The organism is Catellatospora bangladeshensis, assembly GCF_016862575.1.
GTDB classification, from domain to species: domain Bacteria; phylum Actinomycetota; class Actinomycetes; order Mycobacteriales; family Micromonosporaceae; genus Catellatospora; species Catellatospora bangladeshensis.
Map to the genome: position 1 here is coordinate 1 of NZ_BONF01000010.1, position 56,064 is coordinate 56,064.

50 protein-coding genes and 1 pseudogene are annotated in these 56,064 nt (G+C 72.4%); 23 read left to right on the forward strand and 28 right to left on the reverse strand.

Annotated elements, in window-relative coordinates:
* Nucleotides 1-100: 100 nt before the first annotated feature.
* The 3 genes and pseudogenes from Cba03nite_RS09285 to Cba03nite_RS09295 form a co-directional block, all read left to right on the forward strand.
* Nucleotides 101-760 (forward strand): annotated as a pseudogene (locus Cba03nite_RS09285) (transposase family protein); the annotation flags it as partial.
* A gap of 164 nt (nucleotides 761-924) precedes the next feature.
* Nucleotides 925-1,851: a WD40 repeat domain-containing protein gene (locus tag Cba03nite_RS09290; protein WP_203744198.1), complete on the forward strand. Its 927-nt coding sequence runs from the start codon at nucleotides 925-927 to the stop codon at nucleotides 1,849-1,851.
* 362 nt (nucleotides 1,852-2,213) lie between these two features.
* A complete protein-coding gene (locus Cba03nite_RS09295; protein ID WP_203744201.1) occupies nucleotides 2,214-3,416 on the forward strand; it encodes a HEAT repeat domain-containing protein in 1,203 nt (400 codons plus the stop codon).
* 85 nt (nucleotides 3,417-3,501) lie between these two features.
* On the opposite strand, the gene Cba03nite_RS09300 is transcribed toward Cba03nite_RS09295, so the two are convergent.
* Nucleotides 3,502-4,257: an ABC transporter permease gene (locus Cba03nite_RS09300; protein ID WP_203744203.1), complete on the reverse strand. Its 756-nt coding sequence runs from the start codon at nucleotides 4,255-4,257 to the stop codon at nucleotides 3,502-3,504.
* Nucleotides 4,254-5,216, reverse strand: a complete 963-nt coding sequence (locus Cba03nite_RS09305; protein WP_346110560.1) for an ATP-binding cassette domain-containing protein — start codon at nucleotides 5,214-5,216, stop codon at nucleotides 4,254-4,256. Before Cba03nite_RS09305 ends, Cba03nite_RS09300 begins: the two co-directional genes overlap by 4 nt.
* Before the next feature lie 120 nt (nucleotides 5,217-5,336).
* Between Cba03nite_RS09305 and Cba03nite_RS09310 the strand changes: the two genes are divergently transcribed.
* A complete protein-coding gene (locus Cba03nite_RS09310; protein WP_203744206.1) occupies nucleotides 5,337-5,882 on the forward strand; it encodes an SPFH domain-containing protein in 546 nt (181 codons plus the stop codon).
* On the opposite strand, the gene Cba03nite_RS09315 is transcribed toward Cba03nite_RS09310, so the two are convergent.
* Nucleotides 5,842-6,726 carry a hypothetical protein gene (locus Cba03nite_RS09315; RefSeq protein WP_203744208.1) on the reverse strand — a complete coding sequence of 295 codons (885 nt, stop codon included), beginning with the start codon at nucleotides 6,724-6,726 and terminating at the stop codon, nucleotides 5,842-5,844. The genes Cba03nite_RS09310 and Cba03nite_RS09315 overlap by 41 nt on opposite strands.
* Nucleotides 6,727-6,955: 229 nt before the next feature.
* Here Cba03nite_RS09315 and Cba03nite_RS09320 point away from each other — a divergent pair, with 229 nt between their 5' ends.
* From Cba03nite_RS09320 to Cba03nite_RS09335, 4 genes are read left to right on the forward strand one after another with little or no spacing between them, the layout of a single operon-like run.
* On the forward strand, nucleotides 6,956-7,885 hold the full coding sequence (locus Cba03nite_RS09320) for an ABC transporter ATP-binding protein (RefSeq protein WP_203744211.1): 930 nt from the start codon (nucleotides 6,956-6,958) through the stop codon (nucleotides 7,883-7,885).
* Entirely contained in the window at nucleotides 7,878-8,729 is an 852-nt protein-coding gene (locus Cba03nite_RS09325; RefSeq protein ID WP_203744214.1) for an ABC transporter permease, read from the forward strand. Before Cba03nite_RS09320 ends, Cba03nite_RS09325 begins: the two co-directional genes overlap by 8 nt.
* Nucleotides 8,684-9,637: an ABC transporter ATP-binding protein gene (locus Cba03nite_RS09330; protein WP_373315738.1), complete on the forward strand. Its 954-nt coding sequence runs from the start codon at nucleotides 8,684-8,686 to the stop codon at nucleotides 9,635-9,637. Before Cba03nite_RS09325 ends, Cba03nite_RS09330 begins: the two co-directional genes overlap by 46 nt.
* Nucleotides 9,638-9,648: 11 nt before the next feature.
* Nucleotides 9,649-10,362, forward strand: a complete 714-nt coding sequence (locus tag Cba03nite_RS09335; RefSeq protein ID WP_203744216.1) for an ABC transporter permease — start codon at nucleotides 9,649-9,651, stop codon at nucleotides 10,360-10,362.
* Nucleotides 10,363-10,422: 60 nt separating this feature from the next.
* On the opposite strand, the gene Cba03nite_RS09340 is transcribed toward Cba03nite_RS09335, so the two are convergent.
* Both Cba03nite_RS09340 and Cba03nite_RS09345 read right to left on the reverse strand, forming a co-directional pair.
* The gene (locus Cba03nite_RS09340) at nucleotides 10,423-10,827 is read right to left on the reverse strand and encodes a VOC family protein (protein WP_203744218.1); all 405 of its coding nucleotides are present in this window, start codon (nucleotides 10,825-10,827) and stop codon (nucleotides 10,423-10,425) included.
* 108 nt (nucleotides 10,828-10,935) lie between these two features.
* Nucleotides 10,936-11,418 carry a hypothetical protein gene (locus Cba03nite_RS09345; protein WP_203744221.1) on the reverse strand — a complete coding sequence of 161 codons (483 nt, stop codon included), beginning with the start codon at nucleotides 11,416-11,418 and terminating at the stop codon, nucleotides 10,936-10,938.
* Between the two features lie 136 nt (nucleotides 11,419-11,554).
* Between Cba03nite_RS09345 and Cba03nite_RS09350 the strand changes: the two genes are divergently transcribed.
* The 3 genes from Cba03nite_RS09350 to Cba03nite_RS09360 are packed head-to-tail and all read left to right on the forward strand — an operon-like array spanning nucleotide 11,555 to nucleotide 13,923.
* Nucleotides 11,555-12,373: a Cof-type HAD-IIB family hydrolase gene (locus tag Cba03nite_RS09350; protein ID WP_203744224.1), complete on the forward strand. Its 819-nt coding sequence runs from the start codon at nucleotides 11,555-11,557 to the stop codon at nucleotides 12,371-12,373.
* Between the two features lie 39 nt (nucleotides 12,374-12,412).
* A complete protein-coding gene (locus tag Cba03nite_RS09355; protein WP_203744227.1) occupies nucleotides 12,413-12,733 on the forward strand; it encodes a DUF8820 family protein in 321 nt (106 codons plus the stop codon).
* 8 nt (nucleotides 12,734-12,741) lie between these two features.
* Nucleotides 12,742-13,923 (forward strand): DUF6745 domain-containing protein, encoded by a 1,182-nt coding sequence (locus Cba03nite_RS09360; protein ID WP_239125591.1) that lies wholly within the window; start codon nucleotides 12,742-12,744, stop codon nucleotides 13,921-13,923.
* On the opposite strand, the gene Cba03nite_RS09365 is transcribed toward Cba03nite_RS09360, so the two are convergent.
* The 6 genes from Cba03nite_RS09365 to Cba03nite_RS09390 form a co-directional block, all read right to left on the reverse strand.
* Nucleotides 13,886-14,800 carry an STM4011 family radical SAM protein gene (locus tag Cba03nite_RS09365; RefSeq protein ID WP_203744230.1) on the reverse strand — a complete coding sequence of 305 codons (915 nt, stop codon included), beginning with the start codon at nucleotides 14,798-14,800 and terminating at the stop codon, nucleotides 13,886-13,888. The genes Cba03nite_RS09360 and Cba03nite_RS09365 overlap by 38 nt on opposite strands.
* Nucleotides 14,797-16,119 (reverse strand): STM4012 family radical SAM protein, encoded by a 1,323-nt coding sequence (locus Cba03nite_RS09370; RefSeq protein ID WP_239125592.1) that lies wholly within the window; start codon nucleotides 16,117-16,119, stop codon nucleotides 14,797-14,799. The genes Cba03nite_RS09365 and Cba03nite_RS09370 overlap by 4 nt, the downstream gene beginning before the upstream one ends.
* On the reverse strand, nucleotides 16,116-16,931 hold the full coding sequence (locus Cba03nite_RS09375; protein WP_239125593.1) for an STM4013/SEN3800 family hydrolase: 816 nt from the start codon (nucleotides 16,929-16,931) through the stop codon (nucleotides 16,116-16,118). The genes Cba03nite_RS09370 and Cba03nite_RS09375 overlap by 4 nt, the downstream gene beginning before the upstream one ends.
* A complete protein-coding gene (locus Cba03nite_RS09380) occupies nucleotides 16,928-17,998 on the reverse strand; it encodes an STM4014 family protein (protein ID WP_203744233.1) in 1,071 nt (356 codons plus the stop codon). Before Cba03nite_RS09380 ends, Cba03nite_RS09375 begins: the two co-directional genes overlap by 4 nt.
* Nucleotides 17,999-18,922, reverse strand: coding sequence for an STM4015 family protein (locus Cba03nite_RS09385; protein WP_203744235.1), 924 nt, complete (start codon nucleotides 18,920-18,922; stop codon nucleotides 17,999-18,001).
* A 64-nt stretch (nucleotides 18,923-18,986) separates the two neighbouring features.
* Nucleotides 18,987-20,822, reverse strand: coding sequence for an alpha-galactosidase (locus Cba03nite_RS09390; RefSeq protein ID WP_203744237.1), 1,836 nt, complete (start codon nucleotides 20,820-20,822; stop codon nucleotides 18,987-18,989).
* 315 nt (nucleotides 20,823-21,137) lie between these two features.
* Here Cba03nite_RS09390 and Cba03nite_RS09395 point away from each other — a divergent pair, with 315 nt between their 5' ends.
* The gene (locus Cba03nite_RS09395) at nucleotides 21,138-22,535 is read left to right on the forward strand and encodes a glycosyl hydrolase family 18 protein (protein WP_203744239.1); all 1,398 of its coding nucleotides are present in this window, start codon (nucleotides 21,138-21,140) and stop codon (nucleotides 22,533-22,535) included.
* A 128-nt stretch (nucleotides 22,536-22,663) separates the two neighbouring features.
* Here Cba03nite_RS09395 and Cba03nite_RS09400 read toward each other — a convergent pair whose 3' ends face one another.
* From Cba03nite_RS09400 to Cba03nite_RS09420, 5 genes are all read right to left on the reverse strand, one after another.
* On the reverse strand, nucleotides 22,664-23,509 hold the full coding sequence (locus tag Cba03nite_RS09400; RefSeq protein WP_203744241.1) for an NAD-dependent epimerase/dehydratase family protein: 846 nt from the start codon (nucleotides 23,507-23,509) through the stop codon (nucleotides 22,664-22,666).
* A 64-nt stretch (nucleotides 23,510-23,573) separates the two neighbouring features.
* A complete protein-coding gene (locus tag Cba03nite_RS09405) occupies nucleotides 23,574-24,557 on the reverse strand; it encodes an outer membrane protein assembly factor BamB family protein (protein ID WP_203744243.1) in 984 nt (327 codons plus the stop codon).
* Nucleotides 24,558-24,691: 134 nt separating this feature from the next.
* The gene (locus Cba03nite_RS09410; RefSeq protein ID WP_203744244.1) at nucleotides 24,692-26,092 is read right to left on the reverse strand and encodes an alkaline phosphatase PhoX; all 1,401 of its coding nucleotides are present in this window, start codon (nucleotides 26,090-26,092) and stop codon (nucleotides 24,692-24,694) included.
* A gap of 126 nt (nucleotides 26,093-26,218) precedes the next feature.
* Nucleotides 26,219-26,569 (reverse strand): DUF6401 family natural product biosynthesis protein, encoded by a 351-nt coding sequence (locus Cba03nite_RS09415; RefSeq protein ID WP_203744247.1) that lies wholly within the window; start codon nucleotides 26,567-26,569, stop codon nucleotides 26,219-26,221.
* A gap of 193 nt (nucleotides 26,570-26,762) precedes the next feature.
* Nucleotides 26,763-27,677 (reverse strand): mechanosensitive ion channel family protein, encoded by a 915-nt coding sequence (locus Cba03nite_RS09420; RefSeq protein WP_203744250.1) that lies wholly within the window; start codon nucleotides 27,675-27,677, stop codon nucleotides 26,763-26,765.
* Nucleotides 27,678-27,890: 213 nt separating this feature from the next.
* On the opposite strand from Cba03nite_RS09420, the gene Cba03nite_RS09425 reads away from it, so the two are divergent.
* Nucleotides 27,891-28,223, forward strand: a complete 333-nt coding sequence (locus Cba03nite_RS09425; protein WP_203744253.1) for a DUF1232 domain-containing protein — start codon at nucleotides 27,891-27,893, stop codon at nucleotides 28,221-28,223.
* Nucleotides 28,224-28,281: 58 nt separating this feature from the next.
* Here Cba03nite_RS09425 and mmsB read toward each other — a convergent pair whose 3' ends face one another.
* The 4 genes from mmsB to Cba03nite_RS40250 form a co-directional block, all read right to left on the reverse strand.
* Complete coding sequence (gene mmsB / locus Cba03nite_RS09430) at nucleotides 28,282-29,538, reverse strand: multiple monosaccharide ABC transporter permease (RefSeq protein ID WP_203744256.1); 1,257 nt, start codon at nucleotides 29,536-29,538, stop codon at nucleotides 28,282-28,284.
* Between the two features lie 4 nt (nucleotides 29,539-29,542).
* Nucleotides 29,543-31,075: a multiple monosaccharide ABC transporter ATP-binding protein gene (mmsA, locus tag Cba03nite_RS09435; protein ID WP_203744259.1), complete on the reverse strand. Its 1,533-nt coding sequence runs from the start codon at nucleotides 31,073-31,075 to the stop codon at nucleotides 29,543-29,545.
* A gap of 63 nt (nucleotides 31,076-31,138) precedes the next feature.
* Nucleotides 31,139-32,260 (reverse strand): multiple monosaccharide ABC transporter substrate-binding protein, encoded by a 1,122-nt coding sequence (gene chvE / locus Cba03nite_RS09440; protein WP_203744262.1) that lies wholly within the window; start codon nucleotides 32,258-32,260, stop codon nucleotides 31,139-31,141.
* Between the two features lie 252 nt (nucleotides 32,261-32,512).
* Nucleotides 32,513-33,679, reverse strand: coding sequence for a hypothetical protein (locus Cba03nite_RS40250; RefSeq protein WP_203744265.1), 1,167 nt, complete (start codon nucleotides 33,677-33,679; stop codon nucleotides 32,513-32,515).
* A gap of 6 nt (nucleotides 33,680-33,685) precedes the next feature.
* On the opposite strand from Cba03nite_RS40250, the gene Cba03nite_RS40255 reads away from it, so the two are divergent.
* Both Cba03nite_RS40255 and Cba03nite_RS09450 read left to right on the forward strand, forming a co-directional pair.
* Entirely contained in the window at nucleotides 33,686-33,811 is a 126-nt protein-coding gene (locus tag Cba03nite_RS40255) for a hypothetical protein (RefSeq protein WP_275411568.1), read from the forward strand.
* Nucleotides 33,808-34,332, forward strand: coding sequence for a GNAT family N-acetyltransferase (locus tag Cba03nite_RS09450; protein WP_203744268.1), 525 nt, complete (start codon nucleotides 33,808-33,810; stop codon nucleotides 34,330-34,332). Before Cba03nite_RS40255 ends, Cba03nite_RS09450 begins: the two co-directional genes overlap by 4 nt.
* A 48-nt stretch (nucleotides 34,333-34,380) precedes the next feature.
* Here the strand turns inward: Cba03nite_RS09450 and Cba03nite_RS09455 are convergent, their stop codons facing one another.
* Complete coding sequence (locus Cba03nite_RS09455) at nucleotides 34,381-35,847, reverse strand: cellulase family glycosylhydrolase (RefSeq protein WP_203744270.1); 1,467 nt, start codon at nucleotides 35,845-35,847, stop codon at nucleotides 34,381-34,383.
* Between the two features lie 193 nt (nucleotides 35,848-36,040).
* A complete protein-coding gene (locus Cba03nite_RS09460; RefSeq protein ID WP_203744273.1) occupies nucleotides 36,041-36,532 on the reverse strand; it encodes a GNAT family N-acetyltransferase in 492 nt (163 codons plus the stop codon).
* A gap of 53 nt (nucleotides 36,533-36,585) precedes the next feature.
* On the opposite strand from Cba03nite_RS09460, the gene Cba03nite_RS09465 reads away from it, so the two are divergent.
* The 5 genes from Cba03nite_RS09465 to Cba03nite_RS09485 all read left to right on the forward strand — a co-directional run bounded on the left by Cba03nite_RS09465 (nucleotide 36,586) and on the right by Cba03nite_RS09485 (nucleotide 43,825).
* A complete protein-coding gene (locus tag Cba03nite_RS09465; RefSeq protein ID WP_203744276.1) occupies nucleotides 36,586-37,206 on the forward strand; it encodes a hypothetical protein in 621 nt (206 codons plus the stop codon).
* Between the two features lie 160 nt (nucleotides 37,207-37,366).
* Entirely contained in the window at nucleotides 37,367-38,602 is a 1,236-nt protein-coding gene (locus tag Cba03nite_RS09470) for an exonuclease domain-containing protein (protein WP_203744279.1), read from the forward strand.
* A gap of 113 nt (nucleotides 38,603-38,715) precedes the next feature.
* Nucleotides 38,716-42,225, forward strand: coding sequence for an ABC transporter ATP-binding protein (locus tag Cba03nite_RS09475; protein WP_203744282.1), 3,510 nt, complete (start codon nucleotides 38,716-38,718; stop codon nucleotides 42,223-42,225).
* 195 nt (nucleotides 42,226-42,420) lie between these two features.
* Entirely contained in the window at nucleotides 42,421-43,155 is a 735-nt protein-coding gene (locus Cba03nite_RS09480) for a lytic polysaccharide monooxygenase (RefSeq protein ID WP_203744285.1), read from the forward strand.
* A 70-nt stretch (nucleotides 43,156-43,225) separates the two neighbouring features.
* Nucleotides 43,226-43,825 carry a DUF305 domain-containing protein gene (locus tag Cba03nite_RS09485; protein WP_203744288.1) on the forward strand — a complete coding sequence of 200 codons (600 nt, stop codon included), beginning with the start codon at nucleotides 43,226-43,228 and terminating at the stop codon, nucleotides 43,823-43,825.
* A gap of 6 nt (nucleotides 43,826-43,831) precedes the next feature.
* On the opposite strand, the gene Cba03nite_RS09490 is transcribed toward Cba03nite_RS09485, so the two are convergent.
* From Cba03nite_RS09490 to Cba03nite_RS09500, 3 genes are all read right to left on the reverse strand, one after another.
* Entirely contained in the window at nucleotides 43,832-45,097 is a 1,266-nt protein-coding gene (locus Cba03nite_RS09490) for a PP2C family protein-serine/threonine phosphatase (protein WP_203744291.1), read from the reverse strand.
* 60 nt (nucleotides 45,098-45,157) lie between these two features.
* The gene (locus Cba03nite_RS09495) at nucleotides 45,158-46,429 is read right to left on the reverse strand and encodes an RNA polymerase sigma factor (RefSeq protein WP_203744294.1); all 1,272 of its coding nucleotides are present in this window, start codon (nucleotides 46,427-46,429) and stop codon (nucleotides 45,158-45,160) included.
* Nucleotides 46,430-46,498: 69 nt separating this feature from the next.
* Nucleotides 46,499-48,439: a serine hydrolase domain-containing protein gene (locus Cba03nite_RS09500; protein WP_203744297.1), complete on the reverse strand. Its 1,941-nt coding sequence runs from the start codon at nucleotides 48,437-48,439 to the stop codon at nucleotides 46,499-46,501.
* 184 nt (nucleotides 48,440-48,623) lie between these two features.
* Between Cba03nite_RS09500 and Cba03nite_RS09505 the strand changes: the two genes are divergently transcribed.
* A complete protein-coding gene (locus tag Cba03nite_RS09505; protein ID WP_203744300.1) occupies nucleotides 48,624-49,733 on the forward strand; it encodes a ricin-type beta-trefoil lectin domain protein in 1,110 nt (369 codons plus the stop codon).
* Nucleotides 49,734-49,815: 82 nt separating this feature from the next.
* Here the strand turns inward: Cba03nite_RS09505 and Cba03nite_RS09510 are convergent, their stop codons facing one another.
* Nucleotides 49,816-52,236 carry an FtsX-like permease family protein gene (locus Cba03nite_RS09510; protein WP_203744303.1) on the reverse strand — a complete coding sequence of 807 codons (2,421 nt, stop codon included), beginning with the start codon at nucleotides 52,234-52,236 and terminating at the stop codon, nucleotides 49,816-49,818.
* Nucleotides 52,233-52,970 (reverse strand): ABC transporter ATP-binding protein, encoded by a 738-nt coding sequence (locus Cba03nite_RS09515; protein WP_203744306.1) that lies wholly within the window; start codon nucleotides 52,968-52,970, stop codon nucleotides 52,233-52,235. Before Cba03nite_RS09515 ends, Cba03nite_RS09510 begins: the two co-directional genes overlap by 4 nt.
* A 109-nt stretch (nucleotides 52,971-53,079) precedes the next feature.
* Here Cba03nite_RS09515 and Cba03nite_RS09520 point away from each other — a divergent pair, with 109 nt between their 5' ends.
* Both Cba03nite_RS09520 and Cba03nite_RS09525 read left to right on the forward strand, forming a co-directional pair.
* Nucleotides 53,080-54,291 (forward strand): sensor histidine kinase, encoded by a 1,212-nt coding sequence (locus Cba03nite_RS09520; RefSeq protein ID WP_239125594.1) that lies wholly within the window; start codon nucleotides 53,080-53,082, stop codon nucleotides 54,289-54,291.
* The gene (locus tag Cba03nite_RS09525) at nucleotides 54,288-54,929 is read left to right on the forward strand and encodes a response regulator (protein WP_346110694.1); all 642 of its coding nucleotides are present in this window, start codon (nucleotides 54,288-54,290) and stop codon (nucleotides 54,927-54,929) included. Before Cba03nite_RS09520 ends, Cba03nite_RS09525 begins: the two co-directional genes overlap by 4 nt.
* Nucleotides 54,930-55,102: 173 nt before the next feature.
* Here the strand turns inward: Cba03nite_RS09525 and Cba03nite_RS09530 are convergent, their stop codons facing one another.
* Nucleotides 55,103-55,810 (reverse strand): carbon-nitrogen hydrolase family protein, encoded by a 708-nt coding sequence (locus Cba03nite_RS09530; RefSeq protein ID WP_239125595.1) that lies wholly within the window; start codon nucleotides 55,808-55,810, stop codon nucleotides 55,103-55,105.
* Nucleotides 55,811-56,064 lie beyond the last annotated feature (254 nt).

A 56,064-nucleotide genomic window follows, 5' to 3' on the forward strand; every position in this document is an offset into this window, starting at 1 on the left:
CTTAGAGCGACCGGCATTAGGTGCGGACCTGGACAGGTAGCCGGTCGCGGGTAGCAAACAGGCACGGGACTTATCGATCATTGGAGTTCTCTACGCTTCAATGACAGGAGTCCCGTGCCTGCGCTGCCATCTGCTGACCCCGATCTGGGTCCAGTTCGCCGCACTGCTGCCCGGGCTGGCCCGAATACGACCCCGCACACCCGCTGGGCTGCCACCGCCGCCGCATCCCCGACCAGGTCGTCTTCGAACACGTCATCCACGCCCTGGTCCACGGCTCGGGCTACGAACGCATCGCCGGCCCCGGCTGCTCCGACCGCACCATCCGACGCCGCCTGGCCGACTGGGCCAGCGCAGGCATCGCCCAGCAACTGCACGCCCTGATCCTGGCCGCCTACGACGACATGATCGGCCTACAGCTGCACGACATCGCCGTCGACGGCGCGCTCACCAAAGCACCCTGCGGCGGAGACTGCGCCGGACGCTCCCCGGTCGACCGCGGCAAAGGCGGCCTCAAACGCTCCACCAGATCGCCCGCAAAGGCATCCCCGCCCCCATCCAGGTCGGCAAACGCTGGGTGGTGGAACGCACCCACTCATGGATGAACGGCTACGGCAAGATCCGCCGCTGCACCGAACGCAACGCGCAGGTCGTGGACTTCTACCTCTACCTGGCAGCAGCCCTGATCACCACACGCCAACTCATCCGACAAGCCCGGCCCCGCTACCGCTGGGACGGCCGTCCCACCACCCGACGCCTCAAACGACACCTATTGCCGGTCGCTCTTATCGTTCTACGTAGAAGAAGGTGCCCTTCCTCTCGCCCGCTGCAGTGTGGTTCCCTCCAACAGCAGCGTGGTGACCGGGACGGGTGTTCGCAGACCGGTCGTGTGTATGTCAGGTCGGGCCGTCGCCGGAGGGATCGCCGATGCCTGGGGAACAGGTGGTGCTGCCGCACCCGCGGGCGTCGGAGCTGACCACGTTCCGCGCGCCGGACGGCGGCGTCCGGCTGGTGTCGTCCGGTTCGGACGCGCTCTACGCGTGGGACCCCGCCACAGGCGAGCAGACCGCCATGTTCGAGGGCGAGTGGGGTGTGTTCGCCACCGAGATATGCCACCCCGACGGCCGCGGTCCCGTGCTCGCTCTGGCCACCGAGTACGGCGTGGAGTGGTTCGACGCCGCCACCGGCGCGCGCTGCCACGGCGAGTCGGCCTTCTGCGACACGGTTTGGGACCTGGCCGTGGCCCGCACGCCCGATGGAGCGGAGACGCTGTTCGGCGCCGGATACTGCGGTCCGCACCCGATCTACCGGTGGGATGCGGCAACCGGTGCGCTGTTGCCCGACCTGGGCGAGCACGACAACCACATCGTGGCGGTCGCGGTGGTGACGCTGCCCGGCGGCAAGCTGATGGTCTCCGCGACCGGCTGGTCGCGCACGATCCACCGCTGGGATCCGGCCACCGGCGCCGAACTGGGCCCGCCTCTTGCGGGGCACACCGCCATCGTCAACGCGATGAGTTCGGCCGCCTTACCCGACGGGCGGGTCCTGCTCGTCTCCGGCGACTCAGCCGGTGTCGTGCGCCGCTGGGACGCGGTCACCGGAGAAGAGGTCGGAAAGCCGATCAAGGCTCATCCCGCGTCGGCCACCGTGCTCACGACTCTCGTCGCGGGTCACCCGCAACTGCTGACGTCGGGTGACGACCAGGTGATCCGGCGCTGGGACGCAGTCACGGGCGAGCTGCTCGACGAGCCCGCGGCCGGATGCAGCCCCGTGCTCCTGACCGTCGGCGGCGTCTCCTCCATCGCCACCTGCTGCCCGGTAGGCGTCACCGTCAGACCGTTCCAGCTGTCCTGACCGGCCACAAGCACAGCCGCCATACGCACGCGACCGTGCCATCTGGTCTGCGTTCTACACGTCGCGCCGAGGCATTCAGTACGCCCGGGCCCGCTCACGCGGTATGCGGGACCAACGCGCGCTGAGCTGCTGGGACTCGAAACGGGAGGTCCACCGCCGTCGGTCGGCGCCGTCGGCGAACTCGGTCGCCGCGTCGAACCTGCGATCGAGCGCCGCCAGCAGCGAGCCCGACTCGCCCGTCGCCGGCTCCGGATGCGAGCCGATGAGCGCGCCGCGGGAGTCGCGGCCGGCAAGATCATTGAAGGGTTATACCTGTAGACCGAGGTCGGCGGGTGTCAGGCGGATCATGCATGATGCCGCTCATGTTGGAGACCTTGGACGACGTGGCCTGGGACAGGCTGTCGCACGCCTACGGGCCCGCCGGCGACGTGCCGGCGCTGATCAAGCTGCTGACTTCGGCAGACGCCGAAACGCGAGATCAGGCCCGATACGGGCTCTACGGCAACATCTTCCACCAGGGCACCCGCTACGAGGCCAGTGCTCACGCGGTGCCGTTCTTGGTAGAACTGACACTGGAGCCGTCCATACCCGATCGAGCCGAGATCGTCTTGCTGCTGACCGGTCTCGCGATCGGCTACCCGCACGACTACATGGTGAGCCCGTTCCCGGTGGCGGAGCTGCGCTCGGCTGTGGGCGGCTTCGGCGCCACGTGGCGGGCCGATGCGAGCGCTCGTTACCTGTGGTGGGTGAAGGACATCGAGAATCGGCAGCCGCCGAACGAGGTCGAGCGACAGATCGCTAACGCCCTCGACGAGTTGCGGGTATACGAGGCGGTGCGGGATGCCGTGCCCCAGCCGCTCACGCTACTCACCGACACCGACGAAGAGCTGGCGGGCGCGGTGACCCGCGCGCTGGCCTGGTTTCCCGAGCAGGCGTCGCAGACGGTGCCCGCGCTGACCGCAGTCGCGGCCGACGAGGCCCAGGGATCGGGTATGCGGGCGACGGCGCTGCTCGCGGCTGGCATGGCGGGGCGCGACGCATGCCCGCTGTCGAACCTGCTGGCACGGTTGATCCACGACTACGACGAGAACCTGCGCTGGGCCGCTGCGGGGACGTGGGCGTTGACCGCCGGACCCGATGCTCCGGACACCGCGAAGTCCGTGCTGCGGCTATTCGGCGAGCCCGCCGAGGATGACGAGCCTCACTGGCTGCGATGGGCGTGGAGCCGCGCGGACTGGTCGCTGGCGTTGCTTGAGGTCGTGGATGAGGTGACGGCAGCACAGGTGCGGCGGCAACGGGTCGCTGTGGCGCTCGAGGAGCGGTGGGACGAGGGTTCCCTGTGGCACAACCGGCTGGTGACCCCCTTCCAGCTCGCCTATCCGGACGGCGAGCCGGACGAGCCGGTGCCGTTCGCGAAGCTGACCCCCGCGCAGCGGTGCCTGGTGGAGTTCCTTCTGTCCCACCCGGAGGCGCTTGAGGGCGATCCGGAGGGCGGGGGCTACCTGTTGCGCGAGCACTGCCTGCCCGACGAGCATCCAGCGCTCGCGGCGTACGCCGCCTCCTGATCGAGCAACTCGGGGACGGGCAAGCAGCGACGTGTTAAGAAGGGCACCTTCTTATACGCGAAGCGTTAAGAAGGTGCCCTTCCTTTCAGCGGCTGAGGTGGCGGTAGCGGCGGACGGAGAGGGGCAGGAAGATCGCGGTCAGGACCAGGGGCCAGGCGATCGCGAGCAGGATGGCGTGGTCGGGGACCAGGCCGGGGTTGCCGAACAGCTCACGGGACGCGGCGGCGGTGGCCGACAGCGGGTTCCACTGGGCGATGGTGCCGAGCCAGGCGGGCATGGTCTCGGGATCGACGAAGACGCCGGAGAGGAAGCCGACCGGCCAGACCAGGATCTGCACCATGGTCACCGACTCCGGCCCCTTGACCACCAGGCCGAGGAAGATGCCGACCCACAGCAGCGCGAAGCGCAGGAGCAGCAGCAGCCCGAACGCCGCCATCGCCGACGCCAGGCCCTCGTGCCAGCGCCAGCCGAGCGCGGCGGCCGCCCCGACCAGCACCGCCAGGCCGACGGCCGAGTTCATCAGGTCGGCCAGGCAGCGGCCGAGCACCACCGAGGCCGAGTTGATCGGCAGTGACCGGAACCGGTCGGTGACACCCTTGGCCGCATCGGTGGAGATCGCCGTCATGGTGGCTTCCACGCCGAAGAACATGGACAGCGCGAACATGCCCGGCATCAGGTAGTCGAAGTAGTCCGGCCCGATCGCGCCGCCGAACAGCCCGCCGAACATCAGCGCGATCATGACGGTGAACAGCCAGTTCACGATGACGCCGAACGGCTGCTGCCGCCAGTGGGTCAGCTCCCGCCGCGCGAGCACCCACGTCTCCCCCAGTACGGCCGTCACGCCGCCACCTCCTGCCTGCTGCCCTGCTGCCGGTCGAGTTCGAGGAACACCTCGTCGAGGGTGGGCCGGCGCAGGTTGACCTCGGCCGGCTCGACGCCCTCGGCGGCCAGCGCCGCGCTGACCGCGACCAGGGCCTTCGTACGCTGCTTCACCGGCACGCTGATGCGCCGCTCGTCGGTGCGGGGCTCACCGTCGGCGTGCCGCCGCACCACCGGCAGCGCCGCCCGCGCCTGCGCCGGATCGTCGAAGACGAGGTCGATCCAGTCGTCGCCGACCGCCGCCTTCAGCTCGTCCGGCGTGCCCTCGCGGACCACCCGGCCGTGCCACAGCATGGCGATCCGGGTCGCGAGCCGGTCGGCCTCCTCCAGGTACTGCGTGGTGAGCAGGACGGTGGTGCCGCCCGCGACGAGTTCGCGTACGGCGGCCCACACCTCCTGCCGGGCCTGCGGGTCCAGGCCGGTGGTCGGCTCGTCGACGAACAGCACCTCCGGCGACACGATGAGGCTGGCGGCCAGGTCGAGCCGCCGCCGCATACCGCCGGAGTACTTGGCCACCGGCCGGTTTCCGGCCTCGACCAGGCCGAACCGCTCCAGCAGCTCGTCGGCGCGGGCCGCCGCGCGGGCCCGGCCGAGGTGGTTGAGCCGCCCGAACAGCACCAGGTTCTGCCGCCCGCTGAGGATCTCGTCGACGGCGGCGTACTGCCCGACGAGGCCGATCCGGCGGCGCACCTGCGCGCCGTCCGTGCTCACGTCGTGCCCGGCCACCACCGCCCGCCCGGCGTCCAGTCGCATCAGGGTGGACAGGATGCGGATGGCCGTGGTCTTGCCCGCCCCGTTCGGGCCCAGCAACCCCTGGATCGTCCCCCTGGGCACCTCCAGGTCGAATCCGCCGAGAGCCGGTTCTTGCGCTCCCGCGTAGGTCTTGCGTACTCCGGACGCCGCTATTGCCAGTTCAGACACGTGCGGACGCCTCCCTTCGCTCGGCGTACACCGTACCGTACGTCGTACGCCTGCGTCCAGCGAAGTTTCTCAGGGTCTGCTGGGCGAGCGGAATTCGCGCGGCGGGCGCAAGCTGAGCGCATGGACATCGACGCCATGACGGCGCTCCTCCCCCTCGCCCCGCTCGCGGTGCACATGGTGCTGCGGCGGGTGCCCGAGGGCGAGGTGTGGATCCTCGAAAGGCGCGGCCGGTATCGCCGGTCGCTCGCGGCGGGCTGGCACCTGGTGGTGCCGCTGGTGGACCGGGTCAAGGCCGTGGTCGACCTCGCCGGGCAGATGCTGCTGTGGCCGCCGGTCGCGGCCTACGACACCCCGACCCCCACCGGAGACCTCTTCCCCGCCGGCGACGGCCGCACCGTCGAGGTGCGGCTGCGCGTCCTGTGGCGCGTGACCGACCCGGTCGTCGCCGCGTACCAACCCGACGGGCCCGCCAAGGCCATCGACGCCCTGGCCGAGGCGACACTGCGCCGCCTCATCGCCGACCTGCCCACCGAGACCGCCCTGTCCAGCCGCGGCGATCTCGACCGCGCGCTGTCCACCGCGCTGACCGACGGCGCCCACTGGGCCGAGGTCAGCAACGTACGCATCAGCGAGGTGCTGCCGCACCCGCAGCCGGTGCGCTCCTGACCACACCGTCCCCGGGCGTCACCAGGTCGCGGCACAGCGGCACGTCCGACGTGGTGATGCCCGGCTTCACCAGCAGCGACAGCAACGGCCGGCTCCATACGCCGGTCTCGCGCTCGCTGCAGATGCGGCGCTGCGTGATCTGATCCGAGGTCAGCTGCCGCGGCCCGCCGCCGTCCCGGAACAGCACCGTCTCCAGGTCGTCCTCCTTGCCGAGCAGGTAGGCGACCCGGGTCCGGCCCTCGACGGTCACCGCGCTGGCGGGCAGCCACATGCCCTGCAGCAGGACGACGGCGGCGAGGGTGAGCCCGATCAGGGCGGTCAGCCCGTCGACCCACACCGTCGGCACGCGTCCGCCGAGCAGCGGGCTGGGCGGCCGGTTCGCCGCCCAGGCGGGCTGCGGCCACCGGCGGCCCACCGTCATCGCGGCCACCAGCAGCAGCACCACCACGACGAGCAGGACCACCAGGTAGAGCGGTGCGGTGACCACCCCGACCGCCGCGATCATGAGTGCCGCGGGCGGCGGCACGGACGACAGCGCGGTGGTCTGGGCGACGGCGCCCCGCATCGCGGCTCGCCGTTCGGTCAGAGCCAGGGCCGCCGCGAGGATGAGGATCAGCGGCAGGAAGGTGAGGTAGCTGCCGATGAGCAGCGCCTGCATGCTGGTGTGCTGCGCGAGCGCCTTCATCGTGGCGTCGTCGCCGTCGGCCAGCACGAACAGCCGTACCCCCGCGAGGATCGCCGGGAAGGCCGCCGACACCAGGCCCAGGTAGAGACCGGTCCGCTCCCCCACCGCGGCGGCCACCCCGGCCGCGGGACGATCAGGCTCGAGCATCTGCTCCGTCACGCCCCACATCCTCGCACCCCACCCCCACCCGCCCGCGCGATGTCCTCATCGGACCACGCCCTCGTCGATCTTGCGCGAAGTGTTGCCCATTTGCCCGAAACACCCGTGTCGCACCCACAGTTCACGCAAGATCGGCGCGGTAGAGGGGGCGGGGTCGGGGGTGGGTCAGGGTGGGGATCAGGGTTGGCGCTGGATTCGGGGAGGGTGGGGTGGGGTTTAGGTTGGCGGGGTGTCCCTTATTGCGACGCAGTCGCTGACCAAGACGTATCCGGGCGGGGTGACGGCGCTGGCTGACCTGACGCTGTCGGTCGAGCCGGGCGTGATCGGGCTGGTCGGCGCCAACGGCGCCGGCAAGTCCACGATGATCAAAACGCTGCTGGGGCTGCTCACGCCGACCAGCGGCCAGGTGCGGGTGCTCGGGCTGGACCCGGTCACCGCTGGTGAGGAGGTGCGCTCCCGCGTCGGGTACATGCCCGAGCACGACTGCCTGCCGCCGGACATGATCGCGGCGGAGTTCGTGACGCACATGGCCCGGATGAGCGGGCTGCCGCGCACCGTCGCCCGCGAGCGCGCCTCGGAGGCGCTGCGCCACGTCGGGCTGTACGAGGAGCGCTACCGCCAGATCGGCGGCTACTCGACCGGCATGAAGCAGCGGGTCAAGCTGGCCCAGGCGCTGGTGCACGACCCGAACCTGCTGCTGCTCGACGAGCCCACCAACGGCCTCGACCCGGCGGGGCGGGACGCGATGCTGACGCTGATCCACCGGATCGGCACCGAGTTCGGCATCTCCGTGGTGGTCTGCTCGCACCTGCTCGGCGAGATCGAGCGCATCTGCGACTCGCTCATCGCCATCGAGGGCGGGCGGCTGCTGCGCGCCGACCGGATCGAGGCGATGACCACCGGCACGGACGTGCTGGCCATCGAGGTCGCCGAGGGCACCGCCGAGCTGCTGGCGGCGCTGGCCGCGCGCGGCCTGGCGCCGCGCGAGGAGGGGCGGCTGCTGCTGGTGCCGCTGGCCGACGAGGACACGTACGACCTGATCCTGCGGACCGTCGCCGAGCTGGACCTGCCGCTGCACCGCCTCGACCAGCGCCGGCACCGGGTGGCCGAGCTGTTCGCCACCGCACCGCGACCGTCCCTGGAGGCCAGCCATGTCTGAGCAGAGCGTCATCCACGACATCGGCTACCAGCGCTATTCGGGGGTGCGGCTCAGCCGGGGGTACGCCGCACGGTCGCTGTTCGAGCACGGGCTGCGCGTCGCGTTCGGCCTCGGCCGCAGCGCCAAGGCGAAGATCTTCCCGTGGATCGTGATCGGCCTGGTCACGCTGCTCGCCGTGGTGATCGTCGCCGTCAAGGCGCAGACCGGCGAGATGATGCTGAGCTACCAGGCCTTCCCCTCGGCCGTCAGCACGGTGGCCATGGTCTTCCTGGCCGTGGTCGCGCCCGAGCTGGTCTCCCGTGATCTGCGCAACCAGACGCTGCCGCTGTACTTCTCGCGGCCGGTCGGGCGCGCCGACTACGCGCTGGCCAAGCTGAGCGCGCTGGCCGTGGCGGTGTTCCTTCTGCTGGCCGGGCCGCAGACGCTGGTCTTCCTCGGGTCGGCGTTCACCGCCCCGGACACGTCCGGAGTGGCCGCCGAGGCCCGGGGCCTGCTCGGCGGCTGGGTGGTGTCCGCCGCGTACGCGCTGATCTTCAGCAGCCTGTCGGTGCTGATCGCGTCGGTGGCCAGCCGCCGCGCGTTCGCCGCGGGCGCCATCGTGGTCGTCTTCATGGTCAGCTCCGGGGTCGCCGGGCTGCTGATCGCGCTGGGCGGCGAGGGCCCCATGTCGCGGATCGCGCCGCTGTTCAGCCCGTTCCTGCTCCCCGAGGGCCTGCGCAGCTGGCTGTACGGCACGTCGATCGACGTCGGCGCGTACGGCCCGCTCTACGGCCTCGCGACGTTGCTGCTCGTGGCCGGCTGCACCGGCCTGCTCGTGCTGCGCTACCGGAAGGTTTCGCTGTGACCGACCTGGAACTGAGCGGGGTTTCCCGCTGGTACGGCAATGTCGTCGCGGTCAACGACGTGACGATGACGCTCGGGCCGGGCGTGACCGGTCTGCTCGGGCCGAACGGCGCCGGTAAGACCACCCTGCTGCACATGATGGCGGGCTTCCTGGCCCCGTCGCGCGGCGCGGTGACCATCGACGGGTCGCCGACCTGGCGCAATCCGGCGATCTACCGCAAGCTCGGGCTGGTCAACGAGCGGGAGGCCGTGTACGGCTTCCTCAGCGGCAAGGAGTTCGTCCGGGCCAGCGCGAAGCTGCACGGGCTGCCCGACGCCGACGCCGCCACCCGCCGCGCGATCGCGCTGGTCGAGATGACCGACGCGCAGGACCGGCGGATGGACACCTACTCCAAGGGCATGCGGCAGCGGATGCGGGTGGCCGCGGCGCTGGTGCACGACCCGGCGGTGCTGCTGCTGGACGAGCCGTTCAACGGCATGGACCCGCGGCAGCGCATGCACATGATGGAGCTGCTGCACAGCCTCGGCGCGCAGGGCCGCACGGTGCTGTTCAGCTCGCACATCCTGGAGGAGGTCGAGCAGGTCTCCGGCACGGTGCAGGTCATCGTGGCGGGCCGGCTGGCCGCGTCCGGCGACTACCGCACCATCCGGCGGCTGATGACGCACCGCCCGCACGTGTTCGCCATCCGGTCCAGCGACGACCGGCGGCTCGCGGTGGCGCTGATGGCCTCGCCGTCGGTCGCCGGAGTGACCCTCGGCAAGGACGGGCTGACCGTGCACGCGGGCGACTACGGCACGTTCACCCGCGCGCTGCCCCGCATCGCGCTGGACGAGGGTGTCCGCGTACGGCAGCTGATCCCGTCCGACGAGTCGCTGGAAAGCGTCTTCTCCTACCTGGTCTCGGCGTGAGGTGGCCCCTGATGAACATGACGATCGCCTGGATCACCGCGCGCGGCCTGTTCGGCCGCAAGCGGTTCCTGCTGCTGCTCCCGATGCCGATCATCCTGATCGGGGTGACCGCGGTCGGGCTCGCCTTCGACGCCCCGGCCGCCGACCTGGCCGAGACGGTGCTGCTCGGGCTCGGCGTGGCCACGGTGCTGCCGCTGGTGTCGCTCATCGTCGGCACCGGCGTGCTCGGCTCGGAGATCGACGACGGCACGGTGGTGCACATCCTGGCCAAGCCCATCCCGCGCGGCCGGATCATCATGGCCAAGCTGGCGGTGGCGGCCTCGGTCAGCGCGGTGGCGACCGCGGTGCCCATGTTCGCGGCCGGCGCCATGATCGGCGGGACGCGGCTCGGCGCCGGGTTCGCGCTGGCCTGCGTGGCGGGCGCGCTGGCGTACTCGGCGCTGTTCCTGGCGCTGAGCGTGCTGACCCGGCGGCCGGTGCTGCTCGGCCTGCTCTACGTGGTGATCTGGGAGGGCCTGATCAGCAACCTGGTGGCGGGCACCCGCACCGTGTCGGTGCAGCACTACGTGATCCGGTTCGCGGCTGAGCTGTCCGGCAGCGAGTGGTTCCGCACGACCGTGTCGACGGCCGTCGCGGCGGTGATGACGGCCGTGGTGACCGTGGCCGGGACCTGGCTGGCCGCGCGGCGGCTGCGCTCGTTCTCGGTGGCCGGCGAGACCAGCTGAGCCCCTCTGTTCCAGGCCGGCCCGGTGGGCCTACCGGGCCGGCCTGCTCGTAGGTCCGGCTCAGCCGGCGATGTTGACCATCCAGTTGACGCCGAACCGGTCGGTCAGCGCGCCGAAGGTGTCGCCCCACATCTGCTTCTCCAGCGGGACTTCGACCTTGCCGCCCTCGGCGAGCTTCGCCCAGTAGCCCTGCAGCTCCTCGCCGTCGTCGCCGCTGAGGCTGATCGTGATGGTGTCGCCCGGGTTGTACGGCATGCCGGGCGGCGTGTCGGACGCCATCAGGGTGTACCCGGCGTCGCTCTCCAGCTGCGCGTGCATGATCTGGTCGGCGAACGGGGTGCCCTCCTGGCCGAACTCGCCGAAGGTGCTCATCGTCATCGAGCCGCCGAACACGGACTGGTAGAACTCGATGGCCTGGCGCGCGGTGCCGTTGAAGCGGATGTACGGGTTGAGGCGGGACGCCATCCGGATCCTCCTTGATCGTGATGAGCCGCCGATTGCGTACGGCCAGCCAGCATCCTCGCAGACCGGACGCCGTGCGCGGCATGACACGACCGAGTGAGCCCGCTCGGATCAGGGCGCCGGACGGCGGCGCAGCAGCGTCACCGGCAGCACCAGCAGCAGCGCGACGCCGGTCCAGAACGCGGTCGCCGCCACGAACCTGCCCCGGTGCACGTGCTTTGGCAGGTCTGCGGCGCGGGCACGCAGCTCCTCCACCGCCGGCATGGTCTCCGCCTCGGCATAGCTGAGCAGCCAGCTCCACGGGTAGCCCAGGTCGTGGTGGTAGACGAACATGCAGCACACGCGCTCGCGCACCACCAGCAGGCTCACCGCCAGGCCCGCCACGGTCAGCACCACGATCGCCACCCAGGCCGGCGGTCCGGGCAGCGGCCCGCGCAGTCCGGTCCACAGCAGCAGCAGCCCGCTAGCGACCAGCACCGCGCCGAACACCAGCCAGTGGCTCATCCCACCGGAGATCACCAGCGCGAACAGCCCGGTCAGCGCCCCCAGCGCACCCACGACCGACAGCGCCACCCGGCCCGAAGACATCGACATGCGTGGAGTTTCTCACGGGCGGGTGGAACACAGGTGCCCCTTCCGCTCCACAACTTCTGGGTTGTACCTACAACCCAGAAGTTGTGACCCGTCACCAACACATGTTCCGGTCGGGCAGCGCGGGTAAGCTCCGGCGATGATCCGCGTCGTCGCCGTCGACCTCGACGGCACCCTGATCCGCTCCGACGGCACCGTCTCCGGTCGCACCCGCGCCGCGCTCGCCCGTGCCACCGCCGCCGGAGCCCGGCTGGTGATCGTCACGGCCCGCCCGCCGCGCACCGCGCGGGCGCTGGCCCGGCGCGCGGACATCGGCGGTGTCGCGGTCTGCTCCAACGGCGCGATCGTCCACGACCTCGACGCGGACGAGACGGTGATCACCGGGCCGCTGCCGCTGGACCTGGCCGAGCGCACCGCACAGGTCATCACCGATGCGCTCGACGGCGTGTCGTTCGCGGTCGAGACCGGGCGGCGCGCGGTGGTGAGCCCCGGGCACGGGCATCACGCCACGCACGAAGACGCCCGGCACGAGGTCGAGACGCCCGAGCAGGTCTGGACGGAGGCGGAGAGCTGCGTCAAGCTGCTCGCCTGGTCGCCCGCGCCAGTCACCGTCGAGCTGCTGGAGCGGCTCCAGGAGCTGGTCCCGCAGGTGCGGATCACGTACTCGGGCGGGAACGGACTGCTGGAGATCAGTGCGGCCGAGGTATCCAAGGCGGACACGCTGGCGCGGCTCTGCGACGGCTGGGGCGTCGCCCCGGACGAGGTGATCGCGTTCGGGGACATGCCCAACGACCTGCCCGTTCTCGCGTGGGCGGGCACCGGCGTGGCCGTGGCCAACGCCCACCCGCAGGTGCTGGCCAGCGTGGACCGGGTCACCGCGAGCAACGACGACGACGGTGTCGCGCTGGTGCTGGAGGAGCTGTTCCCCGCGACGGCCGATGTCGTACCGGGCGGTTAGCGTAGCCGCGACATCAGTGGTCGTGTGTGGAGGCTGGACATGTTTCGGCAGGGTGATGTGCTGGTCGTCCCGATCGCGCGGGAAGGGCTGCCGGAGGGCCTGATGGACGCGCCGCGCGACCGGCGCAACCGGATGGTGCTGGCGCTGGGCGAGGCGACGGGCCACGCGCACGTGCTGACCGGCGAGCGGGTGTCGATGCTGTGCCCGCCCGACGAGCCCGGCCGCCTCTACCTCCTGATCGAGGGCTACGGCCGTCTGGTGCACGAGGAGCACGGCCCGATCGCGCTGGCGCCGGGCGCGTACAAGGTGGTCCGGCAGCGGGAGTACTTCCCCGGTGCCATCCGCCCGGTCGCGGACTGAGGCCGGGCATGAGCGAGCAGACGATCTCCGGTACGGCGAGCGCCGCCCGGCGACACGGCGATGACGACGTCAGGCTGGCCGAGCAGGGCGAGCGCTGGCTGGCCACCGGGCTGAGCTGCGAGCCCGCCGACCGCGCGGGTGCCGAAGCGGGGGTCCGGATCGCGTACGCGCTGGCGGGCCTGCCCGCGCCGAAGCACATCCTGTGGCTGGGCTCGCCCGCCGCGGGCGCGCTCGGGGTGGCGATGCTGCGCACCGGCCAGCGCGGCGGCCGCCGTGACGAGCACATCCGGCGGGCGCTGGAGGCGCAGGGCGCCCGGCCCGGCGAGCTGGACCTCGGCCGCAGCGTACGGCCCCGGGTTCGCACCCGGCCGTGGGCGCAGGCACGGGCGGCGCTGATGACGAAGCTGGGCGGCACCGGCTTCGCCCGGCACTGGGCGGCCACCGCCCGCCGCCCCTGGCAGCAGCTGACCGACCAGCTCGCCACCCCGCTGCGGACCAGGATCGACGCCGACCTCGCCGGGCGGCTGTCGGCCCGCGCCGGGCAGACCGAGCAGGTCGCCGAGCTGCCGCAGGCGGCGCGGGAGGCACTGCTCGACGCGATCGGCGGCCAGCACGACGCGGCCTGGCTGGCCGCCTTCGACAGCCACCCGGACGTGGACGGCCTGGCCCGGGTCGCCGGCAGCGCGGGCTGGTGGTGGGCGTTCGAGCACGTCGCCGTGCTCACCGAGCGGCCGGTCGCGGTGCACCGGGACAACCTGGGGCGGCTGCACCACGGCGACGGGCCGGCGCTGTCCTACCCGGACGGGTTCGGCCTGCACGTCTGGAGCGGCATGCCGATCACCGCAGAGGTCGCCGCCGAGCTGCCGCACCTGACCGTGGAACGCATCCGCGCCGAGGGCAACGCCGAGATGCGCCGGGTGATGCTGGAGCACTTCGGCTTCGACCGCTACCTGCGCGAGTCCGGGGCGTCCAAGACGCAGTCCGATGAGTGCGGCACCCTGTGGCGGGTCACCCTGCCCGGCGACGAGCCGCTGGTCATGGTCGAGGTGCTGAACTCCAGCCCGGAGCCGGACGGGTCCTTCCGGACGTACTTCCTGCGCGTCCCGCCGACCATCCGCACCGCGCGGGCCGGGGTGGCGTGGACGTTCGACCTCACCGAGGAGGAGTACGTCCCGCTGCAGCAGACCTGACCGGCTCACCCGGCACGCCCCAGGTCGGCGGCGGCCCGGCGGGGATCCGCTCGGGCACGCCGCCGGCGAACACCCGGTGCAGGTCCAGCCGCTTGAGGTGGACGTATCCGATGTGGCAGTCGCAGGTGGCGTTGGTGCACGGGCGGGGGCGCAGCGCGGCCCGGTAGCTGCCGTCGTAGAGGTTGCCGAGCGGGGCCGGGATTAAGTGGCAGCGGCGTACGGTGCCGTCGCCGAGCACGGACAGCGACGTCTCGCCCGCGCCGCAGTCGAACCCGGCCGAGTCGTGCGGGCGCACGCTGTACCCGAACAGCGGGTCGATCTCCGTCCACGCCGCCTCGGCGGCCGCGTCGTAGGTGTGCCCGTCGGCGGCGTTGACCCACAGGTACGTCGACTCCGGCAGCAGCTCGCGCATCGCCACCGCCTCGGCGTGGTGCTCGGGCAGCCCGACCATGCCGACGGAGTGCCTGACGCCGTACCCGCGCAGGGTGGCGCAGGCGGCCAGGAAGCGTTCCCGGCTGACCTGCCCGGGGTGGTAGGTGGCCCAGAGGGCGAGCCGGGCCGGATCGGCGTCGGCGACCCAGCTCAGCCGCCCGCCCAGGTTGGTCTGGATGGCGACCCGTTCGACGTGGGGCAGCTGCGACAGCCGCACCAGCGCCTGCCGGTACCAGGACCGGGTCAGCCCTTCGCCCCACGGGGTGAACAGCACGGAGATCATGTCGCCGTCGGGGTTGGCGGCGACCCAGTCGGTGAACCTGGCCAGCGCCTCGCGGTCGGCGGTCAGCTGGGCCCGGCTGTCGCGCCGCTTCGCGAACGGGCAGTACGGGCAGTCGTAGTTGCAGCTCGCGAGGGGCCCGCGGTAGAGCAGCAGCAGGTTCATCGCAGCACCGCCCGTGCCATGGCGTCGCGCACCGGCCCGGACACCAGCCAGGGCCCGATCGCGTCGCCGTGCGCGAGCCCCTCGTCGGTGAGCGCCAGCCGCCCGTCCGCCTCAGCCGCCCAGCCCCGGCCGGCCAGCTCGGCCAGGTGCGGGAAGTCCTGCTCCACCGTGCCGCCGAAGCGGTCGGCGTATCCGGCCAGGTCGACGCCCTCGGCGCGCAGCAGCGACTTGACCAGCCAGCGCAGCCGCCGCTCGGCCCCGTCGAGCGCGAAGCCGAACTCGGCGTACCCGAAGTCGGCGGCCGGGCGGCTGATGTAGTCGTCGATGATGGCGCGCACCTCGCGCACGCTCACCGCGTAGTCGAACGAGTAGTGCAGGTCCGCGGTGTACGAGCGGGCGCCGCAGCCGAGGCCGACCATGCCGTCGTCCTGGCAGCAGTAGTCGGCGCCGTCCGGGTCGGGCACGTCCGCGCGGCGGAACTGCCGCATGGACAGCTGCCGGTAGCCCGCCTCGCGGAGCAGGTCACGGCCCTGCCGGTAGAGGTCGAGCCGCTCGCGGTCCCAGTCCGGGTCGGGCGCGTCGCCGTGGCGGCGGCCGAGACCGGTCAGCGGGCGCACGTACAGCGGGTAGAGGTAGACCTCCTCCGGAGACCAGGACAGAGCCTCGCGCAGCGAATACGCCCAGGTGTCGCGGGTCTGGCCGGGGATGCCGTAGATCAGGTCCAGGTTGCGTACCGCGAAGCCGCCGCCGGTGATCGCGGCCAGGGCGCGGTCGACCTCGGCGCGCCGCTGCGGCCGCCCGGCGGCATGCGCCTCGGCATCCAGGAAGCTCTGCACGCCCATGCTGACCCGGTGCGTGCCGTGCGCGGCGAGCACCGCCAGCCGGTCCGGGGTCGCGGTCGCGGGCGACGTCTCCACCGACAGCCCCGCTGCGCCCGCGTCCAGCCCGAGCACGCCCTTGGTGATCTCGAACAGCTCGGCCAGCTCGGCGGCGTCCAGGTAGGTCGGGGTGCCGCCGCCGATCGCGGCCCGCGCGTAGCGGACCGGGCCGAGCGCCGCTGCGACCTGCTCCGCCTGCACGCGAAGCTGGCGCAGGTACGCCGAGACCTGCTCGGCGGGCGGCGTGGCGCGGGTGAACAGGTTACAGAAGCCGCAGCGCATCTCGCAGAAGGGGATGTGCAGGTAGAGGAACAGCGCGTCGCGGTCCTGCCCGGCCCACACGTCGCGCAGCGCGGGGCGCGGGCGCAGCGCTCGGTACGCCGTCTTGTGCGGGTACGCGTACAGATAACCCTGGTACGGCGAGCCGTCGAGCACGTTCACCACTCCCCCGGCCGCAGCGTGAACTGCGTGTACGGCACCGTCCACACGACGTCGTGCCCGATGCGGTGCCCGTGGTGCCCGTCCTCGCCGTACGCGGTGCCGTGGTCGGCGCACATGATCACGAAGCACGGCCGCCCACGGGAGGTGAGCAGCGCGAACAGCCGCGGCAGCAGCGTGTCCACGTAGCACAGCGCCGCCGCGTGGCTGTCCCGGCCGTCCTCGGCGGCGCCGGGCAGGTAGTGCCGGTTCGGCTGGTGCAGGGCGGACACGTTGAGGAAGGTGAACAGCGGCCGCTGCGGCGCCAGCCCGGCCGCACTGTCCCGCAGCTGGTCGAGCTGGTGGCGCAGCGAGTCCGGCTCGGTCACCCCGAACTCGGGCCGCCAGTGGTCCTCGGCGAACAGCCCCGGCAGCACGCTGCCCAGCGCCGAGCGCCGGTTGAAGAAGCCCACGCCGCCCAGGCACAGCGTGTGATACCCGGCCTCGGCCAGCCCGGTCACCAGATCCGGCGCATCGAACACGAACGTGCCCCCGGCCGTGGTCTCGCTGCCGGGGAACCGGGCCGCGAACAGCCGCTCGTGCCGCCCCGGCGTGACCGGCGTCGGCAGGAAGCCCGCGAAGAACGCATGGTGCGCGGCGTAGGTGAAGCTGGCCGGGGTGTGCCGCCGCTCCCAGCCGGTCTCCGGCAGCACCCGGGACAGGTGCGGGGTGCGGCCGGTCGCGGCCAGCTCCACGGCCACGTCGTAGCGCAGCGTGTCGAGGGTGACCAGCGCGAGGTCGTGCGTGCCGACCAGCGCCGCCATGTCCGTGCTCATGCCGCCCGCACCCGCTCGCGCGCCAGCAGGGCGGCGATCTCGGCGTCGTACGTGTCGCGGCCGTCGACGAGCAGGCCTGGCAGCAGGTCGCCAAACGCGTTGACCTCGGCGACCGCGTGCGAGCGCCAGCCCGCGGCGAACATCAGGTCCACGCCGGTGTGCAGGCTGCCCGGGAAGCAGGCGGCGACGGCCCGGCAGGTGTCCAGCCCGGCGGCATAGTGCGGCCCGGCGGCGGCACGCAGCGCGCACAGGTCGCCGCGTACGCCGCCGAGGTGCAGGTTCGTCATCGGGGAGCGGCTGCCGCGCACCACCACATGCGACGGCTGCCCGGCGACCGTCACCACGCGCAGGTCGACGACGCGGCCGTCCAGCCCGGCCTTGGGCAGCCAGCGCTGCACGTGCAGGCCGTCGGGCGCCAGCCCGTCCACGATCGCGGCGACGTCGCGCTCGTCGCGGTAGTGGCGCACCCGCAGCGAGTTGAACAGGCGTCCCCGGTCCAGCTCGACCGAGGTGGTGGCGAGGATTCGGACGCCGCCCAGCTGCAGCGCGATCACGCCGGAGGCGGACGAGCCGTGCCGGGTCTTGACGAACACCCGCCGCCAGCCCGCCTCGTCCAGCCACGAGCGCAGCTGCGCCCAGTTCGCGGGCGGGCCGGGCAGCGCGGCGGGCACGGGCACACCCGCGGCGAGCAACCGGTCGTGGCAGGCGTTCTTGTCGAACATGACCAGGATCTCGGCGGGGTCCGCGAGCAGCCGCGCGCCCTGGCCGGCGGCGGTGGCGGCGAGCCGGTGCAGGGCCCGCGCGAAGCCCGCGTGCCAGGCGGCTCCACCGACGATCTCGCCTTGCTCGGCCGGGACGGCGGCACCACGCAGCAACCGGTCCACCTCGGCGTCCTCGCCGGGGGACTCGACTCGGACCAGCGTGCCCGCCCGCAGCCGCAGCGGCGCGCCGGAGGCCACGTCGTGCCAGGCGAGCACGTCGGGCTCGGGCAGCCCGGCCCGCACCGCCGCCGCGGCGAACAGGGTGACGCGGCGGCTGCCGGGGTTGCCGACGACCGTGAGGTGCATCTACTCGGCGACCGCGATGTAGCGCTCGTCGCGGCGCGAGCGGGACGGCTCGGAGAGGTCCAGCTCCACCCCCGCCTCGGCGAGCTCGGCGGTCAGCCGGGCCTGCACCGGGTCGCTGATGAAGTGGTGGTGCAGGTCGAGGCGGTGCAGGTGGGTCAGCGGCTGGCCGGCCAGCAGCGCGGCGGCGCCCTCGTCGGCGAGCATGCCCAGCGACAGGTCCAGCCTGCGCAGCCGGGCCACCACAGGGGCCCCGGCCAGAGCGGCGGCGACCTGGTCGGCGATCTCGGAGTCGCGCAGGCCGAGCGAGGTCAGCGCGGGCAGCCGGGTGCCGTTCAGGATCGGCGCGAGGTCGTCGACGTCGGCGTCGCCGCCGTAGTTGCCGGTGCCCAGCCACAGCTCCAGGTGGGTCAGCGCGGGCAGGTCGCACTCGCCGACGGCACGGACCACCTCGGCGGGCAGACCGCCGGACTCGATGGTGAACTCGCGCAGGTGCTCGTGGCGCAGCGGCTTGAGGCCCAGCCCGCTCGCGCCGCGCACGGTCAGCGTCTCCAGCCGGGGCAGCGCCTCCAGCAGCGGGGTGATGTCGGTGTGCACGATCCAGGAGATCTCGCACTCCTCGTACGTCATCTCCCCCAGGAACAGCGCCTTGAGGCTGGTGAAGCGCGGCAGCAGCTCGGCGAGCAGGCCGATCGGCGGGGCGCTCTCATAGGCCCCGCCCCAGTTGCCGATGACGATCGCCTCGACCTTGTCGGCCCACTCCTCGGCGGCCAGGGCCGTCAGCCGCTCGCGGAACTCACCGCTGTCGTCGTAGTCCGTGTCCTCCAGGCGCCAGGCCGTGCCGGCCCGCTTCGCCTTCCCGAGATCGTTCGGGTAGTCCGCGACGGGCCTGCCGGCGAACGTGGTGATGTGCGAGCCGATCGTCATGCGCGCTGCCTCCGGGGTGGGGTCGAGGGACCTTAACACCCACCGCCGACGGCAATCCGGTCTCCTACACCCGGGTACGAAGCCATTGCTGGTTGGTGCCGCTGCCGCAGGTCCACTGCACGGCCTGGGCCCCGTCGGTCGTGGCGGCGTTGTTCACGTCCAGGCATTTGTTGCTGTGCCTCGCGACGAGCTGCATGTATCCACCGCCGACATCCTGAATGCGCCACTGCTGGTTGGTGCCCGTGCCGCAGGTCCACTGCACGACGCGCACGCCGTCGGCGGTGGCTCCCGCGCCGCCGTACACGTCGAGGCACTTGCCGCTGTTGACGCTGACCACGTTGTAGTAGCCGCCGCCCGCGTCGCGGAACCGCCACCGCTGGTTGTTCTGCCCGTTGGCGGCCCACTGCACGACGTTCGCGCCGTCGGTCGTGGCGGCGTTGTACACGTCCAGCAGCTTGCCGCTGTGCCGCGCGGTCAGCGTGTACGCGGCGGGCACCGGCGTCGTCGTCTGCGGCGCGAGCCGGTAGAGCCCGGCGCCGTGGGCGGGCAGCGAGCGGGTGAGGGTGCCCGAGACCGTGCCGAGTCCCGCGCCGGACCACAGGTCGGTCACGACGGCCGAGCCGATGCCGAGGTCGGCCAGGTTCAGCGACACGTTCGCCGTGGCGCTCTCCCGGTTGAACAGCGCGACATACCGGTGGTCACTGCCGGGCACGTCGGCGACCCACACCTGCCGGGTGCCCCCGATGAGCTGGCGGTTGTTGGTGCTGTTCTGGTCGACGGCGAGCACCGCCGCGTTGGTCATCAGTGCCAGCTCGGAAGCGCGGTTCTCGACCAGGTTGCCGCCCCACATCAGCGGCGCGCGGTTGATCGCCCACAGCGTCATCATGGTGCGCTGCTCGTCGGCGGTGAGCCCGGAGTAGCGCGGCGAGCCGACCGGACCGTACTTGGACAGCCGCCCGATCGGGATCATGTCCGGGTCGGGCCACGCCCCGGTCGCCCGGTGCGGGGCCCAGTCGCGCAGCGGGTCGAACAGCGCGTCGAGCGCGCCCCAGTTGTCCCAGAGGTCGTTGACGATCCGCCACATGTGGGCGTTGGCCCGCACGTGCGTACCGGAGGACAGCGGCGTCGGGCCGGGCGACAGGCTCAGCACCATCGGCCGCCCGCTGCGCTGGATGGCCAGCCGGTATCCGTCGACCTCCGCCTGCCGGTAGGTCGGCGCGGCGATGTCGTCGACCTTGACGAAGTCGACGCCCCAGCTCGCCAGCAGCTGGAACACGGAGTCCAGGTAGGCCTGCGCGCAGCTGTTGGACATGTTCAAGCCCCACATGAGGTTGAGCCAGGCCGCCGTGGTGCTGTTGTTGATCTGGTTGGCACGGCAGCTCGTGCCGAGGATGGGCACGTTGTCGGCCACCGCCTGGCGCGGGATGCCGCGCATGAGGTGTACGCCGAACTTCAGGCCCTGCGCGTGCACGTAGTCGGCGAGCGGCTTGAACCCGTTGGTGCCGGCCGCCGAGGGGAAGCGCGTGGTGTCGGGCAGCAGCCGGCCGTTGGCGTCCATGCGCAGCCGGGGCGACAGGTTCGCGTCCTGGTTCGGGCTGTTGTTGTGCCGGCCGGGGAAGTACCAGGCCCAGTCGACGACGATGTACTGCCAGCCGTGCTGGCGCAGGTTGTCGCGCATGTAGTCGGCGTTGGCCTTGACGTCGGCCTCGGTGACGCTCCAGTTGAACGCGTCGTAGCTGTTCCAGCCCAGCGGCGGAGTGGGTGCCACACCGTTGTCCCATGCCTCGGCCCGCTGCTGCGGGCTGACCACGAGCCCGGCCGCGAGCAGCAGGGTCAGCGCCGCCAGCAGCCCGGTGACCAGCCGCCGCCCTGCTCTGGGGCGTACCAGGACATGGCTCATCAGACCCTCCGCACACGGCTCGGCTCGCGCTCGACCATCGGTCGCCATCAGTGTTAGCGGTCACATTGCATCTGTCAACCGGCGAACGCGGGACCGCCGCGCAGCATTCATTGCATTAGATAGTTAAGTTTACTAAACTCCATCCGCACCACTCGGAGCGAGCCGCTTCCTCGTCCGAACCGCAACCGACCGGACCGCAGTGCCCCTGGCACGCGGCGTGCCACGCCGCACCAGGGAGGGGCGCACCGCCGTGCCCGGTCAGTCGATGTGCCGTGGCGATGCGCCGCCATGGCACCGGACACCGAAGGGACCCCCATGTCCGAAACCTCCAAACCCCGCCGCGCCCGCTGGGCCGCGGCCGGGGCGGCCCTGGCCACCGCGGCCGCGGGAATCGCCGTCGCGCTGGCCCCGGCCACGACGGCCCAGGCGGTCGTGCTGCCCAACGGCTTCAAGAGCGTGGGCTACATGCCCTCGTGGGCCGGCAACGTCAACACCGTCCAGTACGGCAAGCTGACGCACATCAACTACGCGTTCGTCCTGCCGAACGCGAACGGCAGCCTGCAGGCGCTGGACAACCCGTCCAAGCTGTCCTCGCTGGTCTCCCTGGCGCACGCCGCCAACACCAAGGTCTCCATCGCCGTCGGCGGCTGGAACGACGGCAACGACTCGGCGTTCGAGGCGCTGGCCGGCAACGCGACGGCGCGTACGGCGTTCGTCAACAACCTCGTGAACCTGGTGAACCAGTACAACCTCGACGGCGTCGACATGGACTGGGAGTACCCGGACCCCGGCACCTCGGGCAACAACTACACGCTGCTCATGCAGCAGCTCAGCACCGCCATGCACAGCCGCGGCAAGCTGCTCACCGCCGCGGTCGTCTCCGAGGGCACCACCGCGAGCGGCGTGCAGCCGGCCGTGTTCGGCTACGTCGACTGGCTGAACATCATGGCGTACGACGGCGGCAGCCCGCACGCCAACTACACCTGGTCCATCAACGCGGTGAACTTCTGGAAGGGCCGCGGCCTGCCCGCGAGCAAGGCCGTGCTGGGCGTGCCGTTCTACAGCCGCCCGACGTACTACACGTACAGCCAGCTCGTCGCGATGGACCCGGCCAACGCCAACCGCGACTGCACCACGGTCAGCGGCGTGCAGCAGTGCTACAACGGCCTGCCCACCGTCCGCGCCAAGACCGCGTGGGCCAAGGCCAACGCCGGCGGCATGATGAACTGGGAGCTGTCCCAGGACACCACCGGCGCGACCTCCCTGGTCAGCGCGATCTATGAGGTCGCCGTCGGCACCACCCCGCCGTCCTCGCCCCCGCCCGGCGGCCGCACCGGCCGCATCGTGGGCCAGGCGTCCGGCAAGTGCGTCGACGTCGCCGCCGCCAGCACCGCCAACGGCGCCGCGATCCAGCTCTACACCTGCAACGGCACCAACGCGCAGACCTGGACCGTGGGCACCGACGGCACCATCCGCGCCCTCGGCAAGTGCATGGACATCACCAGCGGCTCCACCGCCAACGGCGCCCTGATCCAGCTCTGGGACTGCAACGGCTCGGGCGCCCAGGTCTGGCAGCCCCAGTCCAACGGCAACCTCCGCAACCCCCAGTCCGCCAAGTGCCTCGACGCCAAGGACCTCGGCACCGCCGACGGCACCCGCCTCCAGATCTGGACCTGCGCCACCTCCGGCAACCAGATCTGGACCCTCCCCTGACCCCTCTAGTGCGTTGATCATGAACTTATGGACGTGTTCGACGGCGTGTCGCCACCCTAACTTCATGATCGATTAAGCCGAGAGGCCCGGACCGGTGACGGTGCGGGCCTCTCGCGCCGAGGGGCGGGTCAGCGCCAGGTGTGGGCGGGTTCGAAGCCGAGCAGGCGGCGGGCCTTGTCGATGCCGAGCAGGGTCTCGTGGCCGGCCACCGGACGGCGCCACGGCAGGCCGGGGAAGACCTCGGCGGCCAGGTCGGCGGACTCGCGGTGCATCACGGTGTCGGCGTTGGCGATGATGAAGACCTCCAGGCCGGGTGCCGTGTATTCGAGCGCCTTGCGGACGGCCTGGGCGCCGTCGCGGCAGTCGATGTAGGACCACAGGTTCCAGCTGCGTACCCGCGGATCGTCCTGCCACGACGGGAAGTTCGCGTAGTCGGCGGGCTCCATCACGTTGGAGAAGCGCAGGCCGATCATCTTGAGTTCGGGGTCCCAGCGGCAGAACTGCGCGGCCATCTGCTCGTCGAGGTGCTTGGCCAGGGAGTACGCCGTCTCGGGGCGGCCTGCGTACTCCTCGTCGACCGGCAGGTACGGCGGCGGGGTGTCGAAGGGCAGGCCGAGGACCGTCTCGCTGGACGCCCAGACCACGTTGCGGATGCCCGCCGCCCGCGCGGCCGCGAACACGTTGTAGCTGACCGTGATGTTGTTGGCGAAGGTGGCCGCGTTGCCGGTCACACCCGGCCCGGGGATCGCCGCCAGGTGCACGACCGCGTCGACCTTCGCGTAGCGGGCGTCGATGGCGGTGAACGCCTCCACCGCCTGGCCGTAGTTGGTGAAGTCGATCCGGGTGTACGGGCACAGCTGCTCGCGCGGCGGCGCCACGTCCAGGTTCACCACCTCGTAGCCGTGGTCGAGCAGGTCGCGTACCACCGCCCGGCCCAACTTGCCGCTGCCACCGGTAACCGCCACCAGAGCCATGTTCACCATTCCCTCTCGAGTCCCCGCACGATCAACCTAACCGCCCGGTGGAGCTGCGACGACTTCACGCCCGCAGGTCCACCGCGAGCAGCTCGCTCTTTCCCATCACCAGCACGCGGTCCCGGCCCGTCACGTGCAGCGCGCCGATCCGCCTATCCACGGTGGCCTGGCCGAGCACCGCCCCGCCGGGGTCGACGGCGACCAGCTTGCCCTGATCGGAGGCGAGCACATAGCCGGACTCCACGGCGACGGCACCGACCAGCCGCCCGTACAGCGGCACGCGTGCCCACGGCGCCGCCGTCCCGGGCTCCAGCGCGACCTGGCCTTCGCCGGTGTCGCACCAGACCAGCCCGCCCGCCACGCGCACCGCCCCGGTGTCCTCCGGCACTCCGGGCAGCCGGTCGATCTCCCCGGTCGGCAGGCACAGCACCCACACCGCCCTGGAGACGCCGCGGATGAGGACCCGGTCGGCGTCGAGGGGCAGGAACACCGGACCCGAGTCCACGCCGAGCACCGGCTCCGGCAACCGCCAGGCGGCGATGTCCCCGCCGGTCCGGGCGTCGATCCGCCGGATCCGGCCGGTGCCGGTCTCGGCGACCAGCACATGGCCGTCGACGGCGTACGGCGTCTCGACCGCGACCCGCTCCGGCGTGCGCCAGAGCAGTGATCCGGTGCCGAGGTCGTGCGCGCCGAGCGGGGTGTAGCCGCGCCAACCGCCGACGACGGCCGCGCCTCCGGCCACCGCGAGATGGCCGGTCGTCGGGGGCAGCTCGGCCCGCCACAGCTGCTCGCCCGCGATCACCTCGAAGCAGAGCAGCCACGGGTGCGGCTGCCACTGCGCGATCGCCAGGCACCGGCCCCCGGCGATGGTCAGTGCGCCCGGCCAGCGGCAGCCGGGCGCGTCCCAGCGCACGCCGCCGTCACGCACGTCCAGACCGATCAGGCGGCTGGAGCGCTCGTGCACGACCACCCGTTCACCGGCGACCGCAGACCGGGTCTCGTAGGCGCGCTGGTGCACGCTGTGCCGCCAGCGCACCTGGAAGATCATCCCGCGATGAAAGCACAGGACGTGGCTCGTCACAACCACATCAGAGATGCCGGTGGCGGCGTCCGTCCCTGGCACCGCCACCGGCTGGCGCCCGCCCCGGCGGCACATCCGGGACGGGCGCGGCATACGGCAGGTCAGTGCCCGTGGCCGTGACCCTTGCGGCCCCACGGGCCGGTGATGGCGAGCACGAGCCCGTCGGCCTGGATGCCGGCGAACAGGATCCGCCCGTCCCGGCTGAACGTCGGCCCGGCGAACTCGCTGTCGCTGATCTCGTTGCGGGCCAGCGCGTACGTCTCCCCGCGGTCGCTGACGCCGACCAGGTGGGACAGGCCCTCGCCGTCCTCGGCGAGGATGATCCCGCCGTACGGCGACACCGTGATGTTGTCCGGCCCGTCGAACGCGCCGTCCACGGACGGGTCCGGGTTCACCCCGAAGATCGTCTTCAGCTCGACGGTCTCGCGCTTCGGGTCGTAGAACCACACCTGGCCGTCGTGCTCGTGCAGGCTGCCGTCGCTGAGGCGGGCGTAGCTGGAGACGAAGTACACGCCGCCGTCGCCGTACCACTGGCCTTCCAGCTTGCGGGCGCGGGTGACCTGGTCGTTGGTGAACTGCTTGCGCACCGAGACCGTGGCGGCCAGCCGGTCCGGCACGTCCACCCAGCTCACCTGGTACGTGGTGCCCGGCTCGGTGGCGGCGGACAGGTCGGCGATGTGCTCGCCGTGCAGCGTCGCCTTGAGCGCCTGGAGCCGGCCCGCGGTGTCGCCGTCCTCGCTGAGCGCGAGCTTGCGCAGCGCGCCGTCGCGGCCCTTGAAGCCCTTCGGCGGCACCCAGCGGAAGTAGAGCCCGTTCGGGCCGCTCGCGTCCTCGGTCAGGTAGATCTCGTCGGTCTTCGGGTCCACCGCGACGGCCTCATGTGCGTAGCGGCCGAGGAACTTCAGCGGCACCGGCTCGTAGTTGGCCTCCTGGTCGAACGGGTCGACCTCGAACACCCAGCCGTGGTCCTGCTGGAACACCCCGCCCTTGCGCTGCTCCGTCTCCTCGCAGGTGAGCCAGGTGCCCCACGGGGTGATGCCGCCGGCGCAGTTGTTGTGCGTGCCGGCGAGGCTGACGTACTGGCGGATCCGGTTGCCGTCGTGGTCGACGTCGATGTTGGTGGTGCCGCCGCGGGCGCCGGGGTCGAAGGTGAGGCCGGGCCGGGCGGGCACGCCGAACGGCTCGGAGCCGCCGATCTCGTGGTTGTTGACCAGGGTGAAGCCGCGGCGGGTGCCGAAGCAGGCGGTGCCGTCGGGGTCGCCGGGTGTGGGCTCGCCGGTGGCCAGCAGGGTCTGCCCGGCACGTGCGACGATCTTGTAAGAGAAGCCCTCCGGCAGGGCGAGGATGCCGGCCGGGTCCGGGATCAGCGGGCCGTAGCCGGGGACCGACGGGTGGGCGTACGCCGGTCCGGCGACGGCCGACACGCTGCCGGCGAACGCGATGCCGAGGCCGCCGAGGGTGCCGGCGCGCAGCAGGTTACGGCGGGAGAGAGGGGTGTTCACGCAGAACCGCCTTCGAGGTTTCTTCACGTCGTTGACCTCGACATGCAAACCCGTGCGGTCTAACGGGCCGGGCGAACGACCCCACACCCCGGCGAACAGCAGGCAAACGTTGGGTGCGCGCGCCGGTCAGGCGGCGGTGACGTCCTCGTCCTGGACCGCGGTGGCCAGCTCGCAGACGGCGACCAGCCGCCAGGTGATCTGGTCGGCGCGCCGCCAGTCGACCGTCGTCGGGTCCGGCATCCGCCAGCCCAGCGAGGTGGCGCGGTCGGTCAGCCCGTCGGCGTAGCTGGCCAGCTCGACCAGCGGCGGGCGCCGGTTCGGGTCGAGCGCGTCGCCGACGGTCGCGGTGGCCTGGTCGAGCATCGCGGCCACGCCGGGGTCGGCCGCGGCGGCGGCACGTCCGGCGTCGCCGACCGCGCGGGCGTAGCGGTCGAGCACCTGGCGGGCGAGTTCGGGGCTGGTGGGGCCGTGGTCCATGCGGCGAGCGTAGGCGAGCACCGATCGATAGAAAGCAGCTCAACGCCCGATATGACCGAACAGCGGAGAAGGCTGCCCGACCGGTGCCACCCGCCCGAGGTATGGCCATCCGGACCCACCTGTGATCAAAGCTCCCTTCCCACTGCCGGAACAGGAGGAAGGGAGCTTTGATCACAGGGGTGGCGACCACGCGTCAGCGACGCGGGCGCGGGTCCGGGATCGGCTGCGTCTGGTCGCTGTCGAAGCCGGGCACCAGCGGCTCCCGCTCGGCCTCCTGCGGGTAGGCCGTCGCCTCGGCGGACGCCGGGCGCTCGATGATCGCCGTCGGCTCGGCGGACGCCGGCCGCTCGCCGGCGGCCTGCGACGGGTACACGGTGCCGGTCTGCGGCGCCGACATGATCTGCGAGGCGTCGGACTGGCCGGCGGCGTACGCGCGCGCGTGCTCGGCGACCCGGGTCGACTCCTGGCCGGCCCGGTCGAGCCAGCCCTCCCAGCGCGACTGCATCGGGCGGACCAGGCCGCCGCCGACACCCACGATGAGGATGCCCGCCATCGTGGCCAGCACCGCGATCAGGATCGGGGTGGTGACCGTGGTGGCCACGCCGACCTGGTTCAGCGCCGCGATCACGCCGAGGCCGACGATGAACACCGACGCGGTGGTCGCCAGGAACCGGCCGTACGACAGGCCGCCCAGCGCGCTGCTGATCAGGTCCTTGACCCAGGACGCGATGGCGGCGGCGACGACCACGATGATGATCGCGACGAACGCCTGCGGCAGCCACGCCACGACCGCGTTGATCAGGTCGGAGACCGGGTTCGGGCCCCAGATGCCGAATGCGAGCTGCAGCGTGAACAGCAGCACCGCGTAGTAGACCAGGCGCGCCACCAGGTCGGAGGCGTCGACGCCGCCCCGGGCCAGCACGCCCGCGACGCCGCCGCGCTCGGCGAGCCGGTCGAAGCGGACCCGTTCGAGGCCCTTGTCGGTGAGCATGCGCAGGCCCCGGGCGACGAGCCACCCGACGAACAGGATCGCCACGAAGGCCAGCGCCTTGGGCAGGAACAGCGCGATCGACCGCAGGGTGTCGGTCGCCACCTCTCCGAGGTCCATGGCTGTATTCCTTTCGGACGGTGAGGGTTTCTTGTCAGCGAAGGCATTCCCCACCGGACGCGGCCGGAAACGGCGTTCACCACGTTCGGGCGATTCGAGGCTGGTCGTAGCGACATATCCGGATGAGACCGGTGACCGGACCGCCGGGTATCGCGGCACAAGCGGCCGAACGACCGCTGGATTACCGGGAGCCCGCCGGGGTAGAAATCGTGCGTGTCTCGGGATACCTGGATCATCATCGGCGTCGCCGTCGCGATCGTCGGCATCATCACGCTCATCGGCGCGATCAAGCTGGGCAAACGCCTGTTCGTGGCCAAGCGCATGCTCGGCGAGCTGGGCATGGGCGGCAAGATCGCCTTCTGGGGCGCGCTGATCTACACCATCTTCCCGGTGGACCTGCTGCCGGACCCCATCTACCTCGACGACATGGGCGTGCTCGCGGTCGCCCTGACGTACCTCACCAACCTGATCCGCAAGCGCCGCGGCGGCTCCCTGCTCCCCCACTCCCGCAAGGAGACCGACCGCGACCGGTCCACCCGCCGCTGAGCACGCAGAAGGGCGCCGTCCAACGCGATCGCGTTGGACGGCGCCCTTCCTGAGCAGCCTACTTTCCGGCGCCGGCCCGCCGCTTGGCGAACACGTCGAACGCCACCGCGGCCAGCAACACCAGGCCCTTGAACAGCATGACCCGCTCGCTCGGCGCGCCGATGAGCGACATGCCGTTGTTGATCACACCCATGATGAGGCCGCCGGTGATGGCGCCGACCACCCTGCCCACACCGCCCTGCACGGCCGCGCCGCCGATGAAGGCGGCTGCGATGGCGTCCAGCTCGAAGCCGTTGCCGGCGGTGGGACCCGCCTGGTTGAGCCGTCCGGCGAAGACGATGCCCGCGATCGAGGCCAGCACGCCCATGTTGACGAACAGCCAGAACGTCACCGACTTCACCTTGATGCCGGACAGCGTCGCGGCGTTGAGGTTGCCGCCGATGGCGTAGATGTGACGGCCGAAGACCACCCGGTCGGTCAGCAGCGAGTACGCCAGCACCAGTACCGCGAGCAGCACGAGCACCCAGGGCAGGTTCTTGAACCGGGCCAGCTGCACGATCACGGTCATCACCACGACCGCGGCCAGGACCAGCTTCGCGACGAACAGCGCGGTCGGCTCGACGCTCTGGCCGTAGCGCTGCCGCCCGGCGCGGGCGCGCCACTGCGTGACCACGATGCCGGCCACGAAGGCGAGCCCGATCAGCAGCGTGAACAGGTCCGCGCCGTCGAGCGGGCCGAGGCCGATGTTGCCGAGGTACGTCGGCATGAAGCCGTTGGCGATCGTGCGGACCTCGTCCGGGAACGGCCCGATGCCCTGGTTGCCGAGCACGGCCAGGGTCAGCGCGCGGAACACGAGCATCCCGGCCAGCGTCACGATGAAGGCCGGGATGCCGAAGTACGCGATCCAGTAACCCTGCCAGGCGCCGATCAGGCCGCCGCAGATCAGCGTGATCAGAATCGCCAGCGGCCAGGGCAGGTCGTACTCGACCATGAGCACGGCCGAGATCGCGCCGGTCACAGCGAGCACCGAGCCCGCCGACAGGTCGATGTGCCCGGCGATGATGATCAGGATCATGCCGATGGCGAGGATCAGGATGTAGGAGTTCTGCACCACCAGGTTGGAGATGTTCTGCGGCGCCAGCAGGTCGCCCTCGGTCCACACCGCGAACAGCGCGATGATGAGCGCGAACGCGATGTAGATGCCGTTCTGGCGCAGGTTCGCCGAGAACAGCCGGCCGCCGAACCGGTCCGGCGCCGCGGCCTGCTTCGCCACCGCGACCGCGGGGCCGGGGCCGGTCGGGTCGACACCGATCATGGGGTCACTGCTCCTTAACCGTGGTCATGTACTGCATGAGCCGCTCCGGGGTGGCCTCGGCGCGGGTGACCTGCCCGGTGATCCGGCCGGCGGACATCGCGTAGATGCGGTCGCACACGCCGAGCAGCTCGGGCAGCTCGGAGGAGATGACCAGCACAGCCTTGCCCTGGTCGGCCATCTGGTTGATGATCGTGTAGATCTCGTACTTGGCGCCCACGTCGATGCCCCGGGTGGGCTCGTCGAGGATGAGCACGTCGGCGTCGGTGAACAGCCACTTGGACAGCACGACCTTCTGCTGGTTGCCGCCGCTGAGCTTGCCGGTGACCGCCGAGACGTTCGGCGCCTTGATGTTCAGGCCGGTGCGGTACGCCTCGGCGACCCGGTACTCCTCGTTGTCGTGGATCCAGCCGCGGGTGGCCAGCTTGCCCAGCGCGGCGGCGGACACGTTGCGCTTGATGTCGTCGATCAGCACCAGGCCGTAGCGTTTGCGGTCCTCCGTGGCGTACGCGATGCCGTGCGCGATCGCGTCGCCGACGCTCTTGAGCTGGATCTCCCGCCCGTGCTTGAAGACGCGGCCGGAGATCCCGGTGCCGTAGCTGCGCCCGAAGACACTCATCGCCAGCTCGGTGCGCCCGGCCCCCATCAGCCCGGCCAGCCCGACGATCTCGCCCCGGCGCAGGCTCAGGTTGGCTCCGCGCACCACCACCCGCCCGTGCTGGGTGGGGCTGTGCACGGTCCAGTCCTCGATGCGCAGCACCTCCTCGCCGATGTGCGGCTCGTGCTCGGGGAACCGGTGTTCGAGGTCCCGGCCCACCATGCCGGCGATGATGCGGTCGGCGGTGACGACGTCGGCCGCCATGTCGAGCGTCTCGATGGTGCGCCCGTCGCGCAGGATCGTGGTGGAGTCGGCGATCGCCTCGATCTCGTTCAGCTTGTGCGAGATGATCACACAGGTGATGCCCTGGTCCCGCAGGCCGCGCAGCAGGTTCAGCAGATGTGCGGAGTCCTGGTCGTTGAGCGCGGCGGTCGGCTCGTCCAGGATGAGCAGCCGCACCCGCTTGGACAGCGCCTTGGCGATCTCGACCAGCTGCTGCTTGCCGACGCCGAGGTCCATGGACGGCGTGGTGGGGTTCTCGTCCAGGCCCACCCGGCGCAGCAGCTCGGCGGCCTCGGCGTTGGTGCGGTTCCAGTCCACCAGACCGCGGGGGGCGCGCTCGTTGCCGAGGAAGATGTTCTCCGCGATCGACAGGTTCGGGCACAGGGCCAGCTCCTGATGGATGATCACGATGCCGAGGCGCTCGCTGTCCCGGATGCCGCCGAAGGTGCACGGCTGACCGTCGACGACGATCTCACCGGAGTAGGAGCCGTGCGGGTACACCCCGGACAGCACCTTCATCAGGGTGGACTTGCCGGCGCCGTTCTCCCCGCAGACCGCGTGGATCTCGCCCCGGCGCACCGTGAGGTTGACGTCGTCGAGGGCGGTGACCCCGGGGAACGTCTTGGTGATGCCCCGCATCTGCAGGATCACGTCGGTCAAGGTCGCCCTCCTCGGGACGGGACAGGGCGCCCGGCCGGATCGCACCGGCCGGGCGCGCGGTCACTACTTGAGCTGGTCCGCGGTGTAGTAGCCGGTGGTGATCAGAGCCGCCTCGTAGTTGTCCTTGTAGACGATCACCGGCTCGAGCAGGTACGACGGCACGACCTTGGTGCCGTTGTCGTAGTCCTTGGTGTTGTTCACCTCGGGCTTACCGCCCTTGAGCACCGCGTCGGCCATCTTCACGGTGACCTTCGCCAGCTCACGGGTGTCCTTGTAGATCGTGGCGTACTGCTCACCCGCGATGATCGACTTGACCGAGGCGACCTCGGCGTCCTGGCCGGTCACGATCGGGTACGGCTGGCCCGCGGTGCCGTAGCCGGTGCTCTTGAGCGCCGACAGGATGCCGATGGACAGGCCGTCGTACGGCGACAGCACGCCGTGCACCTTGTCGCCCTTGGCGTAGGTCTTGGTGAGCAGGTCCTCCATGCGCTTCTGCGCGGTGGCCGGGTCCCAGCGCAGGATCGCGACGGTCTTGAAGTCGGTCTGGCCGCTCTTGACCACCAGGGTGCCCTTGTCGATGAACGGCTTGAGCGTGTCCATCGCGCCGTTGAAGAAGAACGTCGCGTTGTTGTCGTCCGGCGAGCCGGCGAACAGCTCGACGTTGAACGGGCCCTTCGCCGTGCCGTCGGACCCGTCCGCCTTCTTCAGGCCGAGGCCGACCAGCAGCGAGGTCGCCTGCTGCACGCCGACCTTGTAGTTGTCGAAGGTGGCGTAGTAGTCGACGTTCGGCGAGTTGCGGATCAGGCGGTCGTACGCGATGACCGGGATCTTCTTGTCGGCCGCCTGCTGCAGCTGGGTGGTGATGGCGGTGCCGTCGATCGAGGCGATGATCAGCAGCTTCGCGCCCTTGGTGATCTGGTTCTCGAGCTGGTTCACCTGGGTCGGGATGTCGTTCTCGGCGTACTGCAGATCCACCGCGTAGCCGAGCGCCTCCAGCTGGGACTTCAGGTTGTCTCCGTCGTGGATCCAGCGCTCGGAGGAGCGGGTCGGCATCGTGACGCCCACGAGCGTCTTGCCGTCACCGCCCGGCTGCTGGTCGCCGGTCTTGGTGCTGGAGCCACAGGCGGCGAGGCCGGTGGCGAGAAGCAGGCCCACCGCGGCGGCGGCCAGTTTTGCGATCTTCATATCGCTCCTATTCCGACGGGAGTTGCCCGGGGACGGCCGGTCGGCGTGTGAGCGTTCACAGACAGTGATGTGAGCGCTCACATTCCTGGGTCGGTTTCGCTACTGCTGAGCATGGCGGCGCAACGGCACCACATCGGTGACCGGCTCCGTGTTACAAGCATGTTAGCGATAACATTTCGAGTGTCAAGAGCGTCCGCGCGCCTGCCCGAAACCCTTTCGCACGACGGCGCCGCCCGCCTCCGGGCGCGTTGCTCAGCGCGCCGAGGCGTACGCCGCGAGCAGCCCGTGCCCGGTCGGCAGCCCGTACCAGCGCAGCAGGTCGTCGAGCTGCTCGCCGTCCGCCGTGAACATCTCCGGATGCCCCGCGAGGTGTTCGACCAGCCATGACTGCGCGGGCGTCAGCCGCTCGAACGGCACCCGCCCCGTCCGCTCGTCGTCGCCGAACGCCAGGTAGAACGGCTCGGCCAGGTGCTCGGCCCAGCCCCCGGACCGCGGCTGCGCCGTCGCCGCCTCGACCAGCCTGCGCCGGATCTCCGCGCCGGCCGGGTCGCCGATGCGCTCCAGCAGCCGCACCGACCACTCGGCCCGCCGCATACCCCACGGCGCCAGCCACGGCTCGTCGTGGTCGGACCGGACCTCGGCGCGGGTCCGCAGCACCACCCGCACCTCCTCCGGTGCGGCGGCGCCGCAGGCCAGCGCCCACGAGGCGGCCGCCGCCCAGCGCACCTCCCCGTCCGGGTCGGACAGCAGCTCCAGCCCCGCCGACAGAGCGGGTCCGGGGGTCCGCGCGGCCAGCCCCGCCGCCAGCAGCGCGCTCACCCGCGCGTCGCGGCGCAGCCCGCCGCGGAACGCCGCGTCCACCAGCGGCCCGACCGTGGTGCGGGCCTGCTCGGGGAACCAGGCCAGCAGGTACGCCGCCGCCTCGGCCACGGCGCCGTCCGGATCGGCCAGCAGCGGCACGATGCGCGGCACCTCGACGCGGACCGCGTCGTACACCCGCAGCTCCGCGCTGCCCTCGGGGGCGCGGCCGTCGTACGTCCGGCCGCTCCACTCGCTGTAGAGCAGGTGCCAGGACTCGTCGACGGCGTCCGGCGAGGGGCGCAGCCGCCCGATCGGGAAGCCGGTGACCAGGTACGGGTGGTCGGAGCCGATCGCCATCGCGGTGAGCAGGTGCAGGATCACCGGCCGGTCGGCGGTCGCCGGGTCGACGGCGAGATCGGCCAGGAACGGCACCGCGTACGCGTCCGCCTCGAAGCGCAGGCCCTCGTGCAGCAGGCAGCTCCACAGCTCGTCCAGCGCCTCGGCCCGCACCTCGGCGTCCGGCGAGCGCAGCGCGGCGATGAACGCGGGGATCTCCTCGGCCGTGCCGTAGGCGTGCGTCAAACCGCTCCAGCCGACGCTGTCCAGCTTCTCCAGCATCCTTCGATGATGGCTGTCACCCCCGACGTTAATCGGGCAGTTTGTGCGACCGAAGGCATCGACATCCTTGACGATCATCCCGCCGGTGCGGTGCGGGCCGCCGCGGGCCGTTTTGCGATCATGAGGGTATGAGTGTCACCACCCGCCTCGTCACCATGGACGACGTACCCGCGATCGCCGAGCTGTACCGGGTGAACCTGGAGTTCCTCACCCCGTTCGAGCCGATCCGGCCGGAGGGGTGGTTCACCGAGGAGGGGCAGGCGGAGGTGGTCCGCGTCGCGCTGCGGCGGCACGCGCTGGGCGAGGTCGTGCCGCACGTGATCGAGCTGGACGGCCGGGTGGTGGGCCGGATCAACCTGAACGACATCGTGCGCGGCCCGTTCCTGAACAGCCACCTCGGCTACTGGGTGAGCCAGGACGTCAACGGCCGGGGTGTGGCGAGCGCGGCCGTGGCGCTGATGAAGCAGGTGGCCTTCGGGGAGGAAGGGCTGCACCGGATCCAGGCCGGGGCCATGCCGCACAACCTCGCCTCGCGGCGGGTGCTGGAGCGCAACGGGTTCGTACGCATCGGCATGGCCCCGAAGTACCTGCGGATCGCGGGCGTCTGGCGGGACCATGTCCTGTACCAGCTGCTCGCGGACGACGAGGGTTAAGAAGGGCACCTTCTACTACGTATTACGTTAAGAAGGTGCCCTTCCTTCTCAGAAGTCGTCGGGGGTGCGGATGCGGTCGCGGACCCAGGCGCCGGCGGGCTTGAGGCGGGCGGTGCCGGAGAAGGCGCCGGCCGAGCAGGTGCCGGAGGTGAAGACGGCCCCGGAGCGGAAGTCGTCGGAGAAGTTCCAGTTCGTCCAGCTGACCTTCTTGGCGGCCATCAGGTCCAGGTAGCGCTGGGACATGGTGAAGTTGTTCGGGCCGTCGCCGGTGTACTCCTGGGTGCCGAACTCGGTGACGAACATGGGCAGGGTGTCGATCGCCTGGGCGAACGTGTTGTAGTAGGCGTCGCCGTGCGAGGCGGCGTAGAAGTGGAAGACGTACATGACGTTGCCGGCCGCGACCGGGTTCGCCGCGATGGTGGAGACGCCGCCGCCGCTGCCGGACACGCCGAGCGAGGACCAGTCGGGGGTGCCGACGAGCACGACGGCCTCCGCGTCCTGCGCCCGGATCACCGGGATGAGCTGGTCGGCGTAGCTCTTGATGCTGGACCAGTTGACGCCGCTGGGCTCGTTGGCGATCTCGTAGAGCACGTTGACCTTGTTCGCGTGGCGCTGCGCGATCTCGGTGAAGAAGGTCTTGGCGCGGGCCAGGTTGTAGTTCGGGTCGCCGGGGTCGAGCATGTGCCAGTCGACGATGGCGTACATGCCGCGCGCGGTGGCCAGCTCGATGTAGTTGTGCACCATGTCGGTGTAGCGGCGCGGGTCGGTCTCGTAGCCGCCCTCCTGGATGTACATCGAGATGCGCAGCACGTCTGCCTGCCACTCGCTGGCCAGCACGGACAGCGAGGCGGCGGTGGCGCAGCTCGAGTACCACTGGATGCCGTGCGTGCTCATGCCGCGCAGCTGGATCGCCTTGCCGTTCTTGTTGCACAGCTGGCGGCCGCAGACCCGCAGCTGGCCGTTGGCGGCCACGGGGGTGCCGGGGTTGGGGCTGGCCGACGGGGACGGCGACGGCGGGCGTGAGGGCGAGGCCGACGGCGACGGCGGCCGGGACGGCGAGGCCGAGGGCGACGGCGGGCGCGGCGACGACGCGGAAGGGCTGGGCTGGGTGCCGCCCGCGCACGGCTGGCCGTTGAGCAGGCAGCCGCTGGGGCTGCCCGCGCCGACGCCGATGAAGCCGAAGGTGACCGTGGCGCCCGGGGCGACGTTGCCGTTCCAGCCGACGTTGCCGAAGACGACCTGCTGGCCGCTACCGGAGCGGGTGGCGTCCCAGTGCGAGCTGATGGTGGTCCCGGTGGGCAGGGTGAACGAGACCTGCCAGGTGCTCAGCGTCGTCGTGCCGCCGTTCACGATGGTGTAGCGGCCCTCGAACCCGGAGCCCCATTCGGACACCTTGGTGAAGGTGGCGGTCGGTGTCCCGGCCGCACCGGCGGTGCTGACCGCGACGGCGAGCGACAGCGCCGCCAGGGCGGTCACCGCGCCTGCGGCGAGGACGGATCTGAGTTTGCGAGACATACGCGCCTCCACGGGGGCTTCGGAGGGGTCCGAACCGGACTGATAGGAAAACTAACTTACGATTGCCCACCATAGGTAGACGTCACTGCCCCGTCAAGGCGACATCACTTAAAGATCACTTAAATCGACACGCCACCAGCACCGGCACCTCGCGGCCGTCGGGTATGCAGCCACATTGGACCCGCGTGAGCGGTCAGACCTGGCGGGCGAAGCGGTGGCAGGGCACCGGGACGGGCCCGCCGGAGGTGTGCGCCGGGTAGTCGAAGGCGCCCTCGTCGGTCCAGCCCTCGCGGGCGTAGAAGCGGCGGGCGCGGGCGTTGCCGGCGGCCACCGCCAGCCAGGCGCGGGCGTGCCCGTTCGCCCTGACCTGCCGGGCGGCCTCGGCAAGCAGCGCCCCGGCGACGCCGCTGCCGCGGTGTGCCGCGCTGACGTACACCTGCTCGACCTCGTCGCCGTGCACCACGATGAACCCGGCGACCGCGCCGTCCACCTCGGCGACCGTGGTGTCGGCGACCCGCTGCGCGGCGCGCACGCCGAACGACTCCGCGGTGCGGATCGCCACCAGCTCCTCGGGCACGTGGCCGAGGTGCCCGTCGCGCCAGCCGTCCCGCCAAATCGCCGCCACCGCCGCCGCGTCGTCCGCCCGCGCGGGCCGCAACCGGAAGGCACCGTCCCCATCGGTCATCCGCCCAGCCTAACCGGGCGGCGGCCGTGCGCGACTGTGACACATTTCCGGGTATGGATGCACTGCAGCTCGCCGGTGCGCTCGCCCTGGTCGCCCTGAGCCTGGTCGGCCTGGTCATCGGCGTACGCGACGAGCGCCGCCGGCACCGGGCCGAGGTCTGGTCCCGCCACGGCACGCCGCGTACGGTGTCGATCCGCTACCCGCGCGGCGGCTGGTCCGGCCAGGCCCCCTGGAGCATCGCCCTCTACCTGCTGTGGACCGGCATCGTGTCGGCGTTCCTGCTGTTCCTCGTCGTAAACATCGCCGCGCCGGGGCCCTGGACGACCACCGGCCGGATCGCGCTGGCCGCCGGCGCCGTGGGCGGGCTGGGCGGCGGGGTGCTGGCGCTGCTGAGCTACCTCGGCACCCGCACCGTCGATGCACCTGGCGTGCGGACATACGGCTACGTGCCGTGCGGGATACCGGCGACCGAGCCCCGGCTGCACTGCGTGCTCGTACACGAAGCCCCGGGCGGGGAGGACGCCGGGCGCCTGACCGCGCTCCCCCGCGACACCGCGCACGTGCGGCTGCCCGGCCGCGCAGTCGCGATCCAGGTCAGATACGACGGCCTGACCCGGTTCGACCTCGCGCAGCAGCTGGCGGGCCAGGCCCGGCGAGCCGCCCGGCGCGGATGATCGAATCCGGGTCCTCATAGGACTATTGTTCGGGTCCGGGCTCCGCACGGCCCGGCGTCCCCGGGACGGCGGATGGGGGCGGGTGCCTTCGGCCGAGCCCGGCGGTATCCGCCAGGACCTACCGTGAGGACGCGGACCACGGCACAGCAGAGGTGACGGCATGTACGCGGTGATCGACGTCGAGACCACCGGCCTGCGCACGACCTGGCACGACCGCATCTGCGAGATCGCGATCGTGCACGTCGACGCGGCCGGGCGCATCACCGGCGACTGGTGCAGCCTGGTCAACCCCGAACGCGACCTCGGACCGCAGCACGTGCACGGCATCACCGCCGCCGAGGCCCGGCGCGCACCCGTCTTCGCCGACCTCGCCGGCCGGATCAGCCTGCTGCTGCGCGACCGGGTCGTGGTGGCGCACAACCTCGCCTTCGACGCGGCCTTCCTGGTCGCCGAGTACGCCCGGCTCGGCCTTTCGGCCCCGGTCGGCCGGGAGTACGGGCTGTGCACCATGAACCTGGCCGCGCAGCTGCTGCCCAACGCGGGCCGCAGCCTGCGCGACTGCTGCCTGGCCGCGGGCATCCCGCAGCACCGGGCGCACAGCGCGCTGGACGACGCACGCGCCGCCGCGGGGCTGCTCTCGCGATACCTGCACCGGGTCGGCGCCCCGCCGCCCTGGCAGCAGCTGGTCCTCGACGCTGCCACGCTGACCTGGCCGGACCTGCCCGAGGCGGACGTGCTGCCGATGCAGCGGCGGCACCGGCACGAGGTCGAGGAGCACTTCCTGGCCCGGCTCATCGACCGGCTGCCGCGGGTGGCCTCGCCGCCGCAGGCCGACACGTACCTGTCCCTGCTCGACCACGCGCTGCTCGACCGGCACGTCTCCACCATGGAGGCGGACGCGCTGGTCGAGGCCGCTGGGGAGCTGGGCCTCAGCCGGGCCGAGGTGCTCGACCTGCACCGGGTCTACCTGCACGCGCTCGCCGCCGAAGCGCGCGACGACGGCACCGTGACCGACATCGAACGCGCCGACCTGCACACCGTCGCCACGCTGCTCGGCCTCACCCGCGCCGACGTGGCGGCGGTCCTGGACCCCGCGCCGGACCCGGCGCACCGGCGCAGCACCCGGCCGCTGCCGGCGCCCGCGTTCCAGCTGCTGCCGGGCGACACGGTCGTGTTCACCGGGCAGACCGCCGAACCCCGGGAGCTGTGGGAGGAACGCGCCCGCGCGGCGGGCCTGGCCGTCGGGCGCGGGGTCACCCGCACCACCCGGCTGCTGGTCGCGGCGGACCCGGACACCATGTCGGGCAAGGCGCGGCAGGCCCGGCGGCACCGCGTGCCCATCATCCATCCGGGTGCGTTCCTCGGGCTGCTGGCGAAGCTGCCGCCCGCGCCGTGACCGGCCGCGGCCTGTGGTGATCACCACGGGGCCGGCCCCGTAATTGTGTTGAGGCCCACCCACGCCGCCTTGCATGCTGGTGACCAGTTCAAACCACGTGCAAGGGGCCCCCGATGCGTCTGTTCCGTGACCTGTGGGCCACGTCGCCACGCCGTACCGCGCTAGTCCTGTTACTCATCGCGGCCGGTGCGGCCGCGGCCGCGGTGTCCGCTCCCCTGGCCGGTTCCGTGCTGGTGGACCGGTCCGGTCCGGGGTTCGCCGCGCTGGCCGTGGCGCTGGCCGTGGTCGTGCTCGGCGATCTCTCGCTGGGCCTGCTCATGTCGCGCATCACCGCGGACTGGGCGGCCGACGTGCGGCGCAGGCTGTGCAAGGTCGCGTTCGGGCAGTCGCTGCCCGCGCTGGAGGGCACCCCGGTCGGCGAGCTGCTCGACCGCATCGACAGCGACGTCTACCAGGTGGGCTCGCAGCTGCGCGGCAACGGCGTGCGCATCGTGCAGTCGGCCGCGGTGGCGGTGCTCTCGCTGGTCACCGCGTTCGTGGTGTGGTGGCCCGCGGGCCTGGTCATGCTGCTGCTGACCGGTGCGCTGGCGACCGGGCTGCGCAGGTCGACGGCGGCCATCGGCCCCGCCCGCATGGACGAGGAGGAGGCCTGGTCGGACCTGGCCGCGGTCACCGAGGAGGCCGTGCACGGCCAGGACGACGTACGCACCAGCCTGGGCCGCCCGTACGTGCTGCGCCTGGTCGCCGCGCGCACCGGCGAGGTGCTGCGGCGCGGCCGCCGCGTCTGGCGGATGTCGTCGCGGGTGACCACGATCGCGTCCGGGGTGACCCGGGCCGGCATCGCGCTGATGGTGCTCGGCGGCGTGTGGGCGCTGGCCGCGGGGCAGATCGGCGCGGCGCAGCTGACCGCCGTGTGGCTGCTGTCCATCGCCTTCGGCGGCACGGTCGAACAGGTCAGCCGTATGCTGCCGGAGGTGCAGTACGCGCTGGGCGCGTGGGCCCGGGTGCAGCTGCTGCGCGACGTGCCGCAGGAGCCCACGGGCGGCGGCGCCCCGCGTGCCGGGCGGCTGGAGGTGCGCGGGCTGACCTTCAGTTACGCGGCCGACCGGCGCCGCCCCGTGCTGCACGAGCTTGACCTGACCTTCGCGCCGGGACGGTCGTACGCGATCGTCGGCCGCACCGGCTCGGGCAAGTCGACGCTGGCCAAGGTGCTGACCCGGTCGGTGGACGTGCCGCGCGGCGCGGTGTTCCTGGGCGGCGTGGACCTGCTCGACCTGGACGTCGAGCAGCTGCGCCGGTGGACCGCGATCGTGCCGCAGCGCACCGAGATCCTGGCCGGCACGCTGGCCGAGAACATCGCCCTGTTCGACCCGGAGCTGCTGGACGCGGCCGGGCCCGCGCTGGCGGAGCTGGGGCTGTCGTCCTGGGTGCAGAGCCTGCCCGACGGCCTGGCGACCCGGCTCGGCGAGGGCGGGCAGAAGCTGTCCGCGGGCCAGGAGCAGCTGGTGGCGTTCGCCCGCATCCTGGTCCGCGACCCGCAGGTGGTGATCCTCGACGAGGCCACCGCCCGGATGGACCCGGTGACCGAGGGGCGGGTGCAGCAGGCCGCCGAGCGGCTGCTGCGCGGCCGGATCGGCATCGTCATCGCGCACCGGCTGTCCTCGGTGCGCTCCTGCGACGAGGTCGTGGTGCTGGCCGACGGCCGGGTGGTCGAGGCCGGGCCGCTGTCCGAGTCACAGCGCTTCGCCGAGCTGCTGGCCAGCAGCCGGGCCGACACCGCCGACGGCGAGCTGGTGCTGGCCGGGGCGTACGGCCTGGCGGCCGCCGCCGAGGCGGCGCCCGGCACGGGACGGCGCGGCGGTGCCGAAGCGGCCCGCGGCGGCATCGGCGACGAGACCGAGCTGACGGCGGCGCCCAGGTCGGACCCGCCGCCGCTGCCGGACACGCCGAAGGTGCGCACGCTGCGCGAGATCTACCGGCTGACCGTCAACGACGCCCGGTTCGGCCTGTTCGGCGTCGCGATGTTCGCGATCATGCTGCTGTTCGGCCTGGACGGCACGGTGCTGCCGTGGCTGTGGTCGGACCTGGTCGACGGCGTCGGCAACCCGTGGTGGCCCGCGCTGGGCATCGCCGCCGGCCTGATGATCACCACTCCGGCGGGCTACTTCGCCGGTGTGCGCTACCCGGAGTGGTGGGTGCGCCAGATGCTGCGCATCAACGTACGCCTGGTGCACGGGCAGACCGGGCCGCGCCGGATCAGCAAGCACACCCCGGCGGAGGTGGTGGCGCAGGGCGGCGACACCGAACGGGTGGTGCTGCTGGCCGACAACCTGGTCGACCAGTCGCTGTCGGTGTTCGTGATCGTGACGATGACGCTGGTGTCCGGCTCGATCGTGCCCGCGCTGTTCTTCGCGGGCACGATGCTGCTGTCGGGCCTGACCGCGCTGATCTTCGCGCCGGTGCTGAAACGCTCGGCCGCGCACACGGTCGCGGCGCGGGCCGCGTTCGCCACGTTCCTGGTGTCGTCGCTGTCGTCGGCGCGCACCGTGAAGCTGGCCGGGGCGACCCGGCCGGTGCTGGCCGAGCTGGCCCGGCTGGACACCGCGCGCAGCGAGCGGCAGCGGCGTGAGATCTCGACGCAGGTCTGGGCGCGCTCGACCCCGGCGCTGCTGTCCGGCCTGCTCCCGATCGGCGTGTGGGCCCTGTTCATGGCCGGTGACCTGGGCGCGGGTGCGACGCTGGTCGCGATCTCGACGCTGGGTTCGGCGCGCTGGTTCGCGTGGACCACCGCCTCGCTGGTGTCGCAGCTGCCGTCGGCCCGGGTGTGGACCAAGCGCACCGTGGCGATGGCGGGCGTGGCGGGCTACTCCACCTCCGTGCCGGGCGTCGACATGTCGGCGGGCACGGCGCCCGGTCCGGTGGCCGCACCCCGGCACCCGCTGCGACGGCTGGACCTGGCCGGGTTCAGCGCGGTGCACGAGGACGGCACGGTGGGCGTACGCGGCGTCGACCTCACCGTCGAGCGCGGTGACCTGGTGCTGGTGGTCGGCCCCGTCGGCGCGGGCAAGTCGTCGCTGCTGCGGGCGCTGGCCGGCATCGTGCACCACGACGGCGACCTGCGGTGGAACGGCGACCGGATCACCGATCCGGAGCTGTTCCTGCGCCCCAACCAGGTCGGCTACGTCGCCCAGCTGCCGCGGGTGCTGTCCGGCACGGTCAGCGACAACATCCAGCTGGGCCACGACGTGGACGCCGCCGCCGCGGTGGCCACGGCGCAGCTGGAGCACGACCTGGCGGCCGCGGGCAGCGGCATGGAGCTGTTGATCGGGCACAAGGGCACCCGGCTGTCCGGGGGCCAGCTGCAGCGGCTGGCGCTGGCCCGCGCGCTGGCGCCGGGCACCGAGCTGCTGATCGCCGACGACGTATCGTCCGCCCTGGACGTGACGACGGAGCTGCAGCTGTGGCAGGCGCTGCGCGCGCACGGGGTGACGGTGGTCGGCTCGACCTCGAAGCGGGCCGCGCTGGTGCAGGCCGACCGGGTAGTCGTGCTGATCAACGGTGCGGTCACCGCGCAGGGCTCCTGGGAGGAGCTGGAGGGCCGCTGGGGCCACCTGGCGGGCTGAGACGTACAGACGGGAGCCCACACCGCGACGCGGTGTGGGCTCCTCTTCTATGCCAATTTTAAGCCAGATCTCAGTTAACCGTATTTACAGTTAGGACTGTTTATTTTATGTTTCCGTGAACGAGCGTCGATGTCTCCTCTCACGACACCGGCGCTCGCCCGGTCGGTCCATCCCGCGTGCAAGCGAGGAGGAGCCATGAGAAAACGGATCGTCCTACCCGTCCTGTCCATCTTCACCGTCCTGGCGTCCGGTCTGGTCGCCACCCCCGCGAGCGCCCACGGCTACATCTCCAACCCGCCGAGCCGGCAGGCGATGTGTGCCCAGGGCAGAGTCACCGGCTGCGGTGACATCGTGTGGGAGCCGCAGAGCGTGGAGGCCCCCAAGGGCTCCATGCAGTGCAACGGCGGCGGCAGCCGGTTCGCGGTGCTCAACGACAACACCAAGAACTGGCCGGCCACCTCCGTCGGCAACAACGTCTCGTTCAACTGGGTGCTCACCGCCCGCCACCGCACCAGCACCTGGGAGTACTTCGTCGGGAGCACCCGCATCGCGGTGTTCAACGACAACGGCGCCCAGCCTGGCGCGACGGTCTCGCACAACGTGAGCCTGGGCGGACGCACCGGCCGGTTCACCGTGCTGGCCCGGTGGAACGTCTACGACACCGCGATGGCGTTCTACTCCTGCGTGGACCTGCAGGTCGGCAGTGGTGGCGGGGGCGGCACCCCGACTCCGCCGCCGCCCTCCCCCACGCCTCCGCCGCCGTCGCCCACCCCGCCGACCAACCCCGGCGGGACCTGGGCGGCCGGCACGTACTACGCCGTGGGCGCGACCGTGACCTACGGCGGGGCGACCTACCGCTGCCTGCAGGCGCACACCGCGCTCGCCGGCTGGGAGCCGTCCACCACCCCCGCGCTCTGGCAGCGCATCTAGCACCGCCCACCCGGCTCGCGGCCGCCCGGACCGCGAGCCGGGGTCCCCACCTCACCGTCGAGGAGAGACGTTGAAGCGCTTTCTGGCCCTGGCCGCCGTCGCCGCGCTGCTCGCCGGGTGCGACGCGCCGCCCGGGGTGGCCACCGCCCCGGCTCCGGCCGCCTCCCCGGCCGGGTCCGCGCCGCCCGCCGTGAACGAGTCCGGCGGCCACAACGCCACCGACGTGATGTTCCTGCAGATGATGGCCGCGCAGTACGCCCCGGCCGCCGAGCTGCTCAAGGTCGCCGCCGAGCGCAGCCGCAACCAGCAGGTGCGCGACCTCGCCGCCGCGATGGACGTCACCCAGGCCGACGAGCTGAAGACGGTGCAGGGCTGGCTCACGGGCTGGCAGGAGCCGCTCGTCCCCGACGCGAACCCCGACGTGCACGCCGCGCACGGCGGGCTGCCCGCGACCGGCGCCGAGGAGGTCAAGGCGCTGCGCGCGGCCAAGGACGCCGACTTCGATCAGGTCCTGCTCAACCTGCTCATCGGCCACCAGCACCAGGCCGTCGAGTACGCCCGGCTGGAGCTGTCCGGCGGCGCAAACCCGCAGGTGCTGGAGTTCGCCACGCGCGTCGACTCCTCCCGCACCGCCCAGGTCAAGATGATGCTGGAGCTGGTGTCCGGGTAGGGGCACTCACAGCCGCGCCCGGCGGGCCGCCTCGGCCGACCATTCCAGCAGCATCAGCGTGGCGTCGTCGCGCGGCGGCCCCTGCTGGAACGCCGCCACCCGGTGGGCGAGCCCGCGCAGCGTCTCCGGCGCGGGCGTGTCCGCCTGCGCGGCCCGCTCGGTGAAGTCCACGAGCCGCTCCACGCCGAACACCTCACCCGCGGTGTTGCGGGCTTCGACCACCCCGTCGGTGTACAGCAGCAGCCGGTCACCCGGCTCCAGCACCTCCTCGCCCGGCACCGGCTCGCCACCGGAGAGCCCGAACGGCAGCCGCCGGCCGCCGGTCAGCTCGCGGACCGCCTGGTGGCGGCGAAGCAGCAGCGGAAACGGGTGCCCGGCGTTCACGTAGCGCATCCGGCCGCTGTCCAGGTCGAGCTCGCACAGCACGGCGGTGACGAACGACTTGTCGCCGAACTGCTGCATCAGCGTGCGCTCGGCCTCGCGCGCGGCCGCGTAAAGACCGAAACCGGCGCGTCGGGCCGCGCGCAACGCCGCCAGCGTCACCGTCGTCAGCAGCGACGCCGACAGACCCCGGCCCATGCCGTCCAGCACCGCGAACCAGGCGCTCGAGTCGTCGAGGGCGTAGTCGAACGCGTCTCCGCCGACGTCGTAGTGCGGCTGCAGGATCGCGCTGATCACCAGCCGGTCCGTGGTGAAGGTCTGCGGCGGCAGCGACGCCAGCAGCAGCTCCCCCGCCACCGACATGCGGCGGGTCCGGCGGACCCGGTTGAGCGAGTCGCCGTACGGCATCTTCACGGCGATCAGGTGACCGACCAGGTTGACGTAGCTCTCGCACCACTCCTGCAGCGCGGCGACGTCGCAGTCCTCCCGGTGGATCACCAGGTCGGCGACGCCGAGCCGCTCGGTGCCGTCGATCAGCGGCACCCACAGCCTGGCGGCGCCGCCGGGCGCGGTGGCGTGATGCGTGTTCACGGTGGTGAAGGCGCGGCCGGGCAGGGTGCCGTCGACGCCGAGCGGCTCGGGCAGCGGCTTGCCGGGCTCGGGCAGCGGGTGCAGATGCACCTGCTCCTCGTCGACCAGGTAGCAGGTGATCTCCAGGCCGAGCGGGCGCAGCGCGGCACTCACGCTGGCCGCCACCTCGTCGCCCTGCGCGCGCTGGATCAGGTGCAGCAGGTCCAGCAGCGCGGCGTGCCACGGGTCGTACTGCATCTGCCCCATGATCGCCATCCCCGTCGCCTCCGCCGCGATCGGGCGGAGGCGCTTTGTCATCATGTACGAAAAATGTCGTTCCCGGCTTCTATCCGCACAAAACGTGTGGCGCGCGGTGTACGGCTAGAGGCAGGGGCTGCGGACGAACCCGCGGGCGGTCTTCGCGGTGCGCCCGTCCGCGGCCACCGCCTCCACCCACCACTCGGCCGGATCCTTGAGCAGCACCTTCGTCACCTCGCCGGAGCGGGGGCCGGTCGCCTCGATCGGCAGGCTGCGCCGGGGCCAGGAACCCTCGATCCAGTGCAGCCGGGCACTGCCGAAGTCCGCCGAGGTCACGATCTCGACGTGGAGCTTGTAGGTGTTGCTCGCGGTCGTACAGGTGGCCGCCTTGTCGGTGACGGCCACGGTGAAGGCCGCCACCGGCGACGGGAGCGCCCTCGACGATTCGCGCACCTTCACGCCCGGCCCGCCGGGCGAGCCGACCGCGGGCTGCGGGGTCGGGAGCGCCGAGGGTGAAGCCTGCGAGACGATGCTGAACGCCGAGGGGCTGCCGGAGGAGACCCGCTCATCCCTGCCCGCGGCCAGCGCCAGTGCCCCGCCCAGCAGCGCGACGGCCAGCACCGGCACCACGACCTTGACGAGCCGCCGGCCGGACTGCGGCCTCGGGCGCGGCGGCGGTGCCGAGAGGAACCGCGCGGGGTCCATCGCCGAGACCGCGACGAACGGCAGCGACGCGTAGCCCGCCAGCAGCGACGCGGGGCTGGCCAGCACGCCGCGGCGGGTCGCGCAGCGCTCGCAGGCCTCGCTGTGGCGGCTGATCCGCTTGCGGGTCAGCGGGTCGAGCCGGCCGTCCCAGCCGTCGAGCAGCCCCGCCAGCTCGGGGCAGTCCACCCTGCCGTAGCGGGCCAGCAGCAGCGCGCCGATCGCCCGTTCCAGCTGGCCGCGGGCTCGGGACAGGCGCGCGTGCACGTGGTTGACCGGCAGGTCGAGCACGACGCTCAACGTGGCCGGGGACAGGCTGTGCCGGATCGCCAGCTCGACGATCTCCCGGTCGGCCTCGCCCAGGCCGGACGCGGCCGCGTGCACCAGCTCCCGCACCTCGGCGGCGCGCACCGCCGCGGCCGGGTCGTCGAGGGTGCCGGCCGGGGTCTCGTCGAAGTCGAAGGCGACCTGCCTGCCGCGTACCCGCTGCTGGGCTCGGCAGTTGTTGCGGGCGACGGCGTAGAGCCACGCCTCGAACCGGGCGGGGTCGCGCAGCTGGTGCTGCTTGGCCGCGACGGTGAGGAACGCGTCCTGCACCGCGTCGGCCGCCGCGTCGCGGTCGCGCAGCAGCGCGGTGCAGTACGCCAGCAGGCGGGGCGCGTAGGCGCGGTAGGCCTCGTCCAGATCCTGCACGAGTTCATTCTCCCTCGTCGATGGCGGTGCCGGACCCCTCACGCGGGGCCCGGCACCGTCGGATGGGCGTCAGACGAGCATGGCTCCGATGGCCTCGGCGATGGCCTTGGCGCTGGAGTTCTTGGTCAGCTCCTCCCGGTTGATCAGGACGGCGATCTGGATGTCCTCGTCGGGGTACGCGATCAGGTAGGCGTCGGCGCCGTCGGCCTTGCCGTCCTTGGTGATCTTCACCTGGCCGTTCTGGCTGCCCAGGGACCAGCCGTAGGCGTAGTTCGTCCACGGCGTGCCGGTCCAGATGTAGTCGGGGTCGTCGACGATCTGGCCGGTGCCCAGCGCGTGGGCGAACTTCGCGAGGTCGCCCGCGCTCGACCAGACACCCCCGCCGAACAGCGCGAACGTCTTCTGCGACGAGTGCAGGTCGAGCTCGGTGTTGGTGGCTCCGGCGTACGCCTTGGCGGCCCGGATCGACGGGTCGTCCAGGTTCTCGCCGACCATCTCCTCCAGGCCGAGCGGCTCGGCCAGCTCGTTCTCCAGCAGTTGCGCGCTCGTCTGCCCGGTGGCGGCCTGCATCGCCCGGCCCAGGGCGCCGGACGCCTGGGTGCTGTAGTGGTAGGTGCCGGGCACACAGACGAGCGGGTCGCCGCTGTACAGGCCGAAGGCGTCGGCGTCGGACTCGTACCTGGTGGTGGCCATCTCCGCGTCGGCGTCCTGCTGCGCCTGCTGCTCGGCGGGGTCGGTGTACGTTTCCTTGCTCGCGTACCAGCGCACGCAGCCGCGGTTGCTGGCCAGCATCTCCAGCGTGACCGGGTCGTAGTCGTCGGCGAGCCCGTCGATCCAGGTGTTCACCGGGTCGTTCACGTCCAGGTCCCACAGCTCCGGGTGGTCGGCCAGCTTCAGCAGCAGGGCGCCGCCGACGGCCTTGCTGACCGACGCGGTGCGCAGGACGTGCTCGGAGTCCATCAGGATGCCGTTGCCGATGTCGGCGTACCCCCACCCTCGCTTGTAGAGGAACTCGCCGTCGCGCATGACCGCGACGCTGACGCCGGGAATCGCGTCGTCGTCCATCTGGTCCTTGACGATGTTGTCCACCGGGATGCGCAGGTCCCAGTTGTAGCGGTCGTCGTTCTGCCGCCAGGTGGTCATGTGGTGGACCTTGCCGTCCGCGCCGACGTAACGGCCGTTGAAGATCTGCCGCAGGCCGAGGTCGGCGAGGCTGTGCCACGAGTTGCCGTAGTCGGTCTCGGTCTTGAGGATGCGGGAGGCCCAGGTGCGGCCGTTGGCGTTCTCCCACCAGAGGCCGCCGAAGACGTTGCTGGCGGAGTCCAGGGAGATGGTCCGGAAGCCCGTGCTGCCGTACGTGTCGTCGACCGCCAGGAACTGGGCGTAGGTCAGGTCGGCGCGCAGCCGCCAGTCGAGCCCCTCGGGGTTGTCGAGCATGACCACGGAGTAGCGGGTGCCGCCCGACGCCGAGTGGATGTCGAAGTCGATCGGCAGGCGCCCGCGCTGCCTGTGCTCGGCGACGAAGGTGTTCAGCTCGGCCAGGGTCATCGCGAACTTGGACGTGTACCAGCCCAGACCCTCCAGGTTCGCGACCCAGACGGCGCCGACGTAGGTGGTGCCCTGATAGGCGTACACCTCGCGGTCGACCAGGCGCAGGCCGCGCTTGACCGCCGCGGCGTTCGCGGTCGCGTACTCGGCGGTGGTCATGACCGTGTCGGCCATCCAGTCCCTGCCGTCCAGGTTGCGCTGGGCGGCGCCGCCGAAGCTCAGCTTGCCGCCGTCGAACGCGTCGACCTCGATGTCGACGGGCAGGAAGCCCCTGTCCCACCAGTCCAGCAGGATGGCGTCGAACTCGGCGATGTCCTTGTCGTGGTAGCTGTACCAGCTCACCTCGTTCGGGTCGAAGACTGCGGACGGCTGGCCCGGGTGGGCGGTCGCGGGCGCGGCGGCCCCGACGGCGGCGAGGAGCGCCGCGACGCAGACGGCGACGAGCAGTTGTAGGCGTGTCATGCCGGCATGAGTGCCGAGCGCCGCGCGGACCAACACTTCTGCGGTGTCGGCTGGCCGACACGTCCACAAACGACCGGGCTTGACATACCAATCGATAGTTCTCAAACTCTGTGACGGACATCGTTGTCTGCGTGAACGGCGTCACGCGAGCCCTGGACATCCGACTCTGCCCGAGGGGACCGCCATGCGCCGAGATCGCCGCAGACTGCCCGTATCCGCCGCCTTGCTCACCGCCTGCGTCCTGGCCCTGCTGCCCGGCGCCCCGGCCCACGCCGAGTCCAACGGCGGCGTCCGCATCATGCCGCTCGGCGACTCCATCACCGACGGGTTCAACGTGCCCGGCGGCTACCGGATCAACCTCTGGCAGCGGATGGCCGCCGCCGGGCGCACCGTCGACTTCGTCGGCTCCGGGTTCAACGGGCCCGCGGCGCTCGGGGACCACGACCACGAGGGGCACTCCGGCTGGCGCATCGACCAGCTCGACGCCAACATCGTCAACTGGATGCGGGCGTACGCGCCGCGCACCGTGCTGCTGCACATCGGCACCAACGACGTCGGCCAGAACTACGACCTGCCCAACGCCCCGGCCCGGCTGTCGGCGCTCATCGACAGGATCCGCCTGCTCGGCCCGCAGACCGAGATCTTCGTCGCCCAGGTCACCCCGCGCAGCAACCCGACCGAGGAGGCGCGCTCGCAGACGTTCAACGCCGCCGTCCCCGGCATCGTGGCGCAGAAGGGCCCCCGCGTCCACCTGGTCGACATGCACTCCCCGCTCACCCTCGCCGACCTCGCCGACGGGCTGCACCCCAACCAGGCCGGCTACGACAAGATGGCCGCCACCTGGTGGACCGCGCTGCAGTCGGTGCCCGGCAGCCTGAGCCACGTGGGCGTGCCGCCGGTCGGCTCGGCCGTGCTGCTGTCCAACCCGCTGTCCAACCGCTGCGTGGACGACTCCGGCACCGGCACCGCCGGGCCCGGGTCCCAGGTGCACCTGTGGGACTGCCACGGCGCCGCCAACCAGCGCTGGACCCGCACCGCCGCGGGCGAGCTGCGCATCTACGGCGACCGTTGCCTGGACGTGAACGGCAACGGCACCGCCGACGGCACGAAGATCCAGGTGTGGCCGTGCAACGGCACCGCGGCGCAGCGCTTCACCGTCAACGCCGACGGCACCATCGTCGGCGCGGGCTCGGGCAAGTGCGTGGACGCCCGCTCCTCCGGCACCGCCAACGGCACCATCATCCACCTGTGGACCTGCAACGGCACGAACGCCCAGCGCTGGTTCGCCCGCTGACCCGCTCCCCACGTGTCGAACGCTCCCGCCACGCCGCTGCGACAGCGTGGCGGGAGCATCGATCACCCTGCGGAGAAGCCGGTCACTCGGCGGAGAAGGAGCGACGGCGGGCGGCGGGCGGGAGGGCGGCGGCCACCGCCAGCACCAGGCAGACCCCCACCGTCGCCGCCAGCGTGCCCCACGGGACGACCATCGGCACCGCCACGCCCAGCTGCGTGCTCAGCCCGCGCGCCATCGCGGCCAGCGCGGCGAGCGCCACGCCCAGACCCAGCCCGGCCCCGACCACGACCACGGCCGACGTCTCCGCCGCCAGCATGCCCAGCACCTGCCGCCGGGTCGCGCCGGACAGCCGCAGCACGCGCAGGTCCCCGGCCCGCGCCGCGGTGGACATCACCATCGTGTTCACCACCGCGAGCAGCCCGAACCCGGCCGAGACCCCGATCAGCAGCGCGGTGAACACCCAGACGAGCCGGTCGTCGTCCGCACTGCCCGCCTCGGCGTACGCCGCCGCGGTCAGCGGGCGCGCGCCGAGCCCGGCCAGCGGGCCCGAGGCGGCGAGCCGCTCGGTGTAGACGACCGGGGTCAGCGCCGACGGCTCCATCGCTCGCACGGCGGCGCGGTCCAGCAGGATCTCCGCGGGTGCCGGGCCGCCTGACACCACCGCGACCACCGACAGCGTGCGTTCGCGGCCGTCCGGCCCGGACACCGGATGGCCACTGCCGAGCACCCACCCGGTCCGCTCCGCGAAGCCCGAGGTCACTGCGGCAGGCAGCTCGTGCGCGGGCGGTGTCGCGTCCAGCGGTGTTCGTGCCAGCGCGGACAGATCACCCGTGGCGACCGTGAACAGAGCGTGCTCGGCGGTGCCGATGCCCACGGCGGGAAGCGGCTCGGGGCCGTCGTACAGGGTCGTGGGCAGGGCGGAGCGGCCGCGCGCCGCGGTGACGGCGGCGTCGGACAGGCCGGGGGTGCCGTCGGGGACCACCACCGCGGCCGCGCCCGCGGCGGTCACCTTGCTGAGCCCGTAGAAGGCGGTCGTGGTCTGCACCATGCCGCCGACGAGCATCGCGAACGCGACGCTGAGCAGCACCGGCGCGGCGGTCGACGCGGTACGCCGGGCGGCCGTGCGGGTGTGCTGGCGCACCAGCAGCGCCGTCGCGCCCCGGCTGCCCGCGAACGGCGCGGTGAGCAGCCGCACGGCGGGCGGCAGCACCGCCGGTGCCAGCAGGGCCGCCGCGGTGACCAGCGCCATCGCCGCGTACAGGGCGTACGAGCCGAGGTTCGCCCCGTCGGCCCCGCTCGCGGCCACCCCGGACAGGACGGCGATCGCGAGCGCGGCGCACCCGGCCAGCCAGCGGCCCCAGCCCATCGGCCGGTCGTCGAGCGCCGCCTCGCGCAGCGCGTCCAGCGGGCTCACCCGTGCCGCTCGCCGTGCCGCCGCCCCCGCCCCGGCCTGCGCGACCAGCACGCCCACCGCCACGGCCGCGAGCGGCAGCCACCACGGGTAGGTCAGGGTGAACGTCGGCGGCTCGAACCCCGTACGCACCAGCCAGTCCCCGAACGGCGCGGCGGCGAGCAGCCCGATCGGCATGCCGAGCGCGCCACCGGCCAGGCCGAGCAGCAGCACCTCACCGTGGATCATGCGGCGGACCTGGCCCGGCACGGCACCGAGCAGGCGCAGCAGGGCCAGCTCGCGGTGCCTGCGCCGGGTCGCGAACGCGAACGTCGACGCCACGATGAACACCGACACGAACGCGCCCAGCGCGGACAGCCCGGTGAGCACCTGCATGCCTATCCACCGGATACGGGTGTCGCCGACCGGTTCCAGCACGGCCCGGCCGTCCCCGTGCAACACCACGCCATCGCCGCCGACCAGCGGGTTCGCGGCCGACGCCACCGTCGCCGCGGCGGCGCCGTCCCGGGTCAGCAGGCCGATGACCGGCACGCCCCCCGTCCAGGCGCGGGCGACGTCGTCGGCGACCCACAGGCCGGGCCCGTCCACGGTGCCGGACACGGTCACCGGCTGCGGCCCTGCCGCCGTCAGCAGCGTCACCGTCTCGCCCGGAGCGAGCCCCAGCCCGCTGCTCACCGCCACTTCCGCAGCGGACGGAGCGCGGCCGGACACGAGCCGGTAGCCGCCGAGCGCCGTCGCGGACCAGCCGGCAGCGTCGCGGGCGTCCCCGAGGGGCGCGCCGTCGCGCACGAGCTGGGCGTAGAAGCGGTGCACCGGGATCGCCGCGCGTACACCGTCCAGCCGCGACAGCCCCGCGACCAGCGCGTCGGCCCGCTCGACCGGCCACGGGCGCGGCTCGGCGAACGCCTCCGGGTCACCCGGCGGCACCGGCCGCACCAGCACGGACGCGGCGGCGTAGCGGGCGGGCAGCACCGGCCGGGCCGAGACCAGCAGCAGGCCGCACACCGTGAGCACGGCCACCGCGACGGCGAGGGTCAGCCCGGTGCCGACCAGGCTCGGCCAGCGCCGCCGCAGCGTGTCGAGCGCGATCATGCGGCCACCGCGCCCTGCACCAGGCGGGCCGCGATCTGCGCCGGATCCGCCCCGGCGATCTCGTCGACCAGCCGCCCGTCGGCCAGCACCAGCACCCGGTCGGCGGCGGCCGCGGCCACCGGGTCGTGGGTCACCATGACGACCGTCTGCCCGTACGCGCCGACGAGGCGGCGCAGCGCGGCCAGCACCACGGCGGAGGCGGTGCTGTCCAGCGCGCCCGTGGGCTCGTCGGCGAACAGCACCGCCGGCCGGGTGATCAGGGCACGGGCCAGCGCCACCCGCTGCTGCTCGCCGCCGGACAGCTGCGCCGGGTAGTGCCCGGCCCGGCCGGACAGGCCCACCTCGGCCAGTGCCCGCGCCACCTCGGCCGGGTCGGGCGCGCGCCGGGCCAGACGCTGCGGCAGCGCCACGTTCTGCGCCGCGGTCAGCGCCCCGACCAGGTTGTACGCCTGGAACACGAACCCGATCCGGTCGCGGCGCAGCAGCGTCCGTGCCCGCTCGGACAGCCCGGCCAGGTCGGTGCCCGCGATGACGACCTGCCCGCCGTCGACGGTGTCCAGGCCCGCCGCGCACTGCAGCAGCGTGGACTTGCCCGAGCCGGAGGCGCCCATGACCGCGGTGAAGGTGCCCGGGGCGAACTCGGCGCTCACCCCGTCCAGCGCCGTGACCGCGGACGCTCCGGTGCCGTACGTCTTGCGGACCGCGCTCAGGCGGACCGTCGCCGTTGATGTCATGCCACCACCCCACCGGAGCGGGCGGCCCGCCGCACTGGTGCCCGGGTGAGGATCGGCACTACACCCAGCACTACTGTCCGGGGCGTCGGCGCTGGGTAGGGTCGGTGCCGTGACCGCCCGCACCGCCCTGTCCGCCGCCGCGACGCCGCCCTGGCGGCTGGCCCGGTCGGCGTGGCCGTGGCGGTCGCTGGCGTACCTGCTGGCCGGGATGATCCCGGCGATGCTGCCGCTGGGGCTGCTGGCCGGCATCGAGCTGCTCGATCCCGGCATCCCCGCCCTGATCCTGCTGCTGCTGGCCGGGCTGCTGGTGGTGGTGGCGGCCGGGCCGCTGATCGCCTGGTTCGACCGGCGGCGGCTGCGCCTGGTCGACCGCCGCCCGCTGCCCCAGCGGCCGCCGCTGCGGCTGCGCGAGCCGGGCACCTGGCGCGAGATCGGCTACGCCGTGCTCAGCGCCTGCGTCGCCTGGTGGCTGGACCTGGGCGTGGTCATGCTGTCGCTGTTCCCGCCGCTGCTGCTGATGTCGGCGCCGTTGCAGCCGACCGGTCCGGGCGCCGAGCTGCCCGCCGTGCCGTGGCTCACCGCGCTGCTCTGCGCCGCCGGGTTCGTGCTGCTGCCGCTGGCGGCGTACCCGATCACCGCCTGGGCTGGGGCACGGGCCGCAGTCGCCCGCGCGGTGCTCGCTCCGGCCGACACCGACCTGGTCGAGGTGCTGCGCTCGCGGGAGCGGCTGGTCGACGGGTTCGACTCCGAGCGCCGCCGCATCGAGCGCGACCTGCACGACGGCGCGCAGCAGCGGCTGGTCGCGCTGAGCGTGACGCTCGGACTGGCCCGGCTCCAGGTCGCCGACGAACACGCCGCCGCGCCGCTGCTCGACGACGCCCGGCAGCAGACCGCGCTGGCCCTGGCCGAGCTGCGCGAACTGATCCGCGGCGTACACCCGCAGATCCTCAGCGACCGCGGCCTGGCCGCGGCGATCCGGGACGTGGCGGGGCGCTCGCCGGTGCCGGTCGAGCTGGACCTGCGCCTGGACGGGCGGCTGCCGTCGCCGGTCGAGGTCACGGCGTACTTCGCGGTCAACGAGGCGCTGGCCAACCTGGCCCGGCACAGCGGCGCGGCGCGCGGCCGGGTCGCGGCCTGGACGCAGGACCGCCGCCTCCTGCTGGAGGTGTCCGACGACGGCGCGGGCGGCGCGGACCCGGCCCGGGGCACCGGGCTCACCGGCCTGGCCGACCGGGCGGCGACCGTGGGCGGGCGGCTGCTGCTGGCCAGCCCGGCGGGCGGCCCGACGCTGCTGCGGGTGGAGCTGCCGTGCGAACGCTGAGGGTGGTGCTGGCCGAGGACTCGGTGCTGCTGCGCGAGGGGCTGACCAGCCTGCTGCGCCACTTCGGCCACGAGGTGGTGGCCGCGGTCGGCGACGCCGACGCGCTGCGGGAACGGGTAACGGCCCTGGACCCCGACGTGGTCGTCACCGATGTGCGCATGCCGCCCGGTTTCAGCGACGAGGGCCTACGGGCCGCGCTGGAGCTGCGGGCCGCGCGGCCGCGGCTGCCGATCCTGGTGCTCAGCCAGTACGTCGAGCAGACCTACGCCGCCGAGCTGATCGACGCCGGGCGCGCGGCGGGCACCGGCTACCTGCTCAAAGACCGCGTCGGCGAGGTCGGCGAGTTCGTCGACGCGCTGGGCCGGGTCGCGGACGGGCACACCGTCATCGATCCGGAGGTGGTCCGCCAGCTGCTCGACCGCCGCCGCGACCCGCTGCACCGGCTCACCCCGCGCGAACGCGAGGTGCTGGGGCTGGTCGCGGAGGGCCGCTCCAACGCCGCGATCGCCCGCCGCCTGGTGGTGACGGAGGCCGCCGTCGCCAAGCACATCGCGGGCATCCTGACCAAACTGGACCTGCCTCCCGACGCCGACGACCACCGTCGCGTCCTGGCCGTCCTCACCTACCTCCGCGCCTGACCACACGCGCACACCCGCCCTGCGGCCCGCAGTTTCGGGGAAACTGCACGAACCCTGGGTATTTCTCGTGCACTTTCCCCGGAACTGCGACCGCGCGGGTCGGCGACACGGTCGGGGTGAGCGGTGGTGTCGATGGGTCGGGAGTTCCCCGAACGTGCCCGGGAATGGGCTGGTCAGGCGGGCAGCGTCGCCCGTGCCGTCGCGCCGGGTAGGGCGCCGGCCTGGGCGAGCACGGTGCCGTCGGCGGCCCATACCGCTGAACCGCCCGCGGCGCGGTCGAAGCCGCCGCCGGTGGAGCCGGCGAAGCTCGCGGTGGCGACCGGCACCCCACGAGCGGCGGCGATCCGGCGAGCGCGTTCGGCCGGGACGTGCGCGTCGCGCTCGTGGTCGAGCACCGAGGCGACGAAGACGTGCATGCCGAGCGCGGCCGTCGCGGCGTCGTGCTCGGCGAAGCGGGTGTCGCGGCAGACGGCCAGCCCGAGCCGCCACCCGTCGACCTCGACCACGGCCGGTCCGGGACCGGGGCTGAACCGCTCCTCGGAGTCGTGGATGTGCACCTTGCGGTACGCCACCCGCGCGCCCGCGCCGTCCACGGCGAGCAGCGCGATGTGCTCCCGGCCGCCCTCCCCCGCCACGGGCGCCCCGGCCAGGGCGAGCGTGCCGGTCGCCGCGCACGCCTCGACCAGCGGCGCCAGGCAGGGATCGGCCGGGTCGAGCACGGGCGCGTCCAGCTCGTATCCCGTCAGCGACAGCTCGGGGAAGACCACCACCCGGGCCTGCGCCGCGAGCACGGCGGCGGCGTGGGCCGCGGCGTTCGCGGCGACGTCGTACGCCGTGACCGGCGGCTGCGCCACCGCGATGACCAGGGGCAGGCGCTGCACGCGCGGCTCCTTCGCTATCGAATACCCGTCACACGTGTACGCGGTAGTCATTCACCTCACGACCCCGCGGCCGCCGCCAGCCTAGCCCGTTCGGGTTACGCCGATCGGCGCGTTCACCCACCGTCACGCAGCGCTGTCACGCTCAGCACTCCGTGTCACTTAGGCGGCCCGGACCGGATAGTCAAGCGTTGATGGCCTCGATATTCATCGCCTTGACTCTAGGCACACCTCGCAGCCAACCGTGTCCGGCAACC

Bases quoted from the DNA above. Each gene is read 5' to 3' on its own strand.
- Cba03nite_RS09375 (WP_239125593.1), bottom strand. From the start codon at position 16,931: ATGAGCACGGACATGGCGGCGCTGGTCGGCACGCACGACCTCGCGCTG.
- Cba03nite_RS09465 (WP_203744276.1), top strand. From the start codon at position 36,586: ATGGATGCACTGCAGCTCGCCGGTGCGCTCGCCCTGGTCGCCCTGAGC.
- Cba03nite_RS09505 (WP_203744300.1), top strand. From the start codon at position 48,624: ATGCGCCGAGATCGCCGCAGACTGCCCGTATCCGCCGCCTTGCTCACC.
- Cba03nite_RS09385 (WP_203744235.1), bottom strand. From the start codon at position 18,922: ATGACGATCGGCTCGCACATCACCACGTTCGCCGGCAGGCCCGTCGCG.
- Cba03nite_RS09360 (WP_239125591.1), top strand. From the start codon at position 12,742: ATGAGCGAGCAGACGATCTCCGGTACGGCGAGCGCCGCCCGGCGACAC.
- Cba03nite_RS09405 (WP_203744243.1), bottom strand. From the start codon at position 24,557: ATGATCTTCCAGGTGCGCTGGCGGCACAGCGTGCACCAGCGCGCCTAC.
- Cba03nite_RS40255 (WP_275411568.1), top strand. From the start codon at position 33,686: ATGATGGCTGTCACCCCCGACGTTAATCGGGCAGTTTGTGCGACCGAA.
- Cba03nite_RS40250 (WP_203744265.1), bottom strand. From the start codon at position 33,679: ATGCTGGAGAAGCTGGACAGCGTCGGCTGGAGCGGTTTGACGCACGCC.
- Cba03nite_RS09510 (WP_203744303.1), bottom strand. From the start codon at position 52,236: ATGATCGCGCTCGACACGCTGCGGCGGCGCTGGCCGAGCCTGGTCGGC.
- Cba03nite_RS09450 (WP_203744268.1), top strand. From the start codon at position 33,808: ATGAGTGTCACCACCCGCCTCGTCACCATGGACGACGTACCCGCGATC.
- Cba03nite_RS09340 (WP_203744218.1), bottom strand. From the start codon at position 10,827: ATGGCGTCCCGCCTCAACCCGTACATCCGCTTCAACGGCACCGCGCGC.
- Cba03nite_RS09415 (WP_203744247.1), bottom strand. From the start codon at position 26,569: ATGGACCACGGCCCCACCAGCCCCGAACTCGCCCGCCAGGTGCTCGAC.
- Cba03nite_RS09470 (WP_203744279.1), top strand. From the start codon at position 37,367: ATGTACGCGGTGATCGACGTCGAGACCACCGGCCTGCGCACGACCTGG.
- chvE (WP_203744262.1), bottom strand. From the start codon at position 32,260: ATGAAGATCGCAAAACTGGCCGCCGCCGCGGTGGGCCTGCTTCTCGCC.
- Cba03nite_RS09515 (WP_203744306.1), bottom strand. From the start codon at position 52,970: ATGACATCAACGGCGACGGTCCGCCTGAGCGCGGTCCGCAAGACGTAC.
- mmsB (WP_203744256.1), bottom strand. From the start codon at position 29,538: ATGATCGGTGTCGACCCGACCGGCCCCGGCCCCGCGGTCGCGGTGGCG.
- Cba03nite_RS09345 (WP_203744221.1), bottom strand. From the start codon at position 11,418: ATGTCGATGTCTTCGGGCCGGGTGGCGCTGTCGGTCGTGGGTGCGCTG.
- Cba03nite_RS09390 (WP_203744237.1), bottom strand. From the start codon at position 20,822: ATGAGCCATGTCCTGGTACGCCCCAGAGCAGGGCGGCGGCTGGTCACC.
- Cba03nite_RS09395 (WP_203744239.1), top strand. From the start codon at position 21,138: ATGTCCGAAACCTCCAAACCCCGCCGCGCCCGCTGGGCCGCGGCCGGG.
- Cba03nite_RS09325 (WP_203744214.1), top strand. From the start codon at position 7,878: ATGTCTGAGCAGAGCGTCATCCACGACATCGGCTACCAGCGCTATTCG.
- Cba03nite_RS09350 (WP_203744224.1), top strand. From the start codon at position 11,555: ATGATCCGCGTCGTCGCCGTCGACCTCGACGGCACCCTGATCCGCTCC.
- Cba03nite_RS09400 (WP_203744241.1), bottom strand. From the start codon at position 23,509: ATGGCTCTGGTGGCGGTTACCGGTGGCAGCGGCAAGTTGGGCCGGGCG.
- Cba03nite_RS09365 (WP_203744230.1), bottom strand. From the start codon at position 14,800: ATGAACCTGCTGCTGCTCTACCGCGGGCCCCTCGCGAGCTGCAACTAC.
- Cba03nite_RS09290 (WP_203744198.1), top strand. From the start codon at position 925: ATGCCTGGGGAACAGGTGGTGCTGCCGCACCCGCGGGCGTCGGAGCTG.
- Cba03nite_RS09490 (WP_203744291.1), bottom strand. From the start codon at position 45,097: ATGATGACAAAGCGCCTCCGCCCGATCGCGGCGGAGGCGACGGGGATG.
- Cba03nite_RS09500 (WP_203744297.1), bottom strand. From the start codon at position 48,439: ATGACACGCCTACAACTGCTCGTCGCCGTCTGCGTCGCGGCGCTCCTC.
- Cba03nite_RS09455 (WP_203744270.1), bottom strand. From the start codon at position 35,847: ATGTCTCGCAAACTCAGATCCGTCCTCGCCGCAGGCGCGGTGACCGCC.
- Cba03nite_RS09355 (WP_203744227.1), top strand. From the start codon at position 12,413: ATGTTTCGGCAGGGTGATGTGCTGGTCGTCCCGATCGCGCGGGAAGGG.
- Cba03nite_RS09460 (WP_203744273.1), bottom strand. From the start codon at position 36,532: ATGACCGATGGGGACGGTGCCTTCCGGTTGCGGCCCGCGCGGGCGGAC.
- Cba03nite_RS09335 (WP_203744216.1), top strand. From the start codon at position 9,649: ATGAACATGACGATCGCCTGGATCACCGCGCGCGGCCTGTTCGGCCGC.
- Cba03nite_RS09380 (WP_203744233.1), bottom strand. From the start codon at position 17,998: ATGCACCTCACGGTCGTCGGCAACCCCGGCAGCCGCCGCGTCACCCTG.
- Cba03nite_RS09420 (WP_203744250.1), bottom strand. From the start codon at position 27,677: ATGGACCTCGGAGAGGTGGCGACCGACACCCTGCGGTCGATCGCGCTG.
- Cba03nite_RS09310 (WP_203744206.1), top strand. From the start codon at position 5,337: ATGGACATCGACGCCATGACGGCGCTCCTCCCCCTCGCCCCGCTCGCG.
- Cba03nite_RS09475 (WP_203744282.1), top strand. From the start codon at position 38,716: ATGCGTCTGTTCCGTGACCTGTGGGCCACGTCGCCACGCCGTACCGCG.
- Cba03nite_RS09295 (WP_203744201.1), top strand. From the start codon at position 2,214: ATGTTGGAGACCTTGGACGACGTGGCCTGGGACAGGCTGTCGCACGCC.
- Cba03nite_RS09480 (WP_203744285.1), top strand. From the start codon at position 42,421: ATGAGAAAACGGATCGTCCTACCCGTCCTGTCCATCTTCACCGTCCTG.